General features: G+C 63.7%; 54 protein-coding genes and 1 pseudogene (2 of these 55 only partly in view). 27 read left to right on the top strand and 28 right to left on the bottom strand.

Annotated elements, in window-relative coordinates; translation table 11 throughout:
• Positions 1–614, bottom strand: the 5' portion of a protein-coding gene (locus I2H36_RS13665; protein WP_196264454.1) for a prephenate dehydratase. 241 nt of this gene lie to the left of the window's left edge; only the first 614 of its 855 coding nucleotides appear in the window; the start codon lies at positions 612–614; its stop codon lies beyond the left edge, outside the window.
• Complete coding sequence (locus I2H36_RS13660) at positions 611–1354, bottom strand: 3-deoxy-manno-octulosonate cytidylyltransferase (RefSeq protein ID WP_196264453.1); 744 nt, start codon at positions 1352–1354, stop codon at positions 611–613. Before I2H36_RS13660 ends, I2H36_RS13665 begins: the two co-directional genes overlap by 4 nt.
• A gap of 271 nt (positions 1355–1625) precedes the next feature.
• On the opposite strand from I2H36_RS13660, the gene I2H36_RS13655 reads away from it, so the two are divergent.
• The 16 genes and pseudogenes from I2H36_RS13655 to I2H36_RS13580 all read left to right on the top strand — a co-directional run bounded on the left by I2H36_RS13655 (position 1626) and on the right by I2H36_RS13580 (position 20252).
• Positions 1626–2261: a c-type cytochrome gene (locus I2H36_RS13655; RefSeq protein WP_196264452.1), complete on the top strand. Its 636-nt coding sequence runs from the start codon at positions 1626–1628 to the stop codon at positions 2259–2261.
• 156 nt (positions 2262–2417) lie between these two features.
• On the top strand, positions 2418–4259 hold the full coding sequence (locus tag I2H36_RS13650) for an extracellular solute-binding protein (protein ID WP_425523309.1): 1842 nt from the start codon (positions 2418–2420) through the stop codon (positions 4257–4259).
• Positions 4256–6121: an extracellular solute-binding protein gene (locus I2H36_RS13645; RefSeq protein ID WP_196264450.1), complete on the top strand. Its 1866-nt coding sequence runs from the start codon at positions 4256–4258 to the stop codon at positions 6119–6121. The genes I2H36_RS13650 and I2H36_RS13645 overlap by 4 nt, the downstream gene beginning before the upstream one ends.
• An 80-nt stretch (positions 6122–6201) precedes the next feature.
• Positions 6202–6348: pseudogene (locus I2H36_RS13640) on the top strand (DUF4260 family protein); the annotation flags it as partial.
• Complete coding sequence (locus tag I2H36_RS13635) at positions 6348–7463, top strand: microcin C ABC transporter permease YejB (RefSeq protein ID WP_196264449.1); 1116 nt, start codon at positions 6348–6350, stop codon at positions 7461–7463. The pseudogene I2H36_RS13640 and the gene I2H36_RS13635, both read left to right, overlap by 1 nt.
• Before the next feature lies 1 nt (position 7464).
• Complete coding sequence (locus I2H36_RS13630; protein WP_196264448.1) at positions 7465–8628, top strand: ABC transporter permease; 1164 nt, start codon at positions 7465–7467, stop codon at positions 8626–8628.
• Positions 8625–10253 carry an ABC transporter ATP-binding protein gene (locus tag I2H36_RS13625; protein ID WP_196264447.1) on the top strand — a complete coding sequence of 543 codons (1629 nt, stop codon included), beginning with the start codon at positions 8625–8627 and terminating at the stop codon, positions 10251–10253. Before I2H36_RS13630 ends, I2H36_RS13625 begins: the two co-directional genes overlap by 4 nt.
• 17 nt (positions 10254–10270) lie before the next feature.
• The gene (locus tag I2H36_RS13620; protein WP_196264446.1) at positions 10271–11257 is read left to right on the top strand and encodes a cation diffusion facilitator family transporter; all 987 of its coding nucleotides are present in this window, start codon (positions 10271–10273) and stop codon (positions 11255–11257) included.
• Positions 11258–11325: 68 nt separating this feature from the next.
• A complete protein-coding gene (locus I2H36_RS13615) occupies positions 11326–12552 on the top strand; it encodes a phosphopentomutase (protein ID WP_196264445.1) in 1227 nt (408 codons plus the stop codon).
• 6 nt (positions 12553–12558) lie between these two features.
• Positions 12559–13176 (top strand): hypothetical protein, encoded by a 618-nt coding sequence (locus tag I2H36_RS13610; protein WP_196264444.1) that lies wholly within the window; start codon positions 12559–12561, stop codon positions 13174–13176.
• Positions 13177–13340: 164 nt separating this feature from the next.
• Positions 13341–14603: a GTP cyclohydrolase II gene (locus tag I2H36_RS13605; RefSeq protein WP_196264443.1), complete on the top strand. Its 1263-nt coding sequence runs from the start codon at positions 13341–13343 to the stop codon at positions 14601–14603.
• A gap of 145 nt (positions 14604–14748) precedes the next feature.
• Positions 14749–16002 carry a DUF1688 family protein gene (locus I2H36_RS13600; RefSeq protein WP_196264442.1) on the top strand — a complete coding sequence of 418 codons (1254 nt, stop codon included), beginning with the start codon at positions 14749–14751 and terminating at the stop codon, positions 16000–16002.
• 36 nt (positions 16003–16038) lie between these two features.
• On the top strand, positions 16039–16668 hold the full coding sequence (gene upp, locus I2H36_RS13595; RefSeq protein WP_183448461.1) for a uracil phosphoribosyltransferase: 630 nt from the start codon (positions 16039–16041) through the stop codon (positions 16666–16668).
• 47 nt (positions 16669–16715) lie between these two features.
• Positions 16716–17618, top strand: a complete 903-nt coding sequence (locus I2H36_RS13590) for a 2-dehydro-3-deoxygalactonokinase (RefSeq protein WP_196264441.1) — start codon at positions 16716–16718, stop codon at positions 17616–17618.
• A gap of 339 nt (positions 17619–17957) precedes the next feature.
• A complete protein-coding gene (locus I2H36_RS13585) occupies positions 17958–19340 on the top strand; it encodes a leucyl aminopeptidase family protein (protein WP_196264440.1) in 1383 nt (460 codons plus the stop codon).
• Between the two features lie 63 nt (positions 19341–19403).
• A complete protein-coding gene (locus I2H36_RS13580) occupies positions 19404–20252 on the top strand; it encodes a C40 family peptidase (RefSeq protein WP_196264439.1) in 849 nt (282 codons plus the stop codon).
• Positions 20253–20270: 18 nt separating this feature from the next.
• Here I2H36_RS13580 and I2H36_RS13575 read toward each other — a convergent pair whose 3' ends face one another.
• From I2H36_RS13575 to I2H36_RS13525, 11 genes are all read right to left on the bottom strand, one after another.
• Positions 20271–20687 carry a GFA family protein gene (locus tag I2H36_RS13575; protein ID WP_210331071.1) on the bottom strand — a complete coding sequence of 139 codons (417 nt, stop codon included), beginning with the start codon at positions 20685–20687 and terminating at the stop codon, positions 20271–20273.
• A gap of 27 nt (positions 20688–20714) precedes the next feature.
• Positions 20715–21656: a 2-hydroxyacid dehydrogenase gene (locus tag I2H36_RS13570; protein WP_196264437.1), complete on the bottom strand. Its 942-nt coding sequence runs from the start codon at positions 21654–21656 to the stop codon at positions 20715–20717.
• Complete coding sequence (deoA, locus tag I2H36_RS13565) at positions 21653–22975, bottom strand: thymidine phosphorylase (protein ID WP_196264436.1); 1323 nt, start codon at positions 22973–22975, stop codon at positions 21653–21655. The genes I2H36_RS13570 and deoA overlap by 4 nt, the downstream gene beginning before the upstream one ends.
• 1 nt (position 22976) lies before the next feature.
• A complete protein-coding gene (gene deoC / locus I2H36_RS13560; protein WP_196264435.1) occupies positions 22977–23738 on the bottom strand; it encodes a deoxyribose-phosphate aldolase in 762 nt (253 codons plus the stop codon).
• Positions 23731–24552, bottom strand: coding sequence for a purine-nucleoside phosphorylase (locus I2H36_RS13555; RefSeq protein ID WP_196264434.1), 822 nt, complete (start codon positions 24550–24552; stop codon positions 23731–23733). Before I2H36_RS13555 ends, deoC begins: the two co-directional genes overlap by 8 nt.
• A 51-nt stretch (positions 24553–24603) precedes the next feature.
• The gene (locus I2H36_RS13550) at positions 24604–25008 is read right to left on the bottom strand and encodes a cytidine deaminase (RefSeq protein WP_196264433.1); all 405 of its coding nucleotides are present in this window, start codon (positions 25006–25008) and stop codon (positions 24604–24606) included.
• 2 nt (positions 25009–25010) lie between these two features.
• Positions 25011–25916 carry an ABC transporter permease gene (locus tag I2H36_RS13545; protein WP_196264432.1) on the bottom strand — a complete coding sequence of 302 codons (906 nt, stop codon included), beginning with the start codon at positions 25914–25916 and terminating at the stop codon, positions 25011–25013.
• Positions 25917–25920: 4 nt separating this feature from the next.
• A complete protein-coding gene (locus tag I2H36_RS13540; protein WP_196264431.1) occupies positions 25921–27024 on the bottom strand; it encodes an ABC transporter permease subunit in 1104 nt (367 codons plus the stop codon).
• A gap of 3 nt (positions 27025–27027) precedes the next feature.
• The gene (locus tag I2H36_RS13535; protein WP_196264430.1) at positions 27028–27456 is read right to left on the bottom strand and encodes a VOC family protein; all 429 of its coding nucleotides are present in this window, start codon (positions 27454–27456) and stop codon (positions 27028–27030) included.
• On the bottom strand, positions 27456–28979 hold the full coding sequence (locus I2H36_RS13530) for an ABC transporter ATP-binding protein (protein ID WP_196264429.1): 1524 nt from the start codon (positions 28977–28979) through the stop codon (positions 27456–27458). Before I2H36_RS13530 ends, I2H36_RS13535 begins: the two co-directional genes overlap by 1 nt.
• Before the next feature lie 128 nt (positions 28980–29107).
• Positions 29108–30112 (bottom strand): BMP family lipoprotein, encoded by a 1005-nt coding sequence (locus I2H36_RS13525; protein WP_196264428.1) that lies wholly within the window; start codon positions 30110–30112, stop codon positions 29108–29110.
• A gap of 153 nt (positions 30113–30265) precedes the next feature.
• Here I2H36_RS13525 and I2H36_RS13520 point away from each other — a divergent pair, with 153 nt between their 5' ends.
• On the top strand, positions 30266–31054 hold the full coding sequence (locus tag I2H36_RS13520) for a HesA/MoeB/ThiF family protein (protein WP_196264427.1): 789 nt from the start codon (positions 30266–30268) through the stop codon (positions 31052–31054).
• 21 nt (positions 31055–31075) lie between these two features.
• Here the strand turns inward: I2H36_RS13520 and pheT are convergent, their stop codons facing one another.
• The 6 genes from pheT to I2H36_RS13490 all read right to left on the bottom strand — a co-directional run bounded on the left by pheT (position 31076) and on the right by I2H36_RS13490 (position 37471).
• A complete protein-coding gene (gene pheT / locus I2H36_RS13515) occupies positions 31076–33499 on the bottom strand; it encodes a phenylalanine--tRNA ligase subunit beta (RefSeq protein ID WP_196264426.1) in 2424 nt (807 codons plus the stop codon).
• Between the two features lie 13 nt (positions 33500–33512).
• Positions 33513–34595 (bottom strand): phenylalanine--tRNA ligase subunit alpha, encoded by a 1083-nt coding sequence (pheS, locus tag I2H36_RS13510; RefSeq protein ID WP_196264425.1) that lies wholly within the window; start codon positions 34593–34595, stop codon positions 33513–33515.
• A 193-nt stretch (positions 34596–34788) separates the two neighbouring features.
• The gene (rplT, locus tag I2H36_RS13505) at positions 34789–35157 is read right to left on the bottom strand and encodes a 50S ribosomal protein L20 (protein ID WP_183446938.1); all 369 of its coding nucleotides are present in this window, start codon (positions 35155–35157) and stop codon (positions 34789–34791) included.
• A gap of 41 nt (positions 35158–35198) precedes the next feature.
• Complete coding sequence (gene rpmI / locus I2H36_RS13500; RefSeq protein ID WP_190843055.1) at positions 35199–35399, bottom strand: 50S ribosomal protein L35; 201 nt, start codon at positions 35397–35399, stop codon at positions 35199–35201.
• A 200-nt stretch (positions 35400–35599) separates the two neighbouring features.
• Positions 35600–36121 (bottom strand): translation initiation factor IF-3, encoded by a 522-nt coding sequence (gene infC / locus I2H36_RS13495; RefSeq protein WP_246718803.1) that lies wholly within the window; start codon positions 36119–36121, stop codon positions 35600–35602.
• Positions 36122–36256: 135 nt separating this feature from the next.
• Positions 36257–37471 carry a glycosyltransferase family 4 protein gene (locus I2H36_RS13490; RefSeq protein WP_196264423.1) on the bottom strand — a complete coding sequence of 405 codons (1215 nt, stop codon included), beginning with the start codon at positions 37469–37471 and terminating at the stop codon, positions 36257–36259.
• A gap of 124 nt (positions 37472–37595) precedes the next feature.
• Between I2H36_RS13490 and I2H36_RS13485 the strand changes: the two genes are divergently transcribed.
• Positions 37596–38351, top strand: coding sequence for an alpha/beta hydrolase (locus I2H36_RS13485; protein WP_196264422.1), 756 nt, complete (start codon positions 37596–37598; stop codon positions 38349–38351).
• A gap of 19 nt (positions 38352–38370) precedes the next feature.
• On the opposite strand, the gene I2H36_RS13480 is transcribed toward I2H36_RS13485, so the two are convergent.
• The 3 genes from I2H36_RS13480 to argH form a co-directional block, all read right to left on the bottom strand.
• On the bottom strand, positions 38371–38637 hold the full coding sequence (locus tag I2H36_RS13480) for a BQ00720 family protein (RefSeq protein ID WP_196264421.1): 267 nt from the start codon (positions 38635–38637) through the stop codon (positions 38371–38373).
• A 25-nt stretch (positions 38638–38662) separates the two neighbouring features.
• Complete coding sequence (locus tag I2H36_RS13475) at positions 38663–39097, bottom strand: Hsp20 family protein (protein ID WP_196264420.1); 435 nt, start codon at positions 39095–39097, stop codon at positions 38663–38665.
• Between the two features lie 177 nt (positions 39098–39274).
• Positions 39275–40675 (bottom strand): argininosuccinate lyase, encoded by a 1401-nt coding sequence (argH, locus tag I2H36_RS13470; protein ID WP_425523308.1) that lies wholly within the window; start codon positions 40673–40675, stop codon positions 39275–39277.
• A gap of 205 nt (positions 40676–40880) precedes the next feature.
• Here argH and I2H36_RS13465 point away from each other — a divergent pair, with 205 nt between their 5' ends.
• From I2H36_RS13465 to I2H36_RS13440, 6 genes are read left to right on the top strand one after another with little or no spacing between them, the layout of a single operon-like run.
• A complete protein-coding gene (locus tag I2H36_RS13465) occupies positions 40881–42476 on the top strand; it encodes an ABC transporter substrate-binding protein (protein WP_196264418.1) in 1596 nt (531 codons plus the stop codon).
• Between the two features lie 7 nt (positions 42477–42483).
• On the top strand, positions 42484–43542 hold the full coding sequence (locus I2H36_RS13460) for an ABC transporter permease (RefSeq protein WP_196264417.1): 1059 nt from the start codon (positions 42484–42486) through the stop codon (positions 43540–43542).
• Complete coding sequence (locus tag I2H36_RS13455; RefSeq protein WP_196264416.1) at positions 43542–44480, top strand: ABC transporter permease; 939 nt, start codon at positions 43542–43544, stop codon at positions 44478–44480. The genes I2H36_RS13460 and I2H36_RS13455 overlap by 1 nt, the downstream gene beginning before the upstream one ends.
• Entirely contained in the window at positions 44477–45313 is an 837-nt protein-coding gene (locus tag I2H36_RS13450; protein ID WP_196264415.1) for an ABC transporter ATP-binding protein, read from the top strand. Before I2H36_RS13455 ends, I2H36_RS13450 begins: the two co-directional genes overlap by 4 nt.
• 16 nt (positions 45314–45329) lie before the next feature.
• On the top strand, positions 45330–46109 hold the full coding sequence (locus I2H36_RS13445; protein WP_196264414.1) for an ABC transporter ATP-binding protein: 780 nt from the start codon (positions 45330–45332) through the stop codon (positions 46107–46109).
• Between the two features lie 36 nt (positions 46110–46145).
• Complete coding sequence (locus I2H36_RS13440) at positions 46146–47213, top strand: dipeptidase (RefSeq protein ID WP_196264413.1); 1068 nt, start codon at positions 46146–46148, stop codon at positions 47211–47213.
• Between the two features lie 10 nt (positions 47214–47223).
• Here I2H36_RS13440 and I2H36_RS13435 read toward each other — a convergent pair whose 3' ends face one another.
• The 4 genes from I2H36_RS13435 to I2H36_RS13420 all read right to left on the bottom strand — a co-directional run bounded on the left by I2H36_RS13435 (position 47224) and on the right by I2H36_RS13420 (position 51160).
• A complete protein-coding gene (locus I2H36_RS13435) occupies positions 47224–48063 on the bottom strand; it encodes an ABC transporter permease (RefSeq protein ID WP_196264412.1) in 840 nt (279 codons plus the stop codon).
• Between the two features lie 4 nt (positions 48064–48067).
• Positions 48068–48937 (bottom strand): ABC transporter permease, encoded by an 870-nt coding sequence (locus tag I2H36_RS13430; RefSeq protein ID WP_196264411.1) that lies wholly within the window; start codon positions 48935–48937, stop codon positions 48068–48070.
• The gene (locus I2H36_RS13425; protein WP_196264410.1) at positions 48934–50019 is read right to left on the bottom strand and encodes an ABC transporter ATP-binding protein; all 1086 of its coding nucleotides are present in this window, start codon (positions 50017–50019) and stop codon (positions 48934–48936) included. The genes I2H36_RS13430 and I2H36_RS13425 overlap by 4 nt, the downstream gene beginning before the upstream one ends.
• 67 nt (positions 50020–50086) lie before the next feature.
• Positions 50087–51160: an extracellular solute-binding protein gene (locus I2H36_RS13420; protein WP_196264409.1), complete on the bottom strand. Its 1074-nt coding sequence runs from the start codon at positions 51158–51160 to the stop codon at positions 50087–50089.
• A 171-nt stretch (positions 51161–51331) separates the two neighbouring features.
• Here I2H36_RS13420 and pip point away from each other — a divergent pair, with 171 nt between their 5' ends.
• Positions 51332–52276: a prolyl aminopeptidase gene (pip, locus tag I2H36_RS13415; RefSeq protein WP_210331070.1), complete on the top strand. Its 945-nt coding sequence runs from the start codon at positions 51332–51334 to the stop codon at positions 52274–52276.
• Between the two features lie 27 nt (positions 52277–52303).
• Here pip and I2H36_RS13410 read toward each other — a convergent pair whose 3' ends face one another.
• A complete protein-coding gene (locus I2H36_RS13410; RefSeq protein ID WP_196264407.1) occupies positions 52304–53089 on the bottom strand; it encodes a 3-hydroxybutyrate dehydrogenase in 786 nt (261 codons plus the stop codon).
• 223 nt (positions 53090–53312) lie between these two features.
• On the opposite strand from I2H36_RS13410, the gene pxpB reads away from it, so the two are divergent.
• Both pxpB and I2H36_RS13400 read left to right on the top strand, forming a co-directional pair.
• Positions 53313–54032, top strand: a complete 720-nt coding sequence (gene pxpB / locus I2H36_RS13405) for a 5-oxoprolinase subunit PxpB (protein WP_196264406.1) — start codon at positions 53313–53315, stop codon at positions 54030–54032.
• A complete protein-coding gene (locus I2H36_RS13400; protein WP_196264405.1) occupies positions 54029–55054 on the top strand; it encodes a 5-oxoprolinase subunit C family protein in 1026 nt (341 codons plus the stop codon). Before pxpB ends, I2H36_RS13400 begins: the two co-directional genes overlap by 4 nt.
• A 29-nt stretch (positions 55055–55083) precedes the next feature.
• Here the strand turns inward: I2H36_RS13400 and I2H36_RS13395 are convergent, their stop codons facing one another.
• Positions 55084–56101, bottom strand: the 3' end of a protein-coding gene (locus I2H36_RS13395; RefSeq protein WP_196264404.1) for a malate synthase G. The gene runs 1184 nt beyond the window's last position; only the last 1018 of its 2202 coding nucleotides appear in the window; its start codon lies beyond the right edge, outside the window; it ends in the stop codon at positions 55084–55086.

Below are 56101 nucleotides of genomic sequence, written 5' to 3'. Positions count from 1 at the left end.
GCAGCCGGCAGGTTGCGGACGCGAAACACGAAGGACGTCACCGTCGGTCCCTGATCCTCGGGAGCCCATTGCGGCGTCTTGGACAGGATGACGAAGCGGGTGGTGTTGTGCGCCTCGTCCTCCACATTCTCCGCCAGGATCTTCAGGCCGTAGATGTCGGCCGCCATGCGGGGCGACAGCGACGCCCGGGTCGGGTCCTTCCATTCCGCCACCTCACGGGCGGAGCCTGCGGTATCGCCGGCCACATGGGCTTTCAAGCCAAGCTTGCGGATGATCTTGCGGCACTGGCCCAGGGCATGGACGTGGCTGTAGACATCCTTGATGGTGCCGAGATGGGCTCCAGGGATGGCCATCAGGTGAAAGTGGATCGGCAGGAAATGCTCGCCGACGATGTGCAGACCCGAGGTCGGCAGCAGATGGTGGATGTCGGCCACGCGACCGGCGATCGAGTTCTCGATCGGAATCATGGCAAGGGTCGCCGGGCCTTCGTTCACAGCCGCGAAAGCGTCCTCAAAGGTCGGGCACGGCAGCGCCTCCCAATCGGGACGTGCCTCGGAGCAGGCGGTATGGGAGTTGGCGCCCAGTTCACCTTGGAACGAAATAAGCTTGCTCATGCTGTCCTCCGAGCTGCGATCATGTCGCGCGCTCTTTCCAGATCGTGGGGAGTATCAACGCCCAGGGGCACATCATCGACCACGACGGCATCGATGCGCATGCCGGCTTCCAAGGCGCGCAACTGCTCCAGCTTCTCACGCAGCTCCAGGGGCGACGGCTGCAGGCCCACAAACCTCTGCAGCGCTCTGCGCCGATAGGCGTAGAGGCCGATGTGATGATAGAGCGGGCCGTCCCCGTAAGGCGCGGTCGCCCGGGTGAAGTAGAGCGCGCGGAAACGGCCTGGAGAAATATGGCTTCCCACCATCTTCACCACGTTGGGATTGGTCTTCTCCTCCTCGCGCCCGATGACGGCGACGAGCGTCGCCAGATCGACCTGCGGATCCGAGAGCGGTGTGATCGAAGCGGCGATGGCCCGGGGATCGACCGTCGGCAGATCGCCCTGCACGTTCACGATCACGTCGTGCCGCCCCTCCGGGTCGAGCTTTTCCACAGCCTCGAAGATGCGGTCCGACCCGGAGGCATGGTCGGCGCGCGTCATCACGGCCTGACCGCCTGCCTTTACAACGGCTTCGGCGATCTCCGGCGCATCGGTGGCGACTGCCACGGGCCCGATCCCGGCCTCCATCGCCCGGCGCCATACATGGACGATCATGGGTTCGCCGGCGATGTCGGCCAGCGGCTTGTTCGGCAGGCGCATCGCCGCGAGGCGGGCAGGAATGAGGACGAGGGGGTCGGACATGGCGCGATCTTCAAGGCAGGGACTTGAGGGTCCTTAGCAAGGCGGGTCCTGTTTGTCATGGGTGCGTGCGGCACTCTATACGGGACCTTGAGGCGCCCGAATGCGTTGCAACCCCGAACTGCGACCACGAGAACGGCGAAAACCTCCGGAAACCCCATTGTCAAACCCCCATGACAACGGCTAAGCAACGCCCCGACGCGGGCACCCGCCCGCGGATCCTTTCTGCTGCGCTGGTTTCGCCGCTTTTACGAAGGCGAGGAGAGCCTCATTCATGAATATCGAGACCAATAAGATCGCAGGCGCCGTTTTCGCCTCGCTTCTCTTCGTGGTCGGCGTCAATGTCATCGCCGGCGGCCTGTTTTCTCCCCATAAGCCCGCCGTCCCAGGTTATGACCTCCCGGCGCCGGAAGAAGGCGCTGCTGCCGGTGCAGGGGCTGCCGCCGCTCCGGCCGAGCCGCTTCCCGTTCTTCTCGCCAGCGCCGACGTCGCCAAGGGTCAGGCTGCGGCCAAGAAGTGCGCCTCCTGCCACACCTTCGAGGAGGGCGGCCCCAACAAGGTCGGGCCGAATCTCCATGGCGTCGCCGGACGTCCTCTCGCGTCCCACGCGGGCTTCAACTATTCGGGCGCCCTCAAGGGCAAGGGCGGCGAGTGGAATTACGAGGCCCTGAACGCCTTCATCCAGAACCCCAAGCAGGCCGTTCCCGGCACCATCATGGCCTTCGCGGGCATCGCCCAGGCCAAGGAGCGGGCCGACGTCATCGCCTATCTGAAGTCGATCTCCCCCAGCGCACCTCCGTTCCCCGAGGCATCGGCCGCGGCGGCTCCGGCTGCCACCCCTGCGGCGGCACCCGCTGCAGGAGGGGCTCCTGCCGCTGGAGGAGCGACCGCCGCTCCCGCGGCGCAGTAAAGCGCATCACGCTCACATTCAGGAGAGCCGGGCCGAAACGCCCGGCTTTTTCTTTTGAGCCGCCTCCCCTTTCAGGCGTTGTCCCTTGCGCTCGACCCAACGCGCCCAAAAATCTAGCGAACGACAGACGCCTCATATCCTTGGAGACGCCGTGTGATCCGTACCCTTCTGCCGAGCCTCCTGGCCGCCTGCCTTGCCCTCACACCCCTCGCAGCCCAGGAAGCGCCATGGCGGCACGGTTCGGTCCTGCTGGATGAGCCGAAATACCCCGCAGGCTTCAAGCATTTCGATTACGTGAACCCGAATGCCCCGAAGGGCGGACTGGTCCGATTGGGCGCCCAGGGTACCTTCGACAGCTTCAACATCGTGGTGGCCGGCGTGAAGGGATCACCTGAACAGGGCGTGGGCCTCGTCTACGAAGCCCTGACCACCTCCGCCCTCGACCAGCCGAACTCGTCCTACGGGCTCCTGGCCGAGGCGTTCTCCTATCCCGAGGATTATTCCTCCGTCACCTTCCGCCTGCGCCCGGAAGCGCGCTGGCATGACGGGAAGCCGGTCACGCCAGACGACGTGATCTTCTCCTTCGAGGCCCTCAAGGCCAACAGCCCCACTTACGCCTTCTACTATGCCAACGTGACGAAGGCCGAGAAGCTGGGCGACCGGGAGGTGAAGTTCACCTTCGACGAGAAGGGCAACCGCGAGCTGCCGCAGATCATGGGGCAGCTCATCGTCCTGCCTAAGCACTGGTGGGAAGGCACCGCGCCGGACGGGCGCAAACGCGACGTGACGCAGACGACCCTGGAGCCGCCGCTGGGCTCCGGCCCCTATCGCCTCAAGAGCTTCGAGGCGGGCCGCACCGCATCCTACGAACGCGTGAAGGATCATTGGGGCGTCAATCTCAATGTGAATATCGGCCAGAACAACTTCGACGAGATTCGTTTCGAGTATTATCGCGACGCAACCGTGCTGCTCGAAGCCTTCAAGGGTGATCGCATCGACTTTCGCTCCGAGAACAGCGCCCGCAACTGGGCTGTTGGTTATGACTTTCCGGCGCGCCAGGAAGGGCGTGTGATCCGTGAGGAATTCCCAATCCGCGCGAGCGGCAGGATGCAGGCTTTCGTGCTCAATCTCAGGCGCGACCAGTTCAAGGACCAGCGCGTGCGCCGGGCCTTCAACCTTGCTTTCCCGTTCGAGGAGCTGAACAAGACGATCTTTTACGGGCTCTATGAACGACCCTCGAGCTACTTCTATGGATTGGATCTTGCGTCATCGGGGCTGCCCGAGGGCAAGGAGCTGGAGATCCTGGAGACCGTGCGCGACAAGGTTCCGCCTGCCGTCTTCACGACCCCTTACAAGAACCCGGTCAACGATTCCCCCGAAGCCATTCGCAACAACCTGCGCGAAGCCGACCGCCTGCTGAAGGAAGCGGGCTGGGAGGTGAAGGGCGGCCGCCGCGTCAACGCCAAGGGCGAAGTCTTCAGCGTCGAGCTTCTCGGCAGCAGCCCCAACGACGAGCGCATCTTCCTGCCCTACGCGGATGTTCTCAAACGTCTCGGCATCGCCGCCAGCGTGCGCACCGTGGACGATGTTCAGGAAACCAACCGCACCCGCGCGTTTGATTTCGACATCACCACCGGCTTGTGGCCGCAATCGTCCTCGCCGGGCAATGAGCAGCGCGAATTCTGGGGTTCACAGTCGGCGAAACGCGAAGGCTCGCAGAACCTCGCCGGCATTGCGGACCCGGCAGTCGATGCGCTCATCGATCGCGTGATCTTCGCCAAGGATCGTGACGAGCTGGTTGCCGCCACGAAGGCGCTCGACCGCGTGCTGCTGGCGCACGATTACGTGGTTCCGCAATGGACGTCGCTCAAGCAGCGCACCGCCCGTTGGGACCGCTACAGCCACCCCGAGACCATGCCGCGATACGGCGGTGCCGCCTTCCCGACCATCTGGTGGTACGATCAGGCTAAGGCCGCCAAGACGGGAGCGCCGCGATGAGAGAGTTCAGCCGCCGCAGAGTTCTTCAGACAGGTGTCGCGAGCGCTGCTCTCTCGATCCTCCCTCGTGCGGGTTGGACGCAGGAAGGCAATGGTTCTGAAACCCACGGCCTCTCCAGCTTCGGCGAGCTGAAATACCCGCCCGACTTCAAGCATTTCGAATACGTGAACCCGGCGGCTCCGAAAGGCGGCACGCTGGCGATCCAGATCAAGCAGACGCTGGGCAACCAGAACTTCGACACCTTCAACACGCTCAACGTCTTCGTGCTGAAAGGCGATGGCGCCGCCGGCATGGCCGGCACCTTCGACACCCTGATGGCAGGCTCCGGCGACGAGCCTGATGCGCTCTACGGACTTGTGGCGAAAAGCGTGCGCATCTCCGACGACAAGCTCACCTATCGCTTCACGCTGCGACCGGAAGCGCGCTTCCACGACGGCTCGCGGCTGACCGCGAAGGATGCGGCTTTCTCGTTGAACATCCTGAAGGCAAAAGGCCATCCGATTTTCACCCAGCTCCTGACACAGATGGCCTCGGCGGAAGCGGAATCCGACGATGTGCTGCGCGTGCAGTTCACGCCGCAGCGCAGCCGTGACCTGCATCTGGTCGTTGCCGGCCTGCCGATCCTCTCCGAGCGCTACTGGCAGGGCAAGGATTTCGAGGCGGCGACATTGGAGGCCCCGCTCGGTTCAGGTCCGTACAAGGTGGGCCGCTTCGAGGTCGGGCGCTTCATTGAATTCGATCGCGTGCCGGATTACTGGGCCAAGGACTTGCCCGTGAATGTGGGTCAGAACAATTTCGACCGCATCCGCTATGAGTATTTCCGCGATCGCACCGTCGCGTTCGAGGCGTTCAAGAACGGCACGCTCAACTTCCATGAGGAGTCTACGTCGCGAACCTGGGCGACGGGCTACGACTTTCCCGCCGTCCGCGAGGGCCGCGTCAAGAAGGAGGAAATCCCGAATACCCTGCCGGCCCCGATTCAGGGCTGGTACTTCAACACCCGCCGCGAGATGTTCAAGGATCCGCGCATTCGCGAGGCGCTCGGGCTGGCCTTCGATTTCGAATGGACCAACACGAACATCATGTTCGGCTCCTATCGCCGAACAACATCGTTCTTTGAAAATTCGGACATGAAGGCCGTCGGCCGTCCATCGAGCGGGGAACTGGCGCTGCTGGAGCCGTTCCGCGACAAGCTGCCAGCTTCCGTGTTCGGTGAACCGGTCATGCCGCCGGTCTCCGACGGCTCGGGGCAGGACCGGCAGCTGCTCCGCCGAGCGGACGAGCTGCTGCGACAGGCCGGATGCAAGCGCGACGGCGGCGTTCTCAAGCTGCCGAACGGTCAGCCCTTCGTGATCGAGTTTCTGGACTTCCAGCCCTCGCTTCAGCCGCATACCCAGCCGTTCCAGAGCAACCTGAAGCGTCTCGGCATCGATGCCCGTTCTCGCATCGTAGATGCGGCGCAATATCAGCAGCGGCTGAACGAGTACGATTTCGACATCACGAGCCGGGCCCTCGTCGGCTCCTCAACGCCCGGCGACAGTTTGCGAACCGTCTACGGCTCCCAGGCCGCACGCACGCAGGGAGGGCAGAACCTGGCCGGGATCGAGCATCCGGCTGTCGACGCGCTGATCGAGACCATCGGCTGGGCCAAGTCGCGCCAGGACCTCAATGTCGCCTGCCGTGCCCTGGACCGGGTTCTCCGTTCGGGCCATTATTGGATTCCTATGTGGTTCAAGGCCAGCGACTGGCTTGCCTATTGGGACCAGTTCTCACGCCCCGAAACGAAGCCGCGCTTTGCCTCGGGAGCCCCGGGAACCTGGTGGTACGATGCCGAGAAAGCGAAGCGGATCGGGCGAGGTTAAGGTTTGGATACAGTTGTGACGACGCACAATGGGGCGGACATGCCCCGCCTGCTTCTGCGCCTTGAGGGCTTGGTCTTTTCCTCGATCACTCTATGCTGCTCGGGATCGCCGCCATCTGGGCGGCGCATATCGGGTTCGACTGTATGTTGGGATATGGCTTGAAATATTCGTCTGGCTTCAACGACACCCATCTCGGCCGCATCGGCCGGCAAGCAGCAGGCGCTTGATGCTGGCCTATATTGCGCGTCGTGTTCTTCTCATGATCCCCACCATCCTGGGCATCATGCTCATCTCCTTCGTGCTCGTGCAGTTCGCCCCCGGCGGCCCCGTTGAGCGCATCATCGCGCAGCTTCAAGGACAGGATTCCGGCGCAACCTCGCGCATCTCCGGCGGCGGGGGCGATCTGGCGGGCGGAGGCCAGTCTCCCGGCGGAGGCGGTGCAGGCGATGCCTCCTCGTCCCGCTATCGCGGCGCACAAGGGCTCGATCCGCAGTTCATCAAGCAGCTCGAAACGCAATTCGGCTTCGACAAGCCCGCCCATGAGCGCTTCCTGAAGATGATCTGGGATTACGCGCGCTTCGATTTCGGCAAGAGCTATTTCCGCGACATCTCCGTGCTGGAGCTCATCAAGGAGAAGCTGCCGGTCTCGATCAGCCTCGGCCTCTGGATGACGCTGCTGTCCTACGCCATATCGATTCCGCTCGGCATCAAGAAGGCGGTGCGGGACGGCTCCACCTTCGACATCTGGACCTCGGCCGTGGTCATCATCGGCTATGCGATCCCGGGCTTCCTCTTCGCGATCCTGCTGATCGTGCTGTTTGCCGGCGGCTCGTTCTGGCAGGTTTTTCCGCTGCGCGGCCTGACATCCGAAAACTGGGCCTTCATGCCGTGGTACTGGCAGATCGCGGATTATTTCTGGCACCTCGTTCTGCCCATCACGGCCATGGCGCTGGGGGCGTTCGCGACCTCGACCCTGTTGACCAAAAACTCCTTCCTCGACGAGATCCGCAAGCAATATGTGCTCACCGCGCGCATGAAGGGCCTGTCCGAGCGGCAGGTGCTCTACGGCCATGTCTTCCGCAATGCGATGCTCATCGTGATCGCAGGATTTCCTGGTGCCTTCATCGGGGCGTTCTTCGCCGGCGCGCTCCTCATCGAGACCATCTTTTCTCTCGATGGCCTCGGACTCCTCTCCTTCGAGTCGATCGTGAACCGTGACTATCCGGTGGTCTTCGCCAACCTCTACATCTTCTCGCTCGTAGGCCTGGCCGTGAACCTCGTGTCCGACCTCACCTATACCTGGATCGATCCGCGGATCGATTTCGAGACCCGGGAGGCGTGAGATGAACGAGAACGTTCCCGTCGTCTCTCCGGCCTCCTCGCCTGTCGCGCCGCCGCTGCCGCGCCAGGGCTTCATCAAGCTCTCGCCGCTCAACCGGCGACGATGGGAAAACTTCAAGGCGAACCGGCGCGGCTACTGGTCGTTCTGGATCTTCCTTGTCCTGTTCGTCCTGAGCATGTTCGCGGAGCTGATTGCCAACGACAAGCCGATCCTCGCCTCCTACAAGGGCGAGCTGCTCTACCCGGCCTTCGTGAATTATCCGGAGGAGAAGTTCGGCGGCTTCCTGGCGGTCACGGATTATCGCGACCCGGTGATCGCCAAAGAGATTCAGGACAACGGCTGGCTGCTCTGGGCGCCTGTCCGCTTTTCCTACACCACGCATAACCTCGACCTTCCCGTTCCGGCTCCCGCGCCGCCGACCTGGATGCTCACCGACGATCAATGCCGACCGATTGCAGAGCGCAACGGCGGCACCGGCTGCAACGATATCGAATGGAACTGGCTCGGCACGGACGATCAGGGCCGCGACGTGGTTGCGCGTCTCATCTACGGCTTCCGCATCTCAGTCCTGTTCGGCCTGACGCTGGCCGGGATCTCCTCCATCGTCGGCATCCTGGCCGGCGCCGTTCAGGGTTATTACGGCGGCTGGACGGACCTGCTGTTCCAGCGCTTCATCGAGGTCTGGACGGCCATTCCTTCCCTCTACCTGCTCATCATCATCTCGGCCGTGATCACGCCGAGCTTCTTCGTGCTGCTCGGCATCCTGCTGCTCTTCTCCTGGGTGTCGCTCGTGGGCGTGGTGCGCGCCGAGTTCCTGCGTGCCCGCAACTTCGAATATGTGCGCGCGGCCCGCGCCCTAGGCCTCTCCAATGCCACCATCATGTTCAAGCACCTGCTGCCAAACGCCATGGTGGCAACGCTGACCTTCATGCCCTTCATCATCAACGGCTCGATCACGACGCTGACCTCGCTCGACTTCCTCGGCTTCGGCCTGCCGCCGGGTTCGCCGTCGCTCGGCGAGTTGCTCGCGCAGGGCAAAGCGAACCTCCAGGCGCCATGGCTCGGTCTCGCCGGGTTCTTCGTGATCGCCGTGATGCTCAGCCTTCTCATCTTCGTCGGCGAAGCGGTGCGCGATGCCTTCGATCCGCGGAAGACGTTTCGATGACAGAACCCCTCCTCTCCGTTCAGGATCTCTCCGTCGCATTCCGCCAGGGCGGGGGCGACATGCTGGCGGTGGACCGCGTGTCCTTCGACGTCATGCCCGGCGAGACGGTAGCGCTGGTGGGCGAATCCGGGTCCGGCAAGTCGGTCACAGCGCTCTCGGCGCTCAAGCTCCTGCCCTATCCGTCCGCGCATCACCCGTCCGGCCGCATCCTTTTCAAGGGCAAGGACCTGATGCCGGCGGACGAGAACGCGATGCGAAAAGTCCGCGGCAACGACATCACCATGGTGTTCCAGGAGCCGATGACCTCGCTCAACCCGCTCCACACCATCGAGCGTCAGGTCGGCGAAATCCTTAAATTGCATCGCGGCCTCAATGACCGCGAGGCGCGCACCCGTACGCTGGAGCTTCTGCAACTCGTCGGCATCCGCGATGCAGAGTCGCGGCTTGATGCCTATCCGCACCAGTTGTCCGGCGGCCAGCGCCAGCGCGTGATGATTGCGATGGCGCTCGCCAACGAGCCCGATCTCTTCATCGCCGACGAGCCCACGACCGCGCTGGACGTGACGGTGCAGGCGCAGATCCTCAAGCTGCTTGCCGAACTCAAGAGCAGATTGAACATGTCGATGCTCTTCATTACGCACGACCTCGGCATCGTGCGCAAGATCGCCGACCGTGTCTGCGTAATGCTCAAGGGCAAGATCGTCGAGCAGGGCACGGTCGCAGAGGTCTTCGGCAATCCGCAGCATCCCTATACGCAGCGGCTGTTGGCTGCAGAACCCAAGGGCCGCGCCAATCCCGTTGCACACGATGCGCCGGTCATCGTCGAGGCTGGGCCGATCAAGGTCTGGTTTCCGATCAAGCGCGGCTTCTTCCAGCGCACTGTCGGCCATGTGAAGGCGGTTGACGGCGTGTCGGTGCGGGTGCGGCGGGGCGAGACAGTCGGCGTCGTGGGCGAGTCCGGGTCCGGCAAGACGACGCTGGGTCTGGCCATCCTGCGCCTTGTCCAGTCAGAAGGGCCCATCGTGTTCCTCGGCAACCGCATCGACGGGATGCGCGCCAAGGACATCCGTCCGATGCGCAAGAACCTTCAGGTGGTGTTCCAGGACCCTTACGGCTCCCTGTCGCCGCGCATGTCGATTGCCGAGATCGTCGAGGAAGGGCTTCTCGTCCAGAACAAAGGACTCTCATACGGGGAGCGCCGCAATATCGTGGCCAAGGCTCTGGACGACGTGGGCCTCGACCCGGCCACCATGGACCGCTACCCGCACGAGTTCTCCGGCGGCCAGCGCCAGCGTATCGCCATTGCCCGCGCCATGGCGCTGGAGCCGCAGTTCATCATGCTTGACGAGCCGACCTCGGCCCTCGACATGTCCGTGCAGGCGCAGATCGTCGAATTGTTGCGTGACCTGCAGAAGCGGCGCGACCTCGCCTACATGTTCATCAGCCACGATTTGAAGGTCGTGCGGGCACTCGCCAACCACGTGGTTGTGATGCAGAACGGCCAGATCGTCGAGGAGGGGTCGGCCGAGAGTATCTTCGCAGCCCCCCGCACCGACTACACCAAGGCCTTGTTCGCCGCCGCCTTCAATCTTGAAACGGCGGCCTCGAACGCGGTTCGCGAATAGGACTCTGCTGTTCTAACATGCCTGCGCATCACCATTCTGCCAGCCATTCGCATCATGGGCATTCCCATGCTCCCGTGGCGGGTCACGGACGCGCCTTTGCCATCGGCATCGTGCTGAATCTCGGCTTCGTTGCCATCGAGGCCGGGTACGGCTTCTGGGCCGATTCCATGGCCCTGCTCTCGGACGCCGGTCATAACCTGAGCGATGTGCTTGGCCTTGCTATCGCCTGGGGCGCGGCGCTTCTGGCGAGACGCGGCCCGACGGAGCGCTTCACCTACGGCTTGCGTTCCAGCTCCATTCTCGCGGCGCTTTTCAACGCACTGCTTCTGCTAGTGGCGGTCGGCGGCATCGTGTGGGAATCCCTGCAGCGCATCATCGAGCCAACGCCAGTCGCCGCCGGCACGATGATGGTCGTGGCGGGTATCGGGATCCTCGTGAACGGCTTCACGGCTTTCCTGTTCATGGGCGGCCATAACGACCTCAACATCCGGGGAGCCTTCCTGCACATGGTGGCCGATGCGGCCGTGTCGCTGGGCGTCGTCCTCGGCGGCCTCGCGATCCTCTGGACGGGCGCCGGCTGGATTGATCCGGTTCTCAGCCTCGTCATCGCCGCCGTGATCGTCTGGGGCACCTGGAGCCTGCTGAAGCAATCCCTGACCCTATCTCTTCACGGCGTGCCGCGCGGCATCGCGGTGCCCGACGTCAGAAAGGCTCTCGAGCGGATGCCGGGCGTCGCGCGCGTTCATCATCTGCATGTCTGGGCCGTGAGCACCACCGAGGCTGCTCTCACGGCTCATCTCGTCATGCCGAATGGACATCCGGGCGATGGTTTTCTGGCGGGGGCGCACCGGGAGCTGAAGGAGCATTTCGGTATCGGCCATGCGACATTGCAGATCGAGATCAACCAATCTGCCGCCGTCCATGAGCACGATTCGAATTGCCCCTTAGAGCAATACGAGCACCCTCACCAGGGCCACAAGCATGAGGGGCACCACCATCGCTAGGAGAGATCGCATCTTTCGCTGCAATGACGTATCAGTCATGATTCTTGTGGTTTGAGGAACTGGGATCAATGCCTCGCGCTCTTCTCATTGTGCTCGACTCCGTCGGTATTGGCGGAGCGGAGGATGCCGACGCCTATGGCGATGTGGGCGCCGACACGCTCGGACATATCGCAGAAGCCTGCGCCGACGGGCGCGGCGATCAGGCTGGCCTCCGCCAGGGGCAGCTTCATCTGCCGCATCTGGCTGCGCTGGGTCTCGGGCTCGCCTGCGAGGCCTCGACGGGCCGCATGCCGCCGAACCTTGCCCCGCAGGGGCCGCTGAAAGGCGCCTGGGGCTACGGTGTCGAGACCTCCAAGGGCAAGGATACGCCTTCGGGCCACTGGGAAATCGCCGGCGTGCCCGTGACCTTCGACTGGGGCTATTTCCCCGATACAATCCCGACCATTCCCGATGAACTGACCACGGCGCTTATCGCGCGGGGCAATCTTCCCGGCATCCTCGGCAACAAGCATGCCTCCGGCACCGCCGTGATCGATGAATTCGGCGCGGAGCATATGCGCACGGGCAAGCCGATCGTCTATACCTCCGTCGACAGCGTGCTGCAGATCGCCGCCCACGAGGAGAGCTTCGGGCTGGAGCGGCTCTACGAATTGTGCCGGATCGGACGCGAGCTCTGCGACGCGTATAAGATCGGCCGCGTGATCGCCCGCCCCTTCGTGGGTTCGCCCGAGACGGGCTTCAAGCGCACCGGCAACCGCAAGGACTTCGCCACGCCGCCGCCAGCGGACACCGTCCTCGACACGCTGACGAAGGCAGGCCGCTCCATCGTCACCGTCGGCAAGATCGGCGACATCTTCGCCCACCGCTCAACAGGCCGTGAGATCAAGCCGAACGGCAACGACGCCTGCCTGTCGGCTGCCATCGAGGTGATGAAGGACCTGCCCGATGGCGGCTTCGTGTTCGCCAATCTCGTGGATTTCGACAGCGAGTTCGGCCACCGCCGCGACATCCCCGGCTATGCGGCAGCGCTCGAGGCCTTCGACCGGCGTATCCCGGAGATCGAGGCCGCTCTCCAGCCGGGCGATCTCGTCATCATCACCGCCGACCATGGCAACGACCCCTCCTGGCGCGGAACCGACCACACCCGCGAGCACGTGCCGATCCTAAGCTTCGGTTCCGGGTTGAAGCTTGGCGCCATCGGACGGCGCGAAAGCTTTGCCGACATCGGCGCTACGATATTGCATCATCTGAAGATTACAGGGTACGGTATCGGGAGATCATGGCTTCCAGGCTAACCCCACATGAGAAAAGCTGCAATTTTCCTTATTTTGATTACTGCGACCTTCTGCGGAGCAGTCCCCTCTGAAGCAGCGACACAACGTGAGTGTCTTAAAGCGCTCAACCTCGGCAAGCGCTATGAGGAAGAACGCAAGCAGGCGTTCGCACTTTTTCAAAGGGGAAGGTCCGAGGGTCTGAGATGCGATTTTCTGGTAAAGTCCAGAAGGTATGTTTCTCAGGCTGAGAAAGCTGCCAACGCCTGCCATGAACATGAGCCGAACTTGGCTGAAAAGCTGAAAGCTGATGCAGCTTCAACTCTGAAGGAGTTGGACTCCGCCAAGTACGAGTGCCGTCCGAAATCCAAAGCTGAGCTACAGGCTGAGAAGCGCTGCCTTGCCGCAAGAGAAGCAACCAATGCAAAGGACGCCGTCTTCAAGCAGACGCTTGCAGCCTATAACGCCAATAAAACAAAGCTTACTCAGTGCACTTTTCTGAAAGCATCCATCGATTATCTCACCGAAACTGACACGATGCTGAAGCTCTGTGAGCCCATCCATGCTCCGGATGGTCCCTCACAGATAGCAAAGAACAGAGAGACGCTTCAGAAAAGCAGAGAGGCACAAACCAAATTCTGCATTTAATTCTAGCTATTTAGCCCAAAATTATCTGCCTGCGAGCAGCAAAGGCAAAGGTACTTTAAGCCATTGACGGCCCCGCAACTTTGGATCAGTCTCCCATAGATCGTATGGAGGCTCTCCGGCGATCGGTCGAGGGAGTCTTCCCGTTCTTGCGTGGAAGATTGTTCATGAGCTCGCCCAACCGCTCGACGCATATCCGGCTCACCTCCCATCCCGAGCCGAACACCGGCACCATCAAGCATCCGATCAAGTGGGGAGCCAAGGATCCGCAGGAGCGCGGGCCGATCATCGGCAGCGTCACCAATCCGGCCGACCGCAACGTGATCGGCGCCCATGGCGGCTCATATTCGCTCTATCGGGCGCTCGCCATCTCGGCTCGGGCGATGAACCCCCTGTCGCGGCCCGATCTTCACAACACCCATCCGACCGCGGAGATCGGCCCGCATCCGCAATGGTTCGACCCGGGCAAGATCGTGTCCCTCGATCCCTGGGGGCACATGGTCGGCCAGATCTTCCAGAGCGACATTGCCGGCGGCGTCGACATCCGCCCCAGCATCGCGGTGACCAAGGCCCGCCTCAACATGCCGGAGATCCTCTCGGCCATGGGGGCGAAGCGCTTACACGCCGATGGTGGCTTCCTGCATGAATCCGGCGACATCTCCGTCACGAAGATCGCGGTCGATCCAGTCTGGTACCTGCCCGGCATTGCGGAGCGCTTCGGCTGCTCTGAGGGCGAGTTGCGGCGCACCCTGTTCGAGCAAACCGGCGGCATGTTCCCGGAGCTCGTCACCCGTCCCGACATGAGCGTGTTCCTGCCACCCATCGGCAACATCACAGTTTATGTCGTAGGCGACGTGTCGCGCCTGAGCGATCCGAAAACCCGCATCGCCTGTCGCGTGCATGACGAGTGCAACGGCTCCGATGTGTTCGGTTCCGACATCTGCACCTGCCGGCCTTATCTCGTGCACGGCATCGAGGAATGCGTCAGGGAAGCGCAAACCGGAGGCGTCGGGGTCATTGCCTATAACCGCAAGGAAGGCCGCGCGCTCGGCGAGGTCACCAAGTTCCTCGTCTACAATGCGCGCAAGCGGCAGGAAGGTGGCGACCAAGCCTCCACGTATTTCGAACGCACCGAATGCGTGGCCGGCGTGCAGGATGCGCGCTTCCAGCAGCTCATGCCCGACGTGCTGCACTGGCTCGGCATCCAGCGCATCGACCGGCTCATGTCCATGTCGAACATGAAGTACGACGCCATCACCGGCTCCGGTATCGAGGTGGTGGAGCGCGTGCCGATTCCGGCCGAACTGGTGCCGCCGGATGCTCAAGTCGAAATCGAAGCCAAGAAGGCGGCCGGCTACTACACGCCCGAGGGAGCACCGGATGCGTCGGCCTTGGATCAGGTGAAGGGCCGCGATCTGGAGCGGTTCTAATGCGATGCTTCATGAGGCGGGCGCCGGCTTGTGGCCGGTGCCCGCTTCGTTTTTAACCCTTATGCTAAACCGCCCTGCCCCAGGATGATGTGTTGCCTGCAGACTGTGCTATCGCATCTTAAGCCTGAGATCATCGGAGCCCTGAGTGACCGACCAGCCTAACTTGTCACCTGACACCAAAGCCGCCCGAGGCCTTCTCTCCGCCGTGGCGGTGCGGGAGCGGTCGCACCAGCTTCTGCAGGCGGGTCTCGAAGGTCGCCTCCAGCACTTCACGGTCAATCTCGGGCGTCTCGACGCCTGCGCGGATGAGGTCGTGAAGACCATCCGCGAGGCCTATCCATCCCTCGACATCCCGTTCCATGCCCGCTGGCGCCATTTCTCGGCCGGGGGACACGAGCGCTGGGGCGCCGTGATGCACGGCGCAGCATGGGGAACAGCCGCCGGTATGGCCCGCGCCGCCTTCGACCTCGCCATCGTGTCCGTGCTGCTCGATGCGGGCGCCGGCGCCCAATGGCGCTATGAGGAAGGCCGCACGGGCGAGACCTATATCCGCTCCGAGGGACTCGCGGTGGCAAGCTTCGACATGTTCGTGAGCGGTGCCTTTTCCAGCAGGCCAGAAGATCCGTTCCGTGTCGACGCGGATGTGCTGATGACGCTCACCGCAGAGGACTTGGCTGAAGGCTTCCAGGTCTCGGCCGACAACCCGCTCGTCGGCCTCGAAGGTCGCGCCGCACTTCTCAACCGGCTCGGGCGCGTCGTCGCAACGAACCCGGACATTTTCGGGCAGGTGGACGATCCCCGCCCCGGCGGCCTCTTCGACGTCATCGCCGCGACCGCCGAGGGCGAGCACATCGAGGCGACCGCGATCCTTGAGGCGCTGCTCACGCATCTCGGCCCGATCTGGCCCGGCCGCATCACGCTCGGCGGTGTCGATCTCGGCGACACTTGGCGCCATCCGTTGGTCGAGGCGCAGGATGCCACGAAGGGGCTCGTGCCCTTCCACAAGCTCTCCCAATGGCTCTCCTATTCGCTCATCGAGCCGCTCGAATGGGCGGGCTCTTCCGTGATCGAGATCGACGGCCTCACGGGCCTGCCGGAATACCGCAACGGCGGGCTGTTCCTCGATAGCGGCGTGATCGCCTTGAAGGATCAGACGGACGCCAGTCGCGCTCACGCGGTGGATTCGCAGCTCGTGGTGGAATGGCGGGCCTTGACGGTCGCCCTTCTCGACCGCATTGCCGAACCGATCCGCGCGAAGCTAGGATTTGCAGCGGCGGACTTTCCCCTGGCCAAGGTGCTCGAAGGCGGCACCTGGGCGACGGGGCGGCGATTGGCGAAGGAGAAGCGCGGCGACGGCTCGCCTCCTCTCAGCGTGATCAGTGACGGGACAGTGTTCTAAATGAATCAGCAGACGACGATCAAAGAGGGAAAAAACATGCAGGGCGTCACGGTGGTCGATCATCCGCTGGTTCAGCACAAGCTGACCCTCATGCGGGACAAGCAACGTTCGACGAAGGGTTTCCGCCAGCTCCTCAACGAGATCGGCATGCTCCTCTGCTACGAGGTGACCCGCGACCTGCCGATCGAGCGCATCGAGATCGAGACGCCGATGACCAAGATGGAAGGCGCGCAGATCGCCGGCAAGAAGCTGGTTCTCGCCCCCATCCTGCGCGCCGGCGTCGGCTTTCTCGACGGCATGCTCACCCTCGTACCCGCCGCGCGCGTCGCCCATATCGGCCTCTACCGCGATCCGGAGTCGCTTCAGGCGGTGGAATACTACTTCAAGGCTCCGTCGGATCTTGCCGACCGCATGGTGCTGGTGCTCGACCCCATGCTCGCCACCGCCAACTCGGCTGTGGCCGCTATCGAGCGGCTGAAGGAGCGCGGCGCCAAGGACCTGCGCTTCGTCTGCCTGCTGGCTGCGCCCGAAGGCATTGAGCGCCTGCGCAGCGCGCATCCGGACGTGCATATCTGGACCGCCGCCATCGACGAGCGCCTGAACGACCACGGCTATATCGTGCCGGGCTTAGGGGACGCCGGCGACCGCATGTACGGAACGCGCTAGACTCACGTGACTTATCCCCTCATCGCTCACAACAGGGGTTTTCGGCCTTGCGCTTCATCGTCGCCGACTGGGGAACGACCCGTTTTCGCGGCTATCTGATCGAGAACGAGACCATTCTCGATCAGGTCTCGTCCGACGAGGGCGTTTCGGCCCTGCAAAAGGGCCAGCACCGCGACGTGTTCCTGCGGCAATGCGGGCCTTGGCTTCAGGCCGAGCCCGACGCGCCGGTGCTGCTCGTTGGGATGGTGGGCAGCCGCGAGGGCTGGGTCGAGGCGCCCTACGCGTCCTGCCCGGCGGGTCCCGCTGAAATCGCCCAGGCCCTCGTGCCGGTGGATCTGGGGAACGGCCGCAAGGGCCATATCATTCCAGGCCTGTTCTGTGAGCCGGCTCCCGGAGCGGCCGACGTAATGCGCGGCGAGGAAACCCTGGTTCTGGGCACAGGCGTCGAGGACGGACTGATCTGCTCGGCCGGCACGCATCCCAAATGGATCCTGATGCGCAATGGCCGCATCGAGCGCTTCGCCACCTACATGACCGGCGAGATGTACGCCCTGCTGCGCGAGCATTCCATGATCGGCCGCCCGGCCACTCAGCCCGAGGATCCGAAGGGCTTTGATCTCGGCCTCGAGGCCGCCGAGCGCAATGCCGGCGAAGCCCGCGTCGGCCTGCTGCATCTTCTCTTCAGCGCCCGTGCCTCGGTCGTGTCCAACCGCATGCACAGCAGCCTGCTCGCGCCTTATCTGTCAGGCCTGCTCACGGGCGACGAGATCAACGGCGCTCTGTCCCAGTTCGGCCGTCCTGACTCCGTCACCATCCTGGCCGCGCTGGAGCGTGCGGAACTCTACGTCCACGCGCTCAAGCGCCACGGCATCGAGGCGGAGATCAAGGATACGCAGCAGGCCCTGATCGCAGGCTTGGCGCGGATCGTGCGCCAGCATGCGTTGGGGTAGCTCTCAATGTCATCCCGGATGCCGAAGGCGATCCGGGATCGGTCAATCCAGTCCAGCACTGTCGTTCCGGGGCCGCGCAAGCGAAGCACGACCCGGAGGGCCGCGCCGCAGGCGTGGAAATCCATAAACACAAGGTTCACGGAACATGGCACCGTTAGCGGTTATGGATTCCCGCTTTCGCAGGAATGACAGTGTTGAGATTCCGGCGCATTCCCGTCTCGCGATCCCGGATCTTCGCTGCGCTTCGTCCGGGATGACGGCTAGGGAAGGATGACACACACGTTTCAAGCGCTTAAAACTCACCCAAGCACCCGTCTTTAACCGCTCAGGTCACCATCCATGCCCCACCCCCTCCTCGCCTCCGCGAACGAAGCCTCGAAACCCATCTGGCTCGTGACGGAACAGACCTGGACCGAGATCGCCGGGAGCCTGCCGCCGCTGGCACAGGGCTTTGCGAAGGCGCAAGGGTTTGCGGGCAAGGCCGGAAGCCACTGCCTTCTGCCCGACGCGAGCGGTGAGCTTTTTGGTGTTGCTTTCGGCATCAACGGAACGGACGCCCGGCAGAGCGATCCATTCCTTCCCGGCAAGCTCTCCACGCTGCTGCCGGAAGGCGTCTATCGCTTCGAGACCGAAGCCCCGAACCCGACGCTTGCCACGCTCGCCTGGCTGCTCGGCACCTACAGCTTCAGTCGCTACCGCAAGCGCAATGAGAAAGCCGTGCGTCTCGTCATTCCGCACGGCGTCGACGCGGAAGACGTAACCCACATCGCGAATGCCATCGTCGCAAGCCGCGACCTCGTCAACACGCCCACCAACGACCTCGGACCCGACGGAATCGAAGCAGCTGCGAGAGAGTTGGCGGACCGCCATGGCGCCTCCTTCACCAGCATCGTCGGCGACGATCTGCTCAAGCAGAACTTTCCGATGATCCACGCGGTGGGCCGCGCCTCCATCACGCCGCCGCGCCTCATCGACTTCACCTGGGGCAAGGCCGATGCGCCGCGCATTACCCTCGTGGGCAAAGGCGTCGCGTTCGACACAGGCGGCCTCGACATCAAGCCTGCCGCCTCCATGCTGCTCATGCGAAAGGACATGGGCGGGGCTGCGGCCACGCTCGCCTTGGCATCGATGATCATGGACGCCAAGCTGCCCGTGCGCCTGCGTGTTCTGATCCCGGCTGTCGAGAACGCGATCTCCAGCAATGCCTTCCGCCCCGGTGACATCCTGCCGAGCCGTAAAGGCATCTCGGTGGAGATCGGCAACACGGATGCGGAGGGCCGCCTGATTCTGGCCGATGCCCTCGCACTCGCCGACGAGGAAAGCCCCGACCTCATCGTCGATTTCGCCACGCTCACAGGTGCGGCCCGCGTGGCGCTCGGCCCCGAGCTGCCGCCCTTCTACACCGATGACGACGCGTTGGCCGCCGATATTGCACGCCATGGTACAGCGGAGAACGATCCTGTCTGGCGCCTGCCGCTATGGTACCCTTACCAGAGCCAACTGGATTCCAAATTCGCCGACATGAACAACACCGGCGGGCCCATGGGCGGCTCGATCACGGCGGCCCTGTTCCTGCGCCGCTTCGTGGAGGCCGCAAAGGCCCATGTGCATTTCGACATCTTCGCTTGGAACAACGCCACCAAGCCAGGGCGCCCCGAGGGCGGCGAAGTCCAGGTCTCGCGCCTGATGTATGCTCTCCTGAAGGAGCGCTATGGCGCTTGAGCCGCTGGCGTTTCGGCGCCGAAGCGACTAGGAAATCTGGTTACAGACTGAGGAGCTGCCCCAATGAGTTTCGACCGCCGCATCACGCCCGTCCGCACGGATCTCGCCGATGAGCGCCTGCGCGGACAGGTCGAGGCTGAACGGTTCACAACCGGTACGGTCAAGCGAGTTGTCGCCACCTTCTCGGCCCTGCACCGCCACCCTTCCCGCGAGGCGCCCGTGGACACGCAGGCGATCTTCGGCGAAAGCGTGACCATCTATGACGAGCACGAGGGCTGGGCCTGGGTGCAGCTTCACGAGGACGGCTATGTGGGCTACCTGCCGAGCGAAGCCTTGGGCGAAGCAGGAGCGGAGCCGACCCACAAGGTGCGCGCGATCCGCACCTTCGTCTATCCGGGCCCTAACCTGAAGCTTCCCTTTCAGAGCTACCTGACCCTGAACTCCAAAGTCTCGGTGACGGAAGCGGAAGGAGACTACGCCCGGCTTGCCAACGGCGGCTGGGTCTTCGCCGCACATCTGAGCGGCCTCGATGCCTTCGAGACGGATTATGTGGCCTTGGCCGAGCGCTTCCTGCACACGCCCTATCTTTGGGGCGGCAAGACGAGCCTCGGCATCGACTGCTCGGGACTCGCTCAGACCGTGCTGACGGCAGCGGGCATCAAGGCACCGCGCGACAGCGACATGCAGGAGCGTGAACTCGGTGAGCCCGTCGAGGTGAAGCCGGATCTGAGCGGCCTCAAGCGCGGCGATCTGGTGTTCTGGAAGGGCCATGTTGGTCTGATGATGGACGAGACCAACTTCATCCACGCCACCGGCCACAGCATGACGGTGATGATCGAGCCTCTGGCTGTCGCGGAAGAACGCATCCGCCTGGGAAGCTACGGGCCGATCAGCGCGATCAAGCGGCTGTAAGCGAACAACCGCGCCCCATCAATCGCGTTGACCGAATGGGACACCTTCGGATTCCTGAGGCAACGCATCGGCAATCTCCACCCATGGCGCCTTGGAGCCGACATGATAATGCATTCCGGCCTTCATGGATGGATCGGAATCGAGCGTGCCCAGCCGAAACCCGAGCCTGTCCGGATCTGCCTCGTCGCGCTTGTAGATCGGCGAACCGCAGCAGCCGGCGAAGAAGCGTTGAACACCTGGGCTCGATTCCCAACTGCGCAACAGATCCTCGCCAGCGACAAAGGTCAGCGCTGAGGCATCCAGGCTCGCGGTTGTCCCGAAGCTCGATCCTGAGTGTTTGCGGCACCGCCAGCAATGGCAGTAGGTGATGGGGCCGGAGAGGTGGCCTTTGATCTCGTAGCGGACCTGCCCGCAGGCGCATGAGCCTTTCAGCATCAAAAAATCCTCTTGTACGACAGCGCCTTAGTATCCTCGCGCTCGATCCACCACGGCTTCGAACGGTTCTCCCGCTTCATACCGGCGAATCTGCTGCGCGATGTAGCGCGCCGTCGCTTCCGGCTCGCTCGTTGCCGAGTTGTGCGGCGTGACGGTGACGTGAGGATGTGTCCAGAGCGGTGAATCCTCAGGAAGGGGCTCGGTCTCAAACACGTCGAGGGTTGCGGCCCGCAAAGTGCCGTCGTCGAGGCAAGAGAGAATATCCGCCTCTACCTGCAGCTTGCCGCGTCCCGCATTGATGAGAATTGGTCCGCCGAGCCGGCCGTCTCGCGCGAGCTTCTCGAACAGAGAGCGGTTGAGCATGCCTTCCGTCTCCTGCGTGAGCGGCATGAGGGCGATGAGGATGTCCGTGCGGTTCAGGAATGGCGTCAGCCCCTCCTCGCCTGCATAGACCTGGAAGCCTTCCACATCCTTCGCTGTGCGACTCCAACCGGCCACATCGAAGCCCATCACTTTCAGCTTGCGCGCAGAATCCTGCCCCAACACGCCGAAGCCCATGATGCCCACGCGCACCTCGCTGGCAATCGGCGGGGCGCGATCCGGCTTCCAGCGTTTCGCCTTCTGGTCTTCGTCGAAGCGGCGCTGGTCGCGCAGGTACATGAGGCAGTGCAACACCATGTACTCGCTCATCCGATGGGTGAGATCGTCCTGCGCCACGCGCACGATCGGCACATTCGGCAGACCGGGATAGCTCATGAGATGATCGACGCCGGCGCCGAGCGAGAAGAGTGCTTCGAGATTAGGCAAACCAGAGAGACTTCCCGGCTTCGGTCCCCAGGTCGCCACATAGCGAACGGCGCTCGGGTCGAAGTCCTCACCGAGCACGACGATGTCGCGATCTGGCAGGAGCCGCTTGAAACGCTCGACCCAGGGCTGCGTCTGCCAGGTGACGGCAACGAGAAGGCTCATGCTGTCGCTCCGATCCGCTCGAGAATACTCGGACCTGATGTAGCCTGCGCATCACCGATGACATAAGCAGCCCTTACGGCGCGTGCCGCCGCCTCGGCAGCCTCCTCGCTGCGCGCATGCACGATGCCGAGCGGACGCGAGGCGTCGACCGTCTCACCGATGGCAGCAAGCTTTGTCAGCCCGACCGCATGATCGATGGGATCCTGAGGACTCGTACGGCCACCGCCGAGGACAACGACGGCCACGCCCACATCGCGCGTAGCGATGCTCTGCACGATGCCTGTGCGATCTGCATGAATAGGACGAACGATGGATGCCGCCTGCAGATGCCTCTCATGGTTTTCCAGGAAGTCCGCAGGACCACCGAGGGCGGATACCATGCGCTGGAAAACCTCCGCCGCTTTTCCTGATGCAATCGCATGCTCTATCTTCGTACGAGCCTCATCGATGTTGGCAGCGAGCTTGCCGAGCACCAACATCTCGGCTGAGAGTCCCACCGTCACCTCATGGAAGCGCTTCTCGCGGTGACGGCCCGTCAGGTAATCGACCGCATAAGCCATCTCGACAGCGTTGCCGGCAGCGGACGCGAGGGGCTCGTTCATGTCGGTCAGCAGGGCGCTTGTGGGCAGGCCTGCGCCATTGGCGACGAGCACGAGACTCTCGGCGAGCTTGCGCGCATCCTCGGCGTTGTTCATGAACGCCCCGGAGCCGAACTTCACATCCATCACGAGGCCCTGGAGGCCCGCAGACAGCTTCTTCGACAGGATGGAAGCGGTGATGAGATCGATCGACTCCACCGTTGCCGTCACGTCGCGGATCGCATAGAGGCGCTTGTCGGCCGGTGCGAGATCGGCCGTCTGACCGATGATGGCGCAGCCCACGTCGCGTGTGACGCGCCGGAACGTGTCGAGATCGGGCTGCGTGACATAGCCCGGAATGGAATCGAACTTGTCCAGCGTGCCGCCCGTGTGACCGAGGCCGCGGCCGGAGATCATCGGCACATAGCCGCCGCAGGCTGCCACAGCCGGCCCGAGCGCGAGGCTCACCGTGTCACCCACGCCGCCGGTGGAATGCTTGTCGAGCACGGGTCCGGGAAGATCCCAGGTGAGCACTGTGCCCGAATTCATCATGGCACGGGTGAGCGCCACGCGCTCCGGCACGGACAGTCCGCGAAAGAAGATCGCCATGGCGAAGGATGCTGCCTGGCCCTCGGTCACATGGCCTGCGGTGAGCCCCTTGATGAAATGCTCGATATGCTCTGCATCGAGCGTGCCGCCGTCGCGTTTGCGGCGGATGATTTCCTGCGGAAGGAGGCTCATGTCAGTAGACTCCGGTGGCGGCCGTGCCGGCGCGTCCTTCAATGGCCGCGATCAATGCATCGTAGACGCTGCTCGCACCGATGCGGAAGGTTCGCGGCGTCGCCCAGCCGGACCCTAAGATGCGGTCAGCGAGATCGAGATAGATCTTCGCATCGTCCAATGTGCGAATACCGCCGGAGGGTTTGAGGCCGACAGACTTACCGGAGGCTTTGATAACATTGAGCATGATCTCGGCCGCGTCGGGCGTGGCGGAGACCGGCGTCTTGCCGGTGGAGGTCTTGATGAAATCGGCGCCGGCCTCGATGGCGATTCGGCTTGCCGTCTCGATCAGCTTTGCATCCTTCAACTCACCTGTTTCGAGGATCACCTTCAGAAAGCGGTCGCCTTCAACGAGTTCGCGCACGGCTTCCACCATCTCGGTCGCGGCTGCGAGATCGCCGCGGCGCACGGCGTCATAAGGAATCACGAGATCGATCTCGTTCGCACCGTCGGAGATCGCCTCCTGCGTGTCGTCCACGACACGGCTCACATCCTCGCCACCGGCAGGGAAATTCACCACGGTGGCGATGCGCACGGACGAGCCCTTCAGGTTCTCCTGCGCGCGCTTCACGAATTGCGGCCACACGCACACGGCCGCCACCGGACCGCGCGGATCGAGCGCCTTCTTGCACAGGGCATCAATGGCCTGATCGGTGCACGTATCCGTCAGGTCGGTAAGATCGAGGCTGCGCAGGGCGCGCACGGCAATATCCGCATCAGACATGGGACAGCTCCGCAATGAAGGACCGAACGAGACGCTTGAATTTTTCCGAGGCCTCGGCCGCCGTGTCCTTGGTCTCCTGATGCGAGGGCGATGCGCCTTCGATCCCGGCAGCCAAATTGGTAACAACGGAAATAGCCGCGACCTTCAGGCCATAATAACGCGCGAGGATGACCTCCGGCACGGTGGACATGCCCACGAGATCGCCGCCGAGGATCTGCACCATTTTGATCTCGGCCGGCGTCTCGAAGCTTGGGCCTGACAGCCAGGCATAGACGCCTTCCGGCAAGTCGATGCCGGATTTCTGCGCAGCGCGTTGCAATGTCTGGCGCAGGCCCTCGTCATAGGCGCCGGTGAGCGAAACGAAGCGGCCTTCCGTGTGATCGCGCAGCAGCGGGTTCGCGCCCGACAGGTTGAGGTGATCGTTGATGGCTACGAGACTTCCAGGGCGGATGTCAGCGCGCACGGAGCCCGCCGCATTGGTGGCGACGAAGACCGGAATGCCGAGGTCCTTCACGAAGGCCACAGGCAGGCGCATCGCGCCCGCGTCTCCCGTCTCGTAGTAATGCGCGCGGCCCTGGAACAGCAGAACGCGCTTCCCTTCGATCATACCCGCGACAAGCTTGCCCGCATGGCCGGAGACACCGCTTCTGGGAAAGTGCGGGATCTCCGCGTAAGGGAGGCTCACCGCATCGCTCACCTCGTCGACCAGAGTGCCAAGCCCCGTGCCGAGCACGAACGCTGCATCGAAGTGGCCGTCGAAGCCGCGGCTGCGCACGAAGGCTACCGCTTCCTGAATCATTTGCTGCATCGTCATCTCAGGCCTTTAAACCGCAGGCCTTCCTTTCATTAAAGCAATCAGTTCGTTCTACCGATCGGTCAGATTGTCGGGACCAAAGGAGAAGGGCAACAACTCATCAAGGGTGAAGCTCTCGCGAATGCCCTCAGGGCCGGCAATGTGAATCGACGTATCAGGCGCGGCGAATTCGCGGATGCGCTGGCGGCAACCGCCGCAGGGCGTGACGAGATGCTCGCCCTCGCCCATCACGACGATCTGCGCGATGCGATTTCCACCGCCGGCGATCATCGCCGAGACGGCGCCGGCCTCCGCGCAGGACCCCACCGGATAGGCGGCGTTCTCCACGTTGCAGCCGGTGAAGACCTGACCGTCAGGAGTCACAATCGCAGCACCGACCTTGAATCGGGAATAAGGCGCATAGGCCTTGGCCTGGATTGCCTTAGCCGCCTCGAACAAAGTATCCAGCGACGCCATGCTCAGCGCTCCTTCACATAAGGCACACCAGACGCACGCGGCGGAATCGCCTTGCCGATCACGCCAGCGAGCAGGATGACGGTCATGAGATAAGGCATCGCCTGGATGGCCTGCACCGGCACCTCGCCGATGCCCGGCAGCGACAGGCCCTGCAACTGGTTGGCGCTGGCATCGAGCAAGCCGAAGAGGAAGCAGGCGCCGAGCGCGGGCCACGCCCGCCACTTGGCGAAGATCAGGGCGGCGAGTGCGATGAAGCCGCGACCGGCCGTCATGTTGGGCAGGAAGCCCGCCGCCTGTCCGACAGACAGATAGGCGCCTGCAAGCCCGCACAGAACGCCCGCGATGATGACGGCGGTGTAACGAAGCCTCGTCACCGAGATGCCGGCGGTATCGACCGCAGCCGGATTCTCGCCGACGGCACGCAGCCGCAGCCCGAAACGGGTGTGCCCGAGAACGAACCATGTGACCGGGACTGCAAGGAGAACCACGTAGACGAGAGCCGAATGGCCGAAGAGTACGCTGCCGAAGCGCTGGTCGCCTTCAAGCGGCGGCGTGCGCCCACCCTGCCCGTACCAGGCATTACCGACGATAGCAGTGAGCCCCGCGGCCAGCATGTTGATGGCAACGCCGGAGACGATCTGGTTGCCGCGCTGGCTGATGGAAGCAAAGCCGTGAACGAGCCCGATGGCCACGGAGGCTATTATGCCAATCAGAAGGCCCGCCCAGGCGGAGCCGAACGCATAGGCGCCGGCCGCGCCCGCGAAAGCCGCCACCAGCATCTTGCCCTCAAGGCCGATATCCACCACACCCGAGCGCTCGGACCAGAGACCGGCAAGGCACGCGGCGAGAAGCGGAATTGAAAGCCGTAGGGCCGAGTCGAAAATCGTGACGAGAATGCCGAGGTCCATGGGTCTAAGCCCTCGCCAGTTTCTGGCGCGCGAACAGATGCGCCACGAGGCGGCGGAACAATCCATCCAATGCGCCTGCGAACAGGATGATGATGCCGCCGATCACCACCACCATATCGCGGGTGATGGCCGGCTGCTCGAAGGCGAGTTCCGCGCCACCCTGATAGAGGATGCCGAACAGGAGCGACGCCAGGATGATGCCGACCGGATGCGCGCGCCCCATGAGCGCCACCGCAATGCCGACGAAGCCGTAACCGGAAGTGAATTCGAGCAGCAGACGGTGCTGGTAGCCCATGAGTTCGTTGACCGCGAGGCCGCCGGCCAGCGCGCCCGACAGCACCATGGCGATGATGATGATGCGCGCGGGCGAGATGCCGGCATACACCGCAGCACTCGGGTTCGATCCGACGACGCGGATCGCATAGCCGAGGCGCGAGCGGTAGATGAGGAGCCAAACGAAATAAGCGGCTGCCAACGCCAGCACCAGCGTGAGATTGAGCTGAGACGCCGGGATCTCGATGCCGAAGGCGGCAAAGACATCGTGCATGAACGGGATGTGCGACTGATCCGGAAAAGCGCGCGTTTCCGGGTTCATCGATTGCGGCTCGCGCAGCACATTCACGAGCAGGTAGACGATCAACACGCTGGCGAGCCAGTTGAACATGATCGTCGTGATAACGATGTGGCTGCCGCGCTTCGCCTGCAGATAGCCCGGAATGGCAGCCCAGAGAGCGCCGAAGGCCGCAGCGCCCAGGATGCCGAGCGGAATGAGCAGGAAGCCCGGCAGGAAGGTGAGATTGTTGAGCACCAGTGCGATGCCGAGTCCCGCCAGCGTCGCCTGCCCCTCGCCGCCGATGTTGAACAGGCCGGCATGATACGCGACCGCTACCGCGAGCCCGACGAAGATGAAGTCGGTCATATAGAACAGGGTGAAGCCGAGTCCCTCCCCGGTGCCGAGGCTGCCTTGCAGAAGCCAGCGTGTGGCGGTCAGCGGGTTCTCACCGATGGCGAGCACGACGAGGCCGGCGACAAGAAACGCCGCCACCACGGAGATGGCGGGCACGAGAACCGTATCGGCCCATCTGGGCAGGTCGAGAGGAGCACTCACGTCTTAAGCATCCGGCAGGAACATGTGGCCCTGCTCATCGAGAGGAAAGAATGGATTCCAGGCAACTTCCCACAGATGTCCGTCAGGATCGGCGAAATAGCCCGAATAGCCGCCCCAGAAAACATCCTGCAGCGGCTTGACCGGTTGTGCGCCCGCCTTCATGGCCAGAGCATAAACCTCGTCGGCTTCTTCCTTGGAGCGTGCATTGTAGGCGAGCGTGATGGCGGCAAAACCCGTGGGCTTGTCCTCGACGCCGGCATCCTTGGCGAGGTCGGCGCGACCGAAGAGAGCGAGCGCCAAGCCGTTTGCCTGATAAAACGCGACGCCGGGCTGGCTGGCGGAAGAGGCTTTCCAACCCCAGGCTTCGTAGAAGGCGCGGGATTTTGCAAGATCGGCCACGCCAAGGGTGACAAGAGTCAATCGCGGTTGCATCAGGCAGCCTCATCCGTCACGCCGGCCATGAGCAGGCCGAGATCCTGTTCGTTGGTCTCGGAAGCCTTGCGCTCGCCGGTGATCTTGCCGCCGCACATGGTGAGAATGCGGTCGGAGAGATTCATGATCTCGTCGAGCTCCACCGAAACGAGCAGGATCGCAACGCCTGCATCGCGCAGGGCGATCAGGCGGCGATGGATGAACTCGATGGCCCCGATGTCAACGCCGCGGGTCGGCTGGCCGACAAGCAGCACCTTCGGGTTGCGCTCGATTTCGCGCGCCAAAACAATCTTCTGCTGGTTGCCGCCGGAAAATTTTGAGGACTTCAGCCGCGGCGCGGGCGGGCGCACATCGTACTGCTCCATCTTTTTCGCGAGATCCGCGATGAGGCGGTCATGATCGAGGATGGGGCCGCGGCCGAGATGCGGCTCGTGGCTGAAGCCGAGAATGGCGCTCTCGAAAGCCGGAAATGCCGGCACGAGCCCCGTGCGCAGACGATCCTCCGGCACGTGCAGCAGGCCAAGCTGGCGCATCTGGTGCGGGTTGTGTGCGCTGGAATGGATGGCCTGTCCTTCAAGGCGGATCGAGCCCAGCACCGGCTGGCGCATGCCGGCGATCGCCTCCAGCAATTCGCTCTGGCCGTTGCCGGCCACGCCCGCGATGCCGACGATCTCGCCGGCGCGAACGGTGAAGGACGCATTGGCCACGCGCAGCACGCCGCGGGAATCGACGACGGAGAGGTTCTCGACCTCGAGCAGCGGCGCGCCGGGCGTCTTCTCCTCTTTCTCGACGCGCAGGAGCACGCGCCGCCCTACCATCAACTCGGCGAGTTCCGGCGGCGAGGTATTGGCGGTCTCGACAGTCGCCACCATCTCGCCGCGGCGCATGACCGAGACGCGGTCGGTGATCGCCATGATCTCGCGCAGCTTATGGGTGATGAGGATGACGGTCTTGCCCTGCTCCTTCAGCGAGCGCAGCAGGCCGAACAGCGCATCGGCCTCCGGAGGCGTGAGCACGGCGGTGGGTTCGTCGAGAATGAGAATATCCGCGCCGCGATAAAGGGCTTTGAGAATCTCGACGCGCTGCTGCAGGCCGACGGAGAGATCGCCCACGGCTGCGTCCACGTCGATCTCGAGGCCATAATCTTTTGACAACCGCGCCAGCTCCGCGCGCACCTTCGCCTCGCCGGCCCGCAGCATGGCGCCGCCCTCGGCGCCCAGCATCACGTTGTCGACCACGCTCAGAGGCTCCACCAGCATGAAATGCTGATGCACCATGCCGATGCCGGCACAGATCGCATCAATGGGCGAGCGGATGGCAATGGGCTTGCCGTTGACCCTGACCTCGCCGGAATCGGCCTCGTAGAACCCGTACAGGATCGACATGAGCGTCGACTTGCCCGCGCCATTCTCGCCGACGATGCCGTGGATGGTGCCGCGCTCCACGCTCAGGTTCACGTCCTTGTTGGCGTGAACGGCGCCGAAGCTCTTGTTGATGGCAATGAGTTCAATGGCGGGGGACATCGGTCTCAAGATGGTTGTCCGGCAAAGGAAAAAGCGAGCCGGATCTTATCGGAAAACGCATGAACCTAAAAACGGAAACGGCCGCAGGCTCTCTTTCGAGGCGCCTGCGGCCGGATCAATGCGTCAGATTACATCGGGCACTTGGAGTCCGACATGTAGTCGTGGACCTTGATGGTGCCGGCCTTGATGTCGGCGGCGGCCTTGTCGGCGGCAGACTTCATCTCGGCGGTGACGAGCGACTTGTTGTTGTCGTCGAGCGCCCAGGCCACACCGTCTTCCTTGAGGCCGAGCACCGAGACGCCGGCCTTGAAGGTGCCCTTCTTGGCCTGATCGAAGGCATTGTAGGTGGCCACATCCACGCGCTTGACCATGGAGGTCAGGATCTTGCCCGGATGCATGCCGTTCTGGTTCGAGTCGACGCCGATGCCGAGCTTGCCCGCATCCGCAGCAGCGCGCATCACGCCCACGCCCGTGCCGCCGGCCGCATGGTAGATCACGTCGGCGCCGCGATCGATCTGGCCCTTGGCGAGCTCGCCGCCCTTCACCGGATCATTCCAGGCCGCACCCGTGGTGCCGGTCATGTTCTGGAACACCTCGGCATCCTTCTTGGCGTATTTGACGCCCTGGACGTAGCCGCAGGCGAACTTGCGGATGAGCGGAATATCCATGCCGCCCACGAAGCCGACCTTGTTGGTCTTCGAGGCCTGAGCCGCCAGAAGGCCGACCAAGAACGAGCCCTCATGCTCCTTGAACACCACGGACTGCACGTTCGGCTTCTCGACCACGGCGTCGATGATGGCGAACTGGGTCTTCGGGAACTCCTCGGCGACCTTCTTCAGCGCGGTCTCCTGGGAGAAGCCCACGGCGAGGATCGGCGAGAAGCCATCGCGGGCGAAGCGGCGCAGGGCCTGCTCACGCTGGGCGTCGTTCTGCGGCTCGAAATCGCGGTAATCAGTGCCGGTGTCCTTCTTGTACTTCTCGGCGCCGGTGTGGACGCCCTCGTTGAAGGACTTGTCGAATTTGCCGCCGAGATCGTAGACGATCGCGGGCTTGAAGGCCGGAGCCTGGGCAAAGGCAAAGGAGGCGGAAAAGGCGAGGCCCGCGAGCGCGAGGCCGAACTTGGTGACAGTCATCGGCTTAGTTCCCTGTTAGACGCCGGCTTGTTTGCCGGTTGCCCCATGACGATGGCACGGCAAGGGTCACAACGCCAAGGCCTCTGTCAAGGCGGCATGTTATTTCCTTCACGGAATGGTTGATAGCCATCGCCATTCCCGTAAGGTCACGCCATGTCACTGAGTCCGGACGAAATCGACCGCTATGCCCGCCACCTCGTTCTCCGGGACGTAGGAGGCCCGGGGCAGCAGAAGCTGAAAGCCGCTCGCGCGCTCGTGATTGGCGCAGGCGGCCTGGGCGCTCCCCTGATCCAGTACCTCGCGGCGGCCGGGATCGGCACCATCGGCATCGTGGACGACGATACGGTAAGCCTCTCGAACCTGCAGCGGCAGGTGATCCATGGAACGCCTGATATTGGCCGGCCCAAGGTGGACAGTGCCGTGGATGCGGTTGAACGGCTTAATCCACATGTGACGGTCGAGACCCACCCCATTCGCCTGACACCCGAGAACGTGCGAGGACTGGTCCGCGGTTACGACATCGTCGCCGACGGCTCGGACAATTTCGAAACCCGCTACGCGGTGTCCGATGCCTGTTTCTTCGAGAGAAAACCCTTGGTGACGGCAGCGCTGGGCCAGTTCGATGCTTCGCTCACCACGATCCGGGCGCATGAGACCGGCGTGGACGGGACGCCCAACCCCACCTATCGCTGCCTCTTCCCCTCCCCGCCGCCAGCCGGAGCGATTCCGACCTGCGCCGAGGCCGGCGTCCTCGGGGCGCTCGCCGGCGTCATGGGCAGCCTGATGGCCATGGAGGTGATCCGGGAGATCGTCGGCTTCGGTGACAGCCTCGTCGGGCGGCTGCTCATGGTCGATGCGCGAGCGATGCGGTTCGACACAGTGCGCTACAGGTGGGATGCGGGAAATCCGTTGAGTGGTACAAATCGCCCGGACGTGGCCTGAGCCACGTCCGGGGGTCTTTTGCTAACCGCGCAGCACCGCGCCGGTTTTCTTCGACACCTCGCCGACGATCTTGGCGGACACCGCCTCGATCTCCACATCGGTGAGCGTCTTCTCCGTGGGTTGGAGGGTGACGGCGATCGCCACGGACTTCTTGTCCGGGTCGATGCCGGTGCCCTCGTAGATGTCGAACACATCGACGCCCACGATCAGCTGGCGCTCGACGCCCTGCGCTGCCTTCACGATGTCGCCGGCTGCCACGTCGCGGCCGACCACGAAGGCGAAGTCGCGGGTGAGCGGCTGGAAGTCGGGCAGGTTCAGCTTCGGCTTCATCTTGGTCGGCTTCGCCTTGGGCGGCGGAAGTGCGTCGAGATTGAGCTCGAAGGCCACCAGCGGCCCCTTCAGGTCGAGGGCCTTGAGCACCTTCGGGTGCACCTCACCGAAGGCGCCGACCACGTTCTTCGGGCCGAACTGCAGGGTGCCCGAACGGCCAGGATGGAACCAGGCCGGGCCGCCTGCCACGATCTGGAGACCGCCGGACGGGATGCCGAGCGCCGCCAGCAAGGCCAACACGTCGGCCTTGGCATCGAAGGCATCAACGCTCTGCGCACCGCCATCCCAGTGACGCCCCACGCCCTCGGCCCGTGCCGTGCCGCGACGGACAGCGGCGGCCTTGATCGACTGGCCTTCCGGCTCATCCGACGCGAAGGTCTGGCCGACCTCGAACAGGGCTACGTCACCCAGGCCGCGATCGGCATTGCGCTGCGCCGCCTTGAGGAGGCCAGGCAGCAGGCTCGGCCGCATGTCGGAGAGTTCGGCCGCGATGGGATTGGCGAGCTTCAAGCGCGCATCGCCACCGCCGAACAGCCCCGCCTCATCCGCGGCAATGAACGACCAAGTGACGGCCTCCACCAGCCCGCGCACAGCGAGCGCGCGGCGCGCCAAACGCGTGCGCTTCTGGATCAGAGTAAGAATGGGCTTCGCCACCACATCTTCGAGGCGCGGCAGAGGCTTGGGCTCGATGCGGTCGACACCGGCGATCCGGATAACCTCCTCGACAAGATCCGCTTTGCCCTCGATGTCCGGACGCCAGGACGGAGCCGTGACGCTCACGCGCTCGCCCGATCCATGAACCTGGAAGCCGAGCTTCTTCAGGATCTGCTCGGATTCGGAGGGCTGCACGTCGAGACCCGACAGGCGCGGAACCTCACTCCAGGGGAACTCGATCACGCGCTGGTCCTGCGGAACTCGGCCGGCAACAAAGGCCTCGCTCGCCTCGCCGCCGCAGAGGTCGATAACCATCTGCGTGGCCAGATCGAGCCCGGGCACCGTGAAGGCCGGGTCGACGCCGCGCTCGAAACGATAGCGCGCATCGGTGATGATCCCGAGCTTGCGGCCGGTCTGGGCGATGTTGAGCGGATCCCACAGCGCGGATTCGATCAGCACGTCCGTGGTGCCCTCGTCCGAGCCGGAATGCTCGCCGCCCATGATGCCGCCAATCGACTCGACACCGTTGTCATCGGCGATCACCACGATGTTCGGATCGAGCTTGTAGGTGCGTGTGTCGAGGGCCAGCACCTCCTCGCCCTCCTTCGCCCGGCGAACGGTGAGGTTGCCCTTCACCTTCTTGAGGTCGAAGACGTGGAGCGGACGGCCGCGGTCGAACGTGATGTAGTTGGTGATGTCCACCAGCGCATTGATCGGGCGAAGCCCGATGGCGAGCAGGCGGCGCTGCATCCATTCGGGCGACGGACCATTCTTCACGCCGCGCACGAGGCGGAGCGCGAAGGCCGGGCAGAGCTTCGTATCCTCGCCTGAGAAGTCGAGCGTTACCGAGACCGGGCATGCACCCTTGCCTTGAACAGGCGCGACAGCATCCCCCTTGAGCGTGCCGAGGCCGGCCGCTGCGAGATCGCGAGCAATACCATGGATCGAGGTGCAGTCCGGGCGGTTCGGCGTGAGGTTGATCTCGATCACCGGATCGTCGAGCCTGGCGTAAGCTGCATAGGCCTGACCCACCGGCGCATCCTCGGGCAGGTCGATGATGCCGTCGTGATCATCGGAGATCTCGAGCTCGGAGCCGGAGCACAGCATGCCCTTGCTCTCAACGCCGCGGATGGTGCCGACGCCGAGCGTGATGTTCTTGCCTGGAATGTAGGTGCCGGGCGGCGCGAACACGCTCTTCATGCCGGTGCGGGCATTGGGAGCGCCGCAGACCACCTGGATCGGGTCTCCGTCGCCCGTATCGACCATGCACACGCGCAGGCGATCGGCATTGGGGTGCTGCACGGCGGAGACCACATAGGCGACCTTGTAGGGCGCCAGCGCCTTCGCCTTGTCCTCCACGCCTTCGACCTCAAGGCCGATGCGGGTGAGCGTCTCGACGATCTCATCGAGGGAAGCCGAGGTGTCGAGATGATCCTTGAGCCAGGAGAGGGTGAATTTCATGATTGCTCTCCGCTTAGGAAGTCAGGCCGCTGACGAGGCTTGGGATATCGAGCGGGCGGAATCCATAGTGATTCAGCCAGCGCATATCGGCCTCGAAGAAGGGGCGCAGGTCCGGCATGCCGTATTTCAGCATGGCGATGCGGTCGATGCCCATGCCCCAGGCAAAGCCTTGGTACTCATCCGGATCGAGCCCGCAATTGCGCAGCACGTTCGGATGGACCATGCCGCAACCCAGGATCTCGAGCCAATCGGTGCCCTCGCCGAAGCGGATTTCGCCGCCCTTGCGCGAACACTGGATGTCCACTTCAGCCGAAGGTTCGGTGAAGGGGAAGAAGGACGGCCGGAACCGCATCTTCACCTGATCCACCTCGAAGAACGCCTTGCAGAACTCCTCCAGGATCCACTTGAGGTGTGCGATGTTGGCCTGCTTGTCGATGACGAGGCCTTCCACCTGGTGGAACATCGGCGTGTGGGTCTGGTCGGAATCGTGCCGGTAGGTCCGGCCCGGAATGATCACCCGGATCGGCGGCGCCTTGGAGGTCATCGTGCGGATCTGGACTGGCGAGGTATGGGTGCGCAGCACCTTGCGTTCGCCCTTCTCATCGGGGGCGAGGAAGAAGGTGTCGTGCATCTCACGGGCCGGATGGCCTTCGGGAAAATTGAGCGCTGTGAAGTTCAGATAATCGGTTTCGATATCCGGCCCCTCGGCCACGGAGAAACCCATATCGGCGAAGATCGCCGTCAGTTCCTCGATCACCTGGCTGATCGGGTGGATGCGGCCGCGGGATTCAGGCGCCTCGGGCACCGGCAGCGTCACGTCGATGCGCTCGGCGGAGAGCCGGGCTTCGAGGGCCGCTTCCCCGAGCGTCTCTTTCCTGGCTGCAATCGCGCCCTGAACCTTGTCGCGCAGGCCGTTGATGAGCGGGCCGCGTTCTTTCCGCTCCTCGGGCGTCATGGCGCCGAGAGTTTTCAGGAGTTCGGAGACGGAGCCCTTCTTGCCGAGCGCGGAGACGCGCACGGATTCAAGAGCCGCCTCGTCGCCGGCGGCTTCGACCTGGGTGAGCAGGTCATGTTCGAGATGGTTGAGATCGGTCATCGGTCCCTGGCCAGATGCAAGCGCCACAGTCAGGCGCCTTGAGTGAGGCGCGGCGCGGGAACCGTCAAGTCGTCCGAGCCGCGAAAGAGCAACCGACAGCGTATGAGCCGTCAGCGCGGATGGTCTCGGAGAAGGGGGAGTAAGCCGGTGCGGCTGAAAGCCAGCCGCACCGAGAGCTCAAGTCTATCCGGCTTTAGGCGGCCTGCTGCGGCAGGGCGGCCTTGGCACGCTCCACGTAAGCGGCGAAAGCCGCCGGCTCGTGGATGGCCAACTCGGACAGGACCTTGCGATCGACCTCGATCCCAGCCTTGCCGAGACCGTCGATAAATCGGGAATAGGTCATGTCATGCATGCGAACAGCGGCGTTGAGGCGCTGGATCCAGAGAGCGCGGAAGGTGCGCTTCTTGTTGCGACGGTCGCGCGTCGCATACTGCATGCTCTTCTCGACCGCCTGCTTGGCAATGCGGATCGTATTCTTGCGGCGGCCGTAGAAGCCCTTGGCTGCCTTGAAAACCTTCTTGTGCTTGGCGTGGGCGGTAACGCCCCGTTTGACGCGGGCCATGGAATAACTCCTTCAAAATCCGGGATGTGGGAAGAACTGTCTCAGCCGTTCGGCAGGAAGAACTTCTTCACGTTGTACGCGTCGCCCTCGAACATGGTCGTGGTGCCGCGCAGGTTGCGGATCTGCTTGTTAGACCGCTTGATCATCCCGTGGCGCTTGCCGGCCTGGGCGTAAACGACCTTGCCGGTGCCAGTGATCTTGAAGCGCTTTTTCGCGCCCGACTTCGTCTTCAGCTTGGGCATTTGGCTCTCCTTTGGACAGGCTTCGGAGGCGGCCTAGACCGCCCTTCAGCCTTTTCATTGCTGCATTGAGCAAAACAAACCGCCACGGCAGCCCTAACGGCCGGGCGGTTCGATGAAGGCGGCCTTATGACAGAGGACCGCCCAAAAAGCAATGGCCGCCGGTGCCCCGACGGCCATGAATTTCCTGCCGAGAAAAGCCCTTAGCGGGGCGCCAGAACCATGACGACCTGACGGCCCTCGAAGTTCGGCTCCATCTCGACCTTGGCGATATCGCCCACATCGGCCTTGACCCGGTCTAGGACCTTCAGGCCGAGGGACTGGTGCGCCATTTCGCGACCGCGGAAGCGCAGGGTGATCTTCACCTTGTTGCCTTCCTCGAAGAAGCCCTTCATGGCCTTCATCTTGACCCCATAATCGTGGTCATCGATGCCGGGACGCAGCTTGATTTCCTTGACCTCGACCGTCTTCTGCTTCTTGCGCGCCTCGGCGGCCTTCTTCTGCTCCAGGAAGCGAAATTTGCCGTAATCGAGGATCTTACAGACGGGAGGAGTGGCGTTCGGCGAGATCTCCACGAGATCAAGGCCTGCCTCTTCGGCAACCTTCAGGGCATCGAAGAAGGCCATCACGCCTCGGTTCTGCCCTGTATCGTCGATCAGCTGCACTTCGCGAACACCGCGAATGTCTCGGTTGGCGCGCGGTCCGTCCTTCTGCGGCACCGGCATGGCTCTCATTGGTCTGCGAATGGCTCGTATCTCCTGTTGAGGGCTAGGCCGAGGATCGGAGATCCCAGGGGTCTCTGCTGTGCATGCTCAGCCTTGCCGCGAATGATTCGACATTTCGCGCAAACGCGCGGGAAGTCAACTTGTTCTATGGGTAAAACGGCCCTCGAGCAGGGCGGAATAGACATCCAGGGTGCCGGCAACCATGCGCTCGAGCGAGAAGTGATGTTCCACATGGGCCCTGGCCCTGGCGCCAAGAGCGATTCTCGCGCTAGCCCCGAGATTGAGCGCGGCACCGACGGCCTCGGCCAGCGCGTCCGCATCACCGGCCGGGATGCGCCAGCCTGTCCGCTCGTGGGGAGCCACAGCCGGCGGGGACAGCACCGTCTCCGGCACGGCCCCGAGATCTGAGACGACCACCGGCGTGCCCATGGCCTGTGCCTCCACGGCCGAGCGGCCGAAAGCCTCGGGCTCTGTGGACGGCACGGTCACCACGGATGCCGCCAGGAAGGCCGCCGGCATGTCGGTGCAATGGCCGACCCGACGCACGATGCCTTTGAGCTTCTTCGCCTCGATCAGGCCATCGAGGTCCTTCATGTAGGAATCCCGCCCCTGCGGATCGCCGGCAAGAATATAGGCCACATCGGTCAGGCCCGCATCGCGCAGCTTGGCGGCCGCTTCGATCAGCACCTTCTGGCCCTTCCAGCCCGTCAGCCGGGCGGCGAGCAGCACCACACGTTCATGAGGCGCCACCTCCCAGGCCTTGCGCAGGGCCTCGATCCGCTCCGACGCGACCGCGTGCGGTGAGAACACGGCGAAGTCCGTCCCCCGGTGAAGCACCCGGATCCGCTCGCCCGCCTGGGGGTAGACCGAGCGGATCAGCTCGCCCGTGTAGTGGGAATTAGCGATGACCGCATCGCCACGCGCCATCACCGAGTTGTAGAGGACCTTCACCGACGAGCGGCCGGAATAGCTGCCGTGATAGGTGGTCACGAACGGAATGTTGAGCGACCGCGCGGCGCCCAGGCCCACCCAGGCCGGGGCCCGCGAGCGGGCATGAACGAGAGCAACCCGCTCGTCATGGCAAATTCGGGCGAGCTTGCGCACGTTGAGGAGCATGGAGAACGGGTTCTTTGACGCCGCTGGAAAGGGAATCCAGATGCCGCCCTTGGTCTGAAGTTCGCCCACCAGCCGGCCGCCCTCGGTCGCAACGAGCGCCCGAGCGCCGGCATGGACCAGCCCTTCGGCGATGTCCACGGTGGTGCGCTCCGCCCCTCCCGCCTCCAGTTCGGGGACGATCTGAAGAATGGTCCGGCCCGCCAGCGGGTGCACGTGAGAGGACGGAAATGCCATCCCTCCGCCGGGTCGCGATGAAAAACTCACGGAAGTCAGAGCCTTCTCAAAAAATCGTCCGACAGAATCGTCCGAAAAAATCCTATATGACGCTTGCTTCAAAGCAGTTGAGGATGAGTTAACCATGCCGCAAAGCGTCACGGCCGGCCAGGATGCTCGCTCCATCGCCGTTCTCGCCCGGGAGGGCAAAGGTCCGCCTGTGGTGTGGCTCGGCGGCTTCAAGTCAGACATGCGGGCGACCAAGGCCACCGCGCTCGACGAATGGGCCGAGCGGAACGGCCGCGCCTTCGTGCGCTTCGATTACAGCGGCCATGGCGAGTCCGGCGGCACCTTCGAGGAAGGCACCATCTCCCGCTGGCTAGAAGACGCGCTCGCCGTGATCGAGACTTTCGTGCGGGAGCGACCGATCTTCGTTGGCTCTTCCATGGGCGCCTGGATCAGCCTCCTGGCGGCACGCCATCTCATGGACAAGCGATCAAACCTGCCCCCCGCAGGCATCGTGCTCATCGCTCCGGCCGTCGACATGACCGAACGGCTGATGTGGGGGCGCTTTCCCGAAGATCTGCGGCGGAGCATTCAGGAGACCGGGGTCTATCACCGCCCTTCCGCCTATTCCGACGCCCCCTACCCCATCACCCTGAACCTGATCGAGGATGGCCGCCGCCACCTGCTTCTCGACCGGCCGATCCAGACCGGCTGCCCGGTCCATATCCTGCAGGGGATGGAGGACCCCGACGTACCCTGGAGCCATGCGCTGGAGCTGGTGGAGCACCTGCCAGGGGACAGCGTATCGATGACGCTGATCAAGGATGGCGATCACCGGCTGTCGCGGCCGGAGGATATCGAGCGGCTGATCTCGGCGGTTGCTGCGATCGCTTAAGAAGGCAGAGTTGGTGAGCCTAGTGCAGGCTCACCATCGTCAAGTCATGCGCCCAGGCATTGGCCACGGCGGCGTCATGGTTGTCGGTCAGCAGAATGGGCTCGCCGCTGGCGGACAGGAGCGCGAACAGCCGCATGCCGGGCTGAAGCTTGGGGGCCTGGGGAAACAGCCGGGCGACCTCGTCGGATTCCAGCGGCTTCACATAGGCCATCTCGCCTAAGCCAAGGGTGGCGAGTTCGGACACGTCGAGGACCGGCTCGTGATGGTTCTTGATCTCGAAGTTCATGGACATCTCCTTTGTGCGGATGCCGTCACACTTTGTCCGTGGCGCTGATGTCGATCTTGCGGACGATCCGCTCTGGCTCGGGCCGGGCCAGATCGATCGACAACAGTCCATTGGACAGATCCGCGCCCATGACCTCCATGCCGTCGACAAGGAGGAAGGTGCGCTGGAATTGACGGGCGGCGATGCCGCGATGGAGGAAGTGCCTTGTCTTGTCGTCGGACTGGCGTCCCCGGATGACGAGCTGGCTCTCTTCCAGGGTCACCTCCAGCTGATCCCGGGTGAAACCGGCAACGGCCAGGGTGATGCGGAGGCGCTCGGGGGCGCTGTCCGTGCGAGCCAGACGCTCGATGTTGTAGGGCGGGTAACCGTCCCCGGCCGCCTTGGCGACCCGATCGAGCGCCTGCTCGATCTCATCGAAGCCTAACATAAACGGATGCCCGAAGGGCGACTGACGCGACATGTTCGAAGCCCAAGGTTAGAGGCACTTCGGTTGATTTTGAGCCCGCTGATGCGGCACTCAAGTGGCCCGGAACCGGGCCGCTGTCAGCAATATGGATACGCCGCTCCGGCCTATCAAGACCCCGGCCAAGCCGCCCGGGCGATGGTCGAAGTCCAAGGTAAACGCCGTGTTCCGGGCTTAGACCCGCTCCCGCCACCAGGCGACCTGCTCGGCCACCCGGACCGGGGACGTGCCGCCGAAGCTGGTCCGGGAACGGACGGAGTTCTTCACACCCAGCACGTCGTAGATGCCCTGGTGGATCTTGGGCTCGGCCGCCTGCATGGCCTCGAGCGGCAGCTCCTCCAGGGTGCAGCCGCGCTTCTCCGCCTCGGACACGATGCGCCCAGTGATGTGATGGGCATCGCGGAAGGGAATGTTGAGACTGCGCACGAGCCAGTCGGCCAGATCCGTCGCTGTGGAGAAGCCGGCACCGGCCACCGCGGCCATGCGCTCGGGCACCGGCTCCAGGTCCCGGATCATGCCGGTCGTGGCGGCGAGCACGATCTCGATGGTATCGGCCGCGTCGAAGACCTGCTCCTTATCTTCCTGCATGTCCTTGGAATAGGCGAGCGGCAGTCCCTTCATGACGGTGAGCAGGGAGACGAGGGAGCCGATAACGCGCCCTGTCTTGCCGCGCACCAGTTCGGCGGCGTCCGGGTTGCGCTTCTGCGGCATCATGCTGGAGCCGGTGGTCCAGCGGTCCGGCAGGCGCACGAAGCCGAACGGAGCTGACATCCAAATGATAACTTCTTCCGCAAGACGTGACAGGTGCACGGCGCAAATGGAAGCTGCTGCCATGAACTCGAGCAGGCTGTCGCGATCCGAGACCGTGTCTAGAGAATTGCGGGTCGGGCCGTCGAAGCCCATCGCCTTGGCGGTCATGTGCCGGTCGATGGGGAAGGACGTGCCAGCAAGTGCACCCGCCCCCAGAGGACACTCGTTCAGGCGCCGGCGGGAATCGCGGATGCGGCTGCGGTCGCGACCGAACATCTCCACATAGGCCATCAGGTGATGCCCGAAGGTCACCGGCTGGGCGCTCTGGAGATGGGTGAAGCCCGGCATGACGGTGCCGGCATGGGCCTCGGCTTTATCGAGGAGCGCCTTGATCAGGCTGGTGAGCTGCTCGTCGGTCCGGTCATGGGCCTCGCGCACCCAGAGCCGGGCATCCGTCGCCACCTGGTCGTTGCGGCTGCGGGCCGTATGGAGCCGGGCCGCCGGATCGCCGACGATCTCGCGCAGGCGGCTTTCCACGTTCATGTGGATGTCTTCGAGCGCCGTGGAGAAGGCGAATGAGCCGGACTCGATCTCGCCCAGCACGCGCTGGAGGCCCTGGTGGATGGCGTCCCGGTCGCTCTCGGCGATGATCCCCTGCTTGGCCAGCATGCTGCTATGGGCGATGGAGCCCTGGATGTCCTGGGCGGCCAATCGCCTGTCGAAGTCGATGGAGGCGTTGATGGCCTCCATGAGCGCACTCGGCGAGGACGAGAACCGTCCGCCCCACATGGTGTTGGCACCGGGTTTTTTGGCTTCTTCAGACACAGGCTTCATCCGATCAAGAAAGGTCGGGGAGCCTTTGCCACAGTTTTCCCCTTCAAGCCAACTCGAAGCGCCCCTGCCCGGCCTTTAGGCATGCTGCGCAATGTTTACCAGTTAGTAACCAGTTGGTAGACTCGACAGAACCTGTGTGATTTGCATTCATACGGGCGCACAAGAAGCGCACCCAGCGCTGCGAGGGAACTGGCCTATGAGAACATTACCGAAATTTATCCTATCCGCCGCCATGGTCACCGTGATGGCAACCTCCTTCTCTGCCGTACAGGCAGCCACGCCAGCTGACACTCTGGTCCAAGCTTGGCAGATGGACGACATCATCTCTCTCGATCCCGCCGAGGTGTTCGAGCTCAGCGCCTCCGAGATCCTGGGCAACACCTATGAGCGGCTGATCACTTACGACATCAAGGATGTCTCCAAGATCTCCGGACAGGTCGCCGAGTCCTGGACCGTCTCGCCGGACGGCAAGACCTACACCTTCAAGATCCGCCCGAACAAGAAGTTCGCCTCGGGCAGCAACATCACGGCCGAGGACGTGGTGTACTCGCTCCACCGCGCCGTAGCGCTCGACAAGTCCCCGGCTTTCATCCTGGGCCAGTTCGGCTTCACGAAGGACAACGTGAAGGACAAGATCAAGCAGACGGGTCCGCTCGAGCTCACGATTGAGGTCGACAAGCCCTACGCCCCGACCCTGGTTCTCTACTGCCTCGGCAACTCGGTAGCCTCGATTGTTGAGAAGAAGCTGCTCGTCCAGAACGAGAAGGACGGCGACTGGGGCTACAACTGGCTCAAGACCAAGTATGCCGGCTCCGGCCCGTACATCATGCGCGACTGGAAGGCCAACGAAGTCCTCGTTCTCGAGCGCAACCCCAACTACGAGAAGAAGACCCCTCTCGCCCGCGTCATCTATCGCCACATCAAGGAAACCGCGAGCCAGCGCCTGCTGCTCGAGAAGGGCGACATCGATGTGGCCCGCAGCCTGAATCCGGAAGAGATCACCGCGATGTCCAAGAATCCGGACGTCAAGGTTCAGAGCGCTCCGAAGGGGACGATCTACTATCTCGGCCTGAACCAGAAGAACCCGAACCTGTCCAAGCCCGAAGTTCGTCTGGCTCTTAAGTACCTCGTGGACTACTCGGCCATTGCCGACACGATCATGAAGTACAAAGGTGAGGTTCACCAGAACTTCCTGCCCAAGGGCTTCCTCGGCGCCGAGACGACAACTCCCTACAAGGTCGATGTCGCCAAGGCGAAGGAGCTCCTCGCCAAGGCTGGCCTGAAGGACGGCTTCTCGGTCACGATGGACACCCGCTCCACCCCCGAGATCATGGGCGTCGCTCAGGCCATGCAGTCGACCTTCGGGCAGGCCGGCATCAAGCTGGAAATTCTGCCGATGGATTCGAAGCAGGCCCTGACCAAGTACCGCGCCCGCCAGCATGACATCTATATCGGCAACTGGGGCTCGGATTATCAGGACCCGAACTCAAACGCCGACACCTTCGCGGCCAATGACGACAACTCGGATGGTGCAAAGGCGAAGCCCCTTGCATGGCGCAATGCCTGGGATCCGGGCCCGCTGACCGCCAAGACCCGCGCTGCCGTCATGGAGCGCGACGCAGAGAAGCGTGCACAGATGTACAAGGAACTGCAGAAGTCGGTTCTCGACGACAGCCCGTTCGTGATCTTCCTGCAGCAGACCGAAGTTGCGGCTGTGCGCAAGAACGTGGACAACTTCGTCCTCGGTCCGTCGTTCAGCGACAACGATATGTCTCAGACAAAGAAGAACTAACACTTCGATGGTTTCAGCAGTCGTGAACCAGGGCGGAGGGCACGCAAGTGCCCTCCGCTCCTCCCTTAAGAACATCGCACAGTTCGTCATCGTCCTGTTGACGACGCTCCTCGGCCTTGCCGCCGTCACCTTCTTCATCGGCCGCGTCGTGCCCATCGACCCTGTGATCGCCATCGTGGGCGACCGGGCTCCTGCGCAGGTGTACGAACGCGTCCGCCAGGAACTCGGCCTCGATCTGCCCCTGGCGCAGCAGTTCTGGATCTACCTGAAGAAGGCCGTCACGGGCGATTTCGGCAATTCGGTCCTCACCACCAATCCGGTGCTGACGGACATCGCCAACGCTTTTCCGGCCACCTTGGAGCTTGCCACTCTCGGCACCCTGATCGGCGTCATCATCGGCATCCCGCTCGGCATCCTGGCCGCGGTGAAGCGCGGCAGCTTCATCGACCAGTTCGTGCGCGTGCTGGGCCTTGCCGGCTATTCCATCCCGATCTTCTGGCTCGGCCTCATGGGCCTGCTGGTCTTCTACGCCAAGCTCGGCTGGGTAGCGGGACCGGGCCGTATCGACGTGACCTATTCCTATCTCTACACGCCGGTCACCAACATCGTTCTCCTCGACACCGCCATGCAGGGTCAGTGGGACGCGTTCTGGGACGCGGTTTCACACATCATCCTGCCCGCCTGCCTGCTCGGCTATTTCTCGCTGGCCTATATCAGCCGCATGACCCGCTCCTTCATGCTCAACGAGCTGGCGCAGGAATACGTGATTGCCGCGCGCGTCAAAGGCCTGTCCGAGATGAGGGTGATCTGGCGCCATGCCCTGCGCAATGCGGCCGTGCCCCTCGTGACCGTGATCGCCCTGTCCTACGCCAACCTGCTGGAAGGCTCCGTTCTCACCGAGACGATCTTCGCGTGGCCGGGCCTGGGCCAATACATCACCAATTCGCTGCAGAACGCGGACATGAACGCGGTGCTCGGTGGAACCCTCGTGATCGGGACCGCCTTCGTGCTGCTCAATCTCGTCTCCGACCTGCTCTACCGCTTGCTCGATCCGAGGACCCGCTGATGACCGGCGCCCCTCTTCCCCTGGCTTCCGAGCCGTCCGGCATGCGTGCCTGGCTGCTGTCCCCGGAGCCGCATTCCCGCTGGCAGGCGCGCCTCGGCCGCTTCTATCTCGGCTGGCGTGCATTTTCCCGAAACCCGCTCGCCGTCGTCGGTCTCGGCATCGTGCTTCTGCTGATCCTCGTGGCGATCTTCGCCGACGTCATCGCGCCCTATTCGCCGATCACCGGCGGGGACCTGCGCACCGAGCGTCTCCTGCCGCCGAGCGAGACCTACTGGCTCGGTACGGACGATCAGGCCCGCGATATCTTCTCACGCATCGTCCACGGCTCCCGCGTCACCCTCTTCATCGTCGTTCTCGTGGCGCTGATCGCAACGCCCATCGGGCTTCTGGTCGGAACCGTTTCGGGCTATCTCGGCGGCTGGGTCGATACGGTGCTGATGCGCATCACCGACATCTTCCTGGCCTTCCCGCGCCTCATCCTGGCGCTCGCCTTCGTGGCGGCCTTAGGACCAGGCATCGAGAACGCCATCATTGCCATCGCGATCACCTCCTGGCCACCCTATGCCCGCATTGCCCGCGCCGAGACCCTGATGATCCGCAACAGCGATTTCATCGCGGCGGTGAAACTGCAGGGTGCCTCCACGCCGCGCATCATCTTAGGCCACGTGGTGCCGCTCTGCCTGTCCTCGCTGATCGTGCGCGTGACGCTCGACATGGCCGGCATCATTCTGACGGCGGCAGGCCTCGGCTTCCTTGGTCTCGGCGCTCAGCCGCCGATGCCGGAATGGGGCGCCATGGTGGCCACGGGCCGCAACTATCTCATCGATCAATGGTGGGTCGCCGCCATGCCGGGCATCGCTATCTTCGTGGTGAGCCTCGGCTTCAACCTGCTGGGCGACGGCCTGCGCGACGTTCTCGATCCGAAGGCTGCCAAATGACCAAGCCGCTTCTCGACGTCGAAGACCTGCGCGTCCGCTTTCACCTGCGCACCGGCACCGTGGAAGCGGTGCGCGGCGTGTCGTTCCAGCTCGGCCGCGAACGCCTCGGCATCGTGGGCGAGTCGGGCTCCGGCAAATCGCAGACGGGCCGCGCCATCCTCGGCCTGACCCCTCCCCCCGGCGAGGTGACGGCAAAACGCCTCGCCTTCGACGGCATCGACCTGCTCACCGCCTCGAAGAGAACCCTGCGCACCCTGCGCGGTGGGCGCATCAGCATGGTGATGCAGGACCCGAAATACTCGCTGAACCCGGTCATGACCATCGGCGAGCAGATCATCGAGGCCTATCAGGCGCATGCCAAAGCCAGCAAGGCGGAAGCCCGCGACAAGGCGCTCGCCATGCTGGAGGCGGTGAAGATGCGCAATCCCGGCCGTGTCTTCTCCCTCTATCCGCACGAGGTCTCCGGCGGCATGGGGCAGCGCGCCATGATCGCCATGATGCTGGTCACCGATCCTGACCTGCTCATTGCCGACGAGCCGACTTCGGCGCTCGACGTGACGGTCTCGATGGAGGTACTGCGCATCCTCGATGAGCTTGTCTCGGAACGCGGCATGGGCCTGATCTTCATCTCGCACGATCTCAAGCTCGTCTCCTCCTTCTGCGACCGGGTGCTGGTGATGTATGCCGGCCGCGTGGTCGAGCAGCTGGAAGCGAAGAACCTGCGGGAGGCGCAGCATCCCTATACGCAGGGCCTCATGCGCTGCCTGCCGACGCTTGCGGACGACGTTCGTCCGCTCCCCACCCTGAACCGCGATCCCGCATGGGCATTGTGACTTGGGCGCTGTAACGATGCTCGATATCCAGAATCTTCAAGTCGTCTACGGCACCGGCCGCATGCGGGTCGATGCGGTCAAGAACGTGAGCTTCCATGTGGAGCCGGGGGCTGCTTATGGCCTCGTGGGCGAATCCGGCTCCGGCAAGTCGACCGTGCTGCGTGCCATTTGCGGCCTGGCGCCGATCACCAACGGTCGCGTGCTCGTCGATGGACAACAGGTCACCACGCCGCGCGGCAAGGCCTTCTATCGCACGGTCCAGATGGTGTTCCAGGACCCCTACGCCTCGCTGCATCCGCGCCATACGGTCGACCGCACGCTCTCCGAGCCGCTCGCCATCCATGGCGAGAAGGATGGGGAGGCGCGCATCCTCCAGGCTCTCAAGGAGGTAGGTCTTGGCCCGTCCTTCCGCTTCCGCTATCCGCACCAGCTCTCCGGCGGCCAGCGCCAGCGCATCGCCATCGCCCGCGCGCTGATCCTGCGTCCGAAGGTGCTGCTCCTCGACGAGCCGACCTCCGCGCTCGACGCTTCCGTGCAGGCCGAGATCCTGAACCTGCTCGACGACCTGCGCCGGAGGCTCGGCCTGACCTATATCCTGGTCAGTCACGACCTCGCCGTCGTGGCCCATTTGTGCGAGCGCCTGCTCGTCATGCAGCATGGTGAAGCCGTTGAGGAGACAACCTCTGCTGCCCTGCGCTCAGGCGTGGCCACGAACGACTATACGCAGTCGCTGATCCAGGCGAGCCAGGGCTTCACGCGGGTTGCCCCGCAACCGGCCCAGGCTCCTGCCGCTTAAATACGCTTTTTCCGCCACCCATTTTGATGTGAACCGATGTCCAGCTCTGCTCTGATGCCTGTCTTCGACGGCCACAACGACGTGCTCCTGCGCCTGATGCGCGGCAAGATCCAGCCCGAACAGGCTTTCCTGGAAGGCGACAATATCGGCCACCTCGACTGGCCGCGCATGAAGCAGGGCGGCTTCGTCGGTGGGTTCTTCGCCGTCTATGTGCCATCCGAGAGCGTGGGCGTCGACGTGGACGAGTTGATGGCCCAAGCGCGGTACGATGTGCCCCTCTCCTCGCAGCTCCCGCTCCCGACGAGCCAGCAGGTGACGGTGCATATGGCTGCGCTGCTCATGCGCATCGAGCGCGCCTCAAAGGGTGAGGTGAAGATCTGCCGCAATGCAGCTGATATCCGCCACTGCATCGATACCGGCAAGCTCGCGGCGATCCTGCACATCGAAGGGGCCGAAGGCATCGACCCCGATCTCTATATGCTCGACGTGCTCTACGAGAGCGGCCTGCGCTCCATTGGCCCCGTCTGGAGCCGCCCCAACATCTTCGGCCACGGCGTGCCGTTCCGCTATCCCTCGACGCCTGACACAGGGCCGGGTCTCACGGACCGCGGCATCGAGCTGGTGCGGGCCTGTAATCGCCTTAAGATCATGATCGATCTCTCGCACCTGAACGAGAAGGGTTTCTGGGACGTGGCACGGCTCTCGGACGCGCCGCTCGTCGCCACCCATTCCAATGCCTGGGAGATCTGCAAGCACTCGCGCAATCTGACCGACAAACAGCTCGGCGCGATCCGTGAGAGCCGCGGCATGGTGGGCGTCAACTTCGCCACCTCGTTCATCCGCCCCGACGGCATGCGCAACGACGACACGCCCCTGGAGGAGATGATCCGCCACATGGATCACCTGATCGAGAAGGTTGGCGTGGACGGCGTCGGCTTCGGCTCCGACTTCGACGGTGCGACAATTCCCGCCGAGATCGGCGACGTGCGCGGCCTGCCCCGCCTCGTCGACGCCATGCGCCGCCACGGCTATGACGAGGCCACCCTGCGCAAGCTCTGCTACGAGAACTGGATCAACGTTCTGGAGCGCACCTGGGGACGGTGAGGCTTAAGCCTCACCGCTCCGCCTTCGCGGTCAGCGCAAACACGCTCGCGATGCCGCCGACGCCGAGCATGAGCAACAGGCTCACCGCGTTGATGGCCGGCGACGCGCCCTCACGCATCTGGCCGTACATGGCGATCGGCAGCGGCGCCTCGGAGCCCACGAGCATCAGGGTCGTGTTGAAGTTCTCGAACGACATGAGCAGCGCCACGAGGCCAGCGCCGATGAGCGCGGGTCTCAAGAACGGCAGCGTGACGGTGCGCAGCACCCGTGCCCGGCTGGCGCCGAGATCGAAGGCAGCTTCCTCCAGCGAACGGTCGAACTTGCGGAGGCGCGCAGCGATGATGAGCGTCGCGATGGTGAGGATGAAGGAGAGCTGGCCCAGCACCACGAGCGGCAGGCCGGGGCGCAGAAGATCGAGATCGGTCTGAAGCCAATCCTCGAGACCGTTCGCAAGCCGTGAGAAGAAGGCCAGGATCGAGATGCCGAGCACCACGCCGGGAATGACGAGCGGCCAGAGCATCATCATGGCCACGAAGGTCTTGCCGCGAAACTCGGCCCGCTCCAGCACCCAGGCATTCACCGTGCCGAGGAGCACGGCGAGCAGCGCCACTGGAATGGCAACCTTGAAGCTGTTGCCGATGCTCTCGAGCCAGATCGGATCCACCAGCACGCCGGGTTTGCCGACGGCTGCGCCGGAACCGGTGAACCATTCCAGCGTGAAGCCACGCCAGGGCGGCGACGGGAACGGACTCGCGTTGAAGGCGAAGATCGCAACGACCAAAAGCGGCGCGAACAGGAAGAGATAGAACGCCGCGATGTAGAATTTCCAGGCGAGGGATGGTCGGTTCATGGCGTCATGCCTGCTTCAGGGTGGTGCCGAGGCTCTGGCCCGTCAGCCGCAGGCCCAGCCACACGATGGCCGAGGAGAGCAGCAGGAGCAGCATGCCGAAAGCGGCGCCCTGGGGCCAGTTGAAGCGGGTGATGAACTGCGCGTAGATCTGCTCCGTGAACCATAGTCCGTTCTTGCCCCCGAGCAGCACCGGCGTGGCGAAATTGCCGACGGTCAGCATGAACACGATGATGCAGCCTGCCACGATGCCGGGCATGGCATGGGGAATGACGATGCGGCGCAAAACCGTCCAGCGGCTGCCGCCGAGATCGTATCCCGCCTCCACGACCGCGGGCTCCAGGCTCTCCAGCGCATTGGCGAGCGGCACGATCATGAACAGCAATCCGCCATAGACGAGGCCGAGGATCACCGCGCCGTCATTGTAGAGAAGCTCCACCGGCTGGCTCGCAAGCCCGATGGAACGGAGCATGTAGGAGATCACGCCGGTCTCGCGCAAAAGGATCATCCAGCCGAGCGTGCGCACCAGCTCCGACACCCAGAATGGCAGCAGGCAGAGCAGCAGCAGCATCGCCTTGAGGCGCCCCTGCGCCACGCGGGCGATGTAGAGCGCGATGGGAAAGGCGAGCACCAGCGTGAGCGCCGTCACCAGGATCGACATGAACGCCGTGCGCGCGAAGGTGCGCCAGTAAAGCGGCTCGGTGAAGAACTCGAGGTAGTTGCCGAACCCGAAGGCATAGACCCGCGGCGCGATGCGCTCGCTGAAGGAGAGAACGAGGATCTCCACATGCGGCAGCACGATGAGCAGCCCGAGCCACAGGATGGCGGGGGCAAGCAACAGGAAGAGCGTGAGGCGTGAGGCCTGCTTCGCGATCATGCGGCAAACACCTTCATTGCATCCGCCGTCCAGCCCAGATGTACCGGCGCGCCGACCTCGATGCCAGCGAGCGGCCCGGCCTGCGGCAGCACCGCACGCACCGGCTGCTCAAAGCCTGCCGTGTCGATCAGGAGGCTCGACGCGGCACCGTCGAACAGCACCGCCGAAATGCGGCCCTCGAAGCGGTTGGGCAGATTGCTCAATGGTGAAGGATCCTGAGCGAGGGCCACAGCTTCAGGGCGCACGAAGGCAAGAGCCGCCTTCGCGGCTGCGCTCCCCTGGCCCTGCACGATGGCGCCAGACGACAGGCGCACGGCAATGGTGCCATTGGAAGCGGCGGCCGCCTCGCCCTGCAGGCGATTCGTCTCACCCACGAAACTTGCGACGAACGGCGTTGCCGGATTGTGATAGAGTTCGCGCGGGCTTCCCACCTGCTCGAACCGTCCCTGGTTCATCACAGCGATTCTGTCCGACATCACGAGCGCTTCTGACTGGTCGTGCGTGATGTAGGCGAAGGTGGTGTTGAATGTACCCTGCAGCTGCTTGAGCTCGATCTTCATGTGCTCGCGCAATTTGAGATCAAGCGCCCCAAGGGGCTCGTCGAGGAGCACGAGGGTCGGCTCCAGCACGAGGCAGCGGGCAATCGCCACGCGCTGCCGTTGTCCACCCGAGAGGGCCGTCACACGCCGGTCGCCGAAGCCTTTGAGGCCGACGCGTTCCAGCATGCGGTTTGCGCGCTCCTCAGCATCCGCGCGGGACACGCCGCGACAGGTCAGGCCGTAAGCCACGTTCTCGCCGACGCTCATCATGGGAAAGAGCGCAAGGCTCTGGAAAACCATGTTGACCGGGCGCCTGTTGGCCGGAACGCCGATCATCGATGCGCCGCGGATGCGGATGTCGCCGCTCGTCGGATGTTCGAACCCGGCGATCATGCGCATCAGGGTGGTCTTGCCGCAGCCGGAGGGTCCTAGAATCGAGAAGAACTCACCGGGGGCAACGCTGAAACTCACGTCATCGACGGCGGCATGCGAGCCGAAGCGCTTGGTGACGTTGACGATGTCGAGATCGGTGGAAGAGGCCATGACGCTGCCGATACAAAGGGTCATCCCCCGGGCAAGCCGGGGGATGACGAGACATAACGATGGAGATTTACGAACCGGCCTTCAGGCGGTCGAGAACCTTGCCCTCGATTTCTTCGAGGCCAGCCGGCACGGCCGGATACCACCGGATGTTGTCGATGGCGGCTTTCGGGAAGCTCTCGGCGAACTGATCCTTCAGCTTGCCTTCCATGAGCTTGTCGGCGCCGTTCGAAGCCGTGAAGTTGCCGGCGGCAGCCGCGACCTTTGCGGCGATCTCCGGACGCATGTTGAAGTTGATCCACTTATAGGCGGCATCGTCATTGCGGCCCTTGGCGGGGATCGCGAAGGTGTCGACCCAGCCGAGCGCGCCCGACTTCGGTGCGATGAACTTCATGTCCGGGTTTTCGGCGTTGAGCTTCCATCCACCCGTATCCCACGCCATGGCGGCGACGATCTCTCCGGAGCGAGCGGCATTGAGGAGTTGATCGGAGCCTTCCCAGAAGAACTTCACGTTCTTCTTGCACTCGGCGAGCTTGGCGCCGACCTTGTCCATCAGGGCGGCATAGGCCTTCGCATCGCCATAGGCTGCGAAGGGATCCATGCCGTTGGCGAAGGCGAAGGCGATCAGCGCCGGGCGCTTGGCGCGGAAGCTGGTCTTGCCGGCAAGCGACGGATCGCAGAGATCATTGTAGTCGGCGACCTTGGGGGCGGCCTTGGTGTTCACCACGAGACCGTCCGTGCCCCAGATGTGGGGAACGCCATAGACCTTGCCGTCGACCGTGGTGTTCTTCTTGGTCGCCTCGAGCATGGAAGCGATGAACTGGTCGGACTTCAGCTTGGAGACATCAAGCGGCTTGTAGATGCCGAACTCCGCCTGCGGGCCCGCGATGCGGTCCTGGCTCGGCTGGGCGAGATCGAAGCCGGCACCTTGCGTGGCGCGCAACTTGGAGATCATCTCCTCGTTGTTCGAGGTCGTCACCTCGACCTCGATGCCCGTCTCCTTCGTGAATTGTGCCACGATATCGGCCGGCGCATAGCCAGACCAGGTCAGGAGCCGCAGTTTCTCGGCAGCCTCAGCCGATCCGACGACCATGAGAGCGGCAAGAGCGGTTGCCAGCTTCAGGCTAGCGCGTTTGGTCAGCATTGTAGTCCTCCAGTGTGGTTGGGCTTTTACCCGTGTTCCCCAGTTGCAAAACTATATGACAGTTGCACGACGCGCTAGGGGTTTGAAAGCCGGCTTAGGAATGAACAGCCATGCTGACACGGACCGCTCCCCCGGCTATGGATGGGCTCTCTCTGCAGGAGTGCTCAAGCCATGCGCAGTTTCTACCCCGAAATAGAACCCTATGAGACCGGCATGCTCGATGTGGGCGACGGCCATCGGGTCTATTGGGAATTGTGCGGCAACCCGAACGGCAAGCCCGTGGTTTTCCTGCATGGCGGGCCGGGCGGCGGCTGCACGCCGACCCAGCGTCGGCTGTTCGATCCGAAAAAATATCGCATCCTGCTGTTCGATCAGCGCGGGTGCGGGCGCTCCACGCCCTATGCCAGCCTGGAGGCCAACACCACCTGGCACCTCGTGGCCGACATCGAGCGCCTGCGCGCAATGATCGGTGTGGACAAGTGGATGGTGTTCGGCGGCTCCTGGGGCTCGACCCTGGCGCTCGCCTATGCCGAGACGCACCCGGAGCGCGTCACGGAGCTCGTGCTGCGCGGGATCTTCACCCTCCGTCGCTCAGAGCTGCTCTGGTATTACCAGGAGGGCGCTTCGTGGCTCTTCCCCGACAAGTGGGAGTGTTTTCTCGCGCCGATCCCCGAGGCAGAGCGTGGCGACCTCATGGCGGCCTACCGCAAGCGCCTGATCGATCCGGATCCGGCCGTTCAGGCCAGGGCCGCACGCGCTTGGAGCTTGTGGGAGGGCGAGACGATCACGCTGCTCCACAACCAGGAATACAGCGATCAGTTCGGCGACGAGCACTACGCCATCGCCTTCGCCCGGATCGAGAACCACTATTTCGTCAACGAGGGCTGGTTCGAGGAGGGGCAGCTCATCGGCAACGCCCATCGCCTCAAGGGTATTCCCGGCGTGATCATCCAGGGCCGCTACGACATCGCAACGCCGCCGAAGACCGCCTGGGACCTGCACAAGGCCTGGCCCGAGGCGCAGTTCATCATGGTGCCGGATGCGGGTCACGCGGTGAGCGAGCCGGGCATCACGCATCATCTCATCGAGGCGACGGACGCGTTTGCGAGGGGGTAAACCCCTCGCAAGTCTCGTTTCCTAATTTTACTTCGCCGTCCAGCCGCCATCCATCGACAGGTTAGCACCAGACATCTGGCTCGCTGCGTCCGAGCACAGGAACACGGCGAGTGCCGCCACCTGATCGACGGTGACGAACTGCTTGGTGGGTTGAGCCTCCAGAAGCACGTCGTTGATCACCTGCTCCTTGGTCAGCCCGCGCGCCTTCATGGTGTCGGGGATCTGCCGCTCGACGAGGGGCGTCCAGACATAGCCGGGGCTGATGCAGTTCACCGTGATGCCATGCGTCGCCACTTCCAGCGCCACCGTCTTGGTAAGGCCTGCGATACCGTGCTTGGCCGCCACATAGGCTGACTTGAAGGGCGAGGCCACGAGGGAATGAGCCGATGCCGTGTTGATGATGCGGCCCCACTTGCGCGCCTTCATGCCGGGCACGGCGGCGCGGATGGCGTGGAAAGCCGATGTGAGATTGATCGCGATGATTTGGTCCCACTTCTCGACCGGGAAGTCCTCGATGGGCGAGACGAACTGTATGCCCGCATTGTTGACCAGGATATCGACGCTGCCGAAACTGCGCTCGCCGAGCCGAACCATCTCCTCGATCTCGTCGGCTTTGAGCATGTTGGCCGGCGAATAGACCGCCTTCACGCCGAACTCGATCTCGATCCCGGCGCGGGTCTTCTCGATCTCGGCCTCGTCACCCAATCCATTGAGGACGATATTCGCACCTTCCTTGGCGAGCGCCCGGGCAATGGCCAGGCCGATGCCGCTGGTCGAGCCGGTGACGACGGCTGTCTTCGATGTCAAGGTCATGGTCTTCTCCGCTTGGGCCTGGGCTCCAGGCATCAGATGGCAGGTGGCATACCACAAAGATCGAAGTGGAGGTGAGCCTAGCAAAAAGAAGCATGAGGGACAGACGCCTTGTGCCGCTCCTCCCATGTGCCGGGCGCATGTCCCTTTCCTCTTCGCTGCCGTTGTCTGGCAGGCGCCGATATGAGATGGATCGGATGCCTTTCGACAACGCGATGGGGGCGTGGTGCCAACACCAAAGATTCTTCCCTGCGGCGACAGCGCCCTGACGGTCGAGTTCGGGAGCACGATCGACCCTGCGCTTAACGCCATGGTCCTGGCCCTTGACGAGATCGTCCGCGCCCGTGCTCCGGCCGGGCTGATCGAGACCGTGCCGACCTACCGCTCCCTCACCATCCAGTTCGATCCAGCTTTGACCGACTACGACGCGCTTGTGGGGCTCCTCCATGAGGAGACGAAGGATCTCGCGCCTCGCCACGCTGTGGGCCGGCGCTGGCGCGTGCCGGTGGTGTATGGCGGCGAATACGGGAGCGACCTGGAAGAGGTGGCGGAGATCCACGGTCTGACGCCCGCCCAGGTGATCGACATCCATTCGTCGGCCGTCTACCGCATCTACATGATCGGCTTTCTGCCGGGGTTCACCTATCTCGGCGGCCTCGACAAGCGGATAGCCACGTCACGCCGGGTTCATCCCCGGGCAAAGATCCCCGCCGGCACGATCATGATCGGCGGCGAACAGGCTGGCATCGCCCCCATGGATATGCCGAGCGGCTGGCACAATCTCGGCCTGACGCCCGTGCGCCCCTACGCACCGGAGCGCGATCCGGTCTTCCTGTTCGCGGCCGGCGACGAGATCGTCTTCGAGCCCGTCGATGCCTCGCGCTGGGATGCAATGGAGAAAGCCGTTAAGGCCGGCGAGCCGGTAGCCGAGGAGGTTCGCCTATGATCGACCTCGTGGTGAAATCCTGCGGCCCCATGACCGCCCTGCAGGATCGCGGCCGCTTCGGCTATCAGGGCTTCGGCGTCTCGCCCTCAGGCGCCATGGACCGCCGCGCCCTGGCGATGGCGAATGCGCTCGTCGGCAATCCGCCCGACATGGGGACAATCGAGTTCGTCAATCTCGGCGGCGCCTTCACGGTTGAGGGCGGCGACCTGCATCTCGCCGTCGCCGGAGCGGGCGCGTCTGCGAGCATCGACGGCGTCCCCGTCCCGCCTCTCACATCCTTCGTGCTGAGAGAAGGCCAAGCCCTGGAGGTGGGGCACCCGCGCACCGGCACCTTCGCGTATTTGGCGGTGGCCGGAGGCCTCGCGGTCGAACCGCAGTTGGGCAGCCTGTCGTTCCATCTGCGCTCACGCCTCGGAGGCCTGAAAGGGTCGCCGTTCCAGGCCGGAAACCGCCTGCCCTGCCGACCGGAGGCGCAAGCGGGCGAGCCGATGCAGCTGACGGTCGATGTTCTTGAAGAGACCGGTCCTCTCCGCGTCATGTTGGGGCCGCAGGATGATTACTTCACGCCGGAAAGCATTCATTTGTTTCTGGAAAGTGAGTTCACCATCAGCCCCCAGGCAGACCGGATGGGCTTTCAGCTCACCGGCCCCAAGCTCGAGCACGCCAAGGGCTTCAACATCGTGTCGGACGGGATCGTCGACGGTCATATTCAGGTGCCGGGCAGCGGACAGCCGATCGTGCTCATGCGCGACCGACAGACGGCGGGCGGCTATCCGAAGATCGCCACCGTGATCAGCGCCGATCTCGCCCGCTTCGCGCAGATGCGCTCCGGCACCAAAGTGCGCTTCAGGGCCGTGGAGCGGGGCGAAGCCGTGGCAGCGGCGCGGCAGCTGAAGGACTGGATCGCCTCGCTTCCCTCGAAGCTCACGCCGGTGCGCTTCGACCTGACAACGGAGCATCTGCTCAGCCGCAATCTCATCGGCGGCACAGTCGATGCGCTCTCCTCTGCATCGCACGAATGAAAAGGGCGCCGCAGCGGCGCCCTTTCCTCTTACTGTGTTTCGACGCCACTCTCGTCAATGAGGTCCGGTGCGCCTAAGGCTTTCGCTTCGCGGCGGCGTTCGTGCAGCACGTACTCGGTGTAGCCGTTGGGCTGCTCTGCGCCCTTGAAGACGAGATCGCAGGCGGCCTGGAAGGCAGGACCTTTGAAATCCGGCGCCATCGGCCGGTAGAGCGGATCACCGGCATTCTGCCGGTCGACCACTTCGGCCATGCGGCGCAGGGTCTGCATCACCTGGTCCTCGCTGGCGATGCCATGGCGCAGCCAGTTGGCGAGGTGCTGGCTGGAGATGCGCAGCGTCGCGCGGTCTTCCATGAGACCGACATCGTGGATGTCCGGCACCTTCGAGCAGCCGACCCCCTGGTCGATCCAGCGCACCACATAGCCGAGGATGCCCTGGCAGTTGTTATCGAGCTCCTGCTGCACGGCATCCGGTGCCCAATTCGACTGCGACACCGGGATGGTCAGGATGTCGGAGAGTTTTGCACGCGGACGTGTCTTCAGTTCTTCCTGGCGAGCCGGCACGCTCACCTGATGGTAGTGCAGCGCGTGCAGCGTCGCGGCGGTGGGTGACGGCACCCAGGCGGTGGTGGCGCCGGCCTGCGGATGGCCGATCTTCTGAGCCAGCATGTCGGCCATCTTGTCGGGCGCGGCCCACATGCCCTTGCCGATCTGCGCCTTGCCGGGCAGACCGCAGGCGAGGCCCACATCCACGTTGTTGTCCTCGTAGGCCTTGATCCACGCGGTCGACTTCATGTCGTTCTTGCGGATCATCGGACCCGCTTCCATGGAGGTGTGGATCTCGTCGCCCGTGCGGTCGAGGAAGCCGGTGTTGATGAACACGATGCGCTCGGCCGCCGCGCGGATGCAGGCCTTGAGGTTGACGGAGGTGCGCCGTTCCTCGTCCATGATGCCCATCTTGAGGGTGTTGCGGGGAAGTGCCAGCATATCCTCGACGGCGGTGAAGAGGTCGTTGGCGAACGCCACCTCGTCAGGCCCGTGCATCTTG

It is taken from the genome of Microvirga terrestris (genome assembly GCF_015694425.1).
Taxonomy (GTDB): domain Bacteria; phylum Pseudomonadota; class Alphaproteobacteria; order Rhizobiales; family Beijerinckiaceae; genus Microvirga; species Microvirga terrestris.
This window is presented reverse-complemented; position numbering and strand designations above follow the sequence as displayed.

What these genes read in the sequence shown, in the direction of transcription:
- I2H36_RS13660 (WP_196264453.1), bottom strand. Translation starts at nt 1,354, where the DNA reads ATGTCCGACCCCCTCGTCCTCATTCCTGCCCGCCTCGCGGCGATGCGC.
- I2H36_RS13655 (WP_196264452.1), top strand. Translation starts at nt 1,626, where the DNA reads ATGAATATCGAGACCAATAAGATCGCAGGCGCCGTTTTCGCCTCGCTT.
- I2H36_RS13645 (WP_196264450.1), top strand. Translation starts at nt 4,256, where the DNA reads ATGAGAGAGTTCAGCCGCCGCAGAGTTCTTCAGACAGGTGTCGCGAGC.
- I2H36_RS13635 (WP_196264449.1), top strand. Translation starts at nt 6,348, where the DNA reads ATGCTGGCCTATATTGCGCGTCGTGTTCTTCTCATGATCCCCACCATC.
- I2H36_RS13630 (WP_196264448.1), top strand. Translation starts at nt 7,465, where the DNA reads ATGAACGAGAACGTTCCCGTCGTCTCTCCGGCCTCCTCGCCTGTCGCG.
- I2H36_RS13625 (WP_196264447.1), top strand. Translation starts at nt 8,625, where the DNA reads ATGACAGAACCCCTCCTCTCCGTTCAGGATCTCTCCGTCGCATTCCGC.
- I2H36_RS13620 (WP_196264446.1), top strand. Translation starts at nt 10,271, where the DNA reads ATGCCTGCGCATCACCATTCTGCCAGCCATTCGCATCATGGGCATTCC.
- I2H36_RS13615 (WP_196264445.1), top strand. Translation starts at nt 11,326, where the DNA reads ATGCCTCGCGCTCTTCTCATTGTGCTCGACTCCGTCGGTATTGGCGGA.
- I2H36_RS13610 (WP_196264444.1), top strand. Translation starts at nt 12,559, where the DNA reads ATGAGAAAAGCTGCAATTTTCCTTATTTTGATTACTGCGACCTTCTGC.
- I2H36_RS13605 (WP_196264443.1), top strand. Translation starts at nt 13,341, where the DNA reads ATGAGCTCGCCCAACCGCTCGACGCATATCCGGCTCACCTCCCATCCC.
- upp (WP_183448461.1), top strand. Translation starts at nt 16,039, where the DNA reads ATGCAGGGCGTCACGGTGGTCGATCATCCGCTGGTTCAGCACAAGCTG.
- I2H36_RS13585 (WP_196264440.1), top strand. Translation starts at nt 17,958, where the DNA reads ATGCCCCACCCCCTCCTCGCCTCCGCGAACGAAGCCTCGAAACCCATC.
- I2H36_RS13580 (WP_196264439.1), top strand. Translation starts at nt 19,404, where the DNA reads ATGAGTTTCGACCGCCGCATCACGCCCGTCCGCACGGATCTCGCCGAT.
- I2H36_RS13575 (WP_210331071.1), bottom strand. Translation starts at nt 20,687, where the DNA reads ATGCTGAAAGGCTCATGCGCCTGCGGGCAGGTCCGCTACGAGATCAAA.
- I2H36_RS13570 (WP_196264437.1), bottom strand. Translation starts at nt 21,656, where the DNA reads ATGAGCCTTCTCGTTGCCGTCACCTGGCAGACGCAGCCCTGGGTCGAG.
- deoA (WP_196264436.1), bottom strand. Translation starts at nt 22,975, where the DNA reads ATGAGCCTCCTTCCGCAGGAAATCATCCGCCGCAAACGCGACGGCGGC.
- deoC (WP_196264435.1), bottom strand. Translation starts at nt 23,738, where the DNA reads ATGTCTGATGCGGATATTGCCGTGCGCGCCCTGCGCAGCCTCGATCTT.
- I2H36_RS13555 (WP_196264434.1), bottom strand. Translation starts at nt 24,552, where the DNA reads ATGACGATGCAGCAAATGATTCAGGAAGCGGTAGCCTTCGTGCGCAGC.
- I2H36_RS13550 (WP_196264433.1), bottom strand. Translation starts at nt 25,008, where the DNA reads ATGGCGTCGCTGGATACTTTGTTCGAGGCGGCTAAGGCAATCCAGGCC.
- I2H36_RS13545 (WP_196264432.1), bottom strand. Translation starts at nt 25,916, where the DNA reads ATGGACCTCGGCATTCTCGTCACGATTTTCGACTCGGCCCTACGGCTT.
- I2H36_RS13535 (WP_196264430.1), bottom strand. Translation starts at nt 27,456, where the DNA reads ATGCAACCGCGATTGACTCTTGTCACCCTTGGCGTGGCCGATCTTGCA.
- I2H36_RS13530 (WP_196264429.1), bottom strand. Translation starts at nt 28,979, where the DNA reads ATGTCCCCCGCCATTGAACTCATTGCCATCAACAAGAGCTTCGGCGCC.
- I2H36_RS13525 (WP_196264428.1), bottom strand. Translation starts at nt 30,112, where the DNA reads ATGACTGTCACCAAGTTCGGCCTCGCGCTCGCGGGCCTCGCCTTTTCC.
- I2H36_RS13520 (WP_196264427.1), top strand. Translation starts at nt 30,266, where the DNA reads ATGTCACTGAGTCCGGACGAAATCGACCGCTATGCCCGCCACCTCGTT.
- pheT (WP_196264426.1), bottom strand. Translation starts at nt 33,499, where the DNA reads ATGAAATTCACCCTCTCCTGGCTCAAGGATCATCTCGACACCTCGGCT.
- pheS (WP_196264425.1), bottom strand. Translation starts at nt 34,595, where the DNA reads ATGACCGATCTCAACCATCTCGAACATGACCTGCTCACCCAGGTCGAA.
- rplT (WP_183446938.1), bottom strand. Translation starts at nt 35,157, where the DNA reads ATGGCCCGCGTCAAACGGGGCGTTACCGCCCACGCCAAGCACAAGAAG.
- rpmI (WP_190843055.1), bottom strand. Translation starts at nt 35,399, where the DNA reads ATGCCCAAGCTGAAGACGAAGTCGGGCGCGAAAAAGCGCTTCAAGATC.
- infC (WP_246718803.1), bottom strand. Translation starts at nt 36,121, where the DNA reads ATGCCGGTGCCGCAGAAGGACGGACCGCGCGCCAACCGAGACATTCGC.
- I2H36_RS13490 (WP_196264423.1), bottom strand. Translation starts at nt 37,471, where the DNA reads ATGGCATTTCCGTCCTCTCACGTGCACCCGCTGGCGGGCCGGACCATT.
- I2H36_RS13485 (WP_196264422.1), top strand. Translation starts at nt 37,596, where the DNA reads ATGCCGCAAAGCGTCACGGCCGGCCAGGATGCTCGCTCCATCGCCGTT.
- I2H36_RS13480 (WP_196264421.1), bottom strand. Translation starts at nt 38,637, where the DNA reads ATGAACTTCGAGATCAAGAACCATCACGAGCCGGTCCTCGACGTGTCC.
- I2H36_RS13475 (WP_196264420.1), bottom strand. Translation starts at nt 39,097, where the DNA reads ATGTCGCGTCAGTCGCCCTTCGGGCATCCGTTTATGTTAGGCTTCGAT.
- I2H36_RS13465 (WP_196264418.1), top strand. Translation starts at nt 40,881, where the DNA reads ATGAGAACATTACCGAAATTTATCCTATCCGCCGCCATGGTCACCGTG.
- I2H36_RS13460 (WP_196264417.1), top strand. Translation starts at nt 42,484, where the DNA reads ATGGTTTCAGCAGTCGTGAACCAGGGCGGAGGGCACGCAAGTGCCCTC.
- I2H36_RS13455 (WP_196264416.1), top strand. Translation starts at nt 43,542, where the DNA reads ATGACCGGCGCCCCTCTTCCCCTGGCTTCCGAGCCGTCCGGCATGCGT.
- I2H36_RS13450 (WP_196264415.1), top strand. Translation starts at nt 44,477, where the DNA reads ATGACCAAGCCGCTTCTCGACGTCGAAGACCTGCGCGTCCGCTTTCAC.
- I2H36_RS13445 (WP_196264414.1), top strand. Translation starts at nt 45,330, where the DNA reads ATGCTCGATATCCAGAATCTTCAAGTCGTCTACGGCACCGGCCGCATG.
- I2H36_RS13440 (WP_196264413.1), top strand. Translation starts at nt 46,146, where the DNA reads ATGTCCAGCTCTGCTCTGATGCCTGTCTTCGACGGCCACAACGACGTG.
- I2H36_RS13435 (WP_196264412.1), bottom strand. Translation starts at nt 48,063, where the DNA reads ATGAACCGACCATCCCTCGCCTGGAAATTCTACATCGCGGCGTTCTAT.
- I2H36_RS13430 (WP_196264411.1), bottom strand. Translation starts at nt 48,937, where the DNA reads ATGATCGCGAAGCAGGCCTCACGCCTCACGCTCTTCCTGTTGCTTGCC.
- I2H36_RS13425 (WP_196264410.1), bottom strand. Translation starts at nt 50,019, where the DNA reads ATGGCCTCTTCCACCGATCTCGACATCGTCAACGTCACCAAGCGCTTC.
- I2H36_RS13420 (WP_196264409.1), bottom strand. Translation starts at nt 51,160, where the DNA reads ATGCTGACCAAACGCGCTAGCCTGAAGCTGGCAACCGCTCTTGCCGCT.
- pip (WP_210331070.1), top strand. Translation starts at nt 51,332, where the DNA reads ATGCGCAGTTTCTACCCCGAAATAGAACCCTATGAGACCGGCATGCTC.
- I2H36_RS13410 (WP_196264407.1), bottom strand. Translation starts at nt 53,089, where the DNA reads ATGACCTTGACATCGAAGACAGCCGTCGTCACCGGCTCGACCAGCGGC.
- I2H36_RS13400 (WP_196264405.1), top strand. Translation starts at nt 54,029, where the DNA reads ATGATCGACCTCGTGGTGAAATCCTGCGGCCCCATGACCGCCCTGCAG.